Genomic DNA, 57,671 nt, shown 5'->3' with positions numbered 1-57,671 from the left:
AAGGATTTCGATGCAGCCGTGCACTACGCGCCTTCAACGGATATAACCGTTTACAATCAAATTATTGCAGCGCCTATTGATTGGAGCAAGATCAAAGGATTCGGATTCTCGAGCAAAGCAGCAGCTGTATATATTGCCCGGGTTGACGACATCAAGCTCGTCTACGGTAGCGATACTACATCGGCATCAGGTCCGCTAACCTTTAATAGTAACTTGAACCTGCAACTTGGCGACAACACGGTCACGGTCGCGGCCTCCAACGAAGCCGGTGTGCAAGCGATGCCGATGATCAGTCACGTCATTTATGATCCCAATCCGCCGGTGATTACCGTACCAGATTCCGGATCAACGACGACCACTAGTTATGTGCTGAAAGGAAGCGTCAGCGAGGCGGCAAACATCACAGTTAACGGCACAGCAGTGACTCAACAGAGCGATAACTCGTTCACTGCGCTCGTGCCGGTGATCAAGGGGAACAATACGATTACTGTTGTTGCGACAGATCCTGCAGGGAACGCGTCTACGGCTGTGGTAAGTGTAGACTGCAATCCGGTACAGGACGGCTCAATTGTCTGGGGACTGGCATCCGGAAACAAAACGGCTGGTCAACCGACTATTGACGGAGATTTATCGGAAGCCGGCTGGATTGTCAACAACGGAGTACGGAGAATCATCACTGGAACTCCCGAAAACAGCGTTTTCTTCGGAGCTCAGTGGGATGATAGTAATCTTTATGTAGGGGTCAAAGTGCTTGATTCTGTGCTGAAGAATGATTCGACTCAAGCTTATCAGGATGACTCGGTAGAAATTTATCTCGACGGCAACAATGACAGAAGCACGACCTACGGGTCCGATGATCGTCAAATTACGCTAGGCTGGCATGATACTCAGCTAGCCGTAGGCGGGGATATTGTCGGCATCCAGTATGAACAAAAGGATATCGAAGGCGGTTATACGGTGGAAATGGCTATTCCATGGAGCGGTCTCGGTATTCCGACTCCGAACACTGGAGCGGTTATTGGCTTCGATGTGGGGATCAATGACGATGACGGTCTTAGCAACGGGAACCGTGAGAGTCAGCTTATGTGGACAGGTGGCAACAACAATTGGCAAAACACCTCTAACTTTGGATCCCTCTACCTCAATGATGGGAGAAATGTAACCGCTGCGATTCAGCATGCCAGTTCCATTACGCTCGATGGGGCGTTGAGCGAATCTGATTGGTTGCTGCGGGGCCATGTAACTAAGGCCATAACCGGCACGCCAAACAATGCTGTAAGTTTCGCTACGCTAAGCGATACGCAAAATCTGTATGTTGGTGTACAAGTGCTGGATACTGTTCTGAAAAACGATTCGACGCAAGCTTATCAGGACGATTCCATTGAAATTTATCTCGATCCCAATAATAGCCAAAGCACGTCCTACGATGCGAACGATCATCAGATAACGCTAGGCTGGCATGATGGGCAGCTAGCCGTCGGAGGGGATATTCCAGGTATCCAGTATACGCAAAAAGATATCGATGGTGGTTACACCATTGAGATGGCGATTCCTTGGGCTTCGCTCGGCGTTACTCCTGCGAGGGACATTACATTAGGGTTCGACATCGGTGTTAACGATGACGATGGGAACAATAGCAGCAACCGCGAAAGCCAATTGATGTGGAACGGCACAACGAACAACTGGAAGGATACATCTCCGTTCGGGCATTTATTATTGCATAACCTGGGCATGTCCTTGCCAGTCGTTACTGTACCTGTACCGGAAGGACTTATGGATTTCACGGATGATGCGCACGACTTTTCCAAGTTAAATGCGAAAACGGCGAATATTGCGGTGCAAACCTCCAATCCGCAAAATTTTGCGAATGACGCTGCCTCATTCATTCATACGAACGATAACCCTAATCCTGCGGAGTATGTGATTTATAAATCGCCGGGCAACGACATTTTCTCGTTCGACATCGCTACGGGATTGTACTCGACCACACCGCAATTTACGTTCTATGGCTCCGCGGACGGGGTAAACTTTACACCGATCTTGGTAAAATCGACGGTGACCGGCGGCGCCAATGGTTACTCTGTTTCGAGCAATACGGCAAGCAATCTGCCGACGGGAACTCTATATCTGAAGGTCGTATTCCCCGGCAAGCTCAACTGGCATGAACGTTTGTTGAATGTTAGTTTTAAATATGTTGCTGAGCAGGTACAGACTGAGGATCCGGTCAAGTTGTCATTTACGGATGACGCTGTCGATTTCTCAAAGCTTTATGACAAATCTGGCAATATCGTAAACATAACCGCAACTAGCGGCTTGGACAAATACAGCAACGATGCTACCCAGTTCCGGCATAATAATGACGACAGTATGAGTCCGGAATATATGACCTATAAGTCGCCGAGCAACGATATTTATTCATTCGATATTAACGTGTCGGCTTGGACTGGCCTGCCGACGTCAGTCGGCTTTGAAGTGCATGCTTCGAAAGACGGTGTAAACTACACCAAGCTTTCAACGACCCAAAAGATACTCAGTTCCTCATCAGGCTTTAATACGCTTGATATCAAGGCAGATAGCATAGCAAGAGGCTACCGGTATCTGAAAATCGTCTTCCCGTACGGGGATGCTTCTTGCGACAATTGGACGGCGACGATCAATAAAGTGACGTTCGTCTATGGCTCTGACGCTGTTCCGGTAACCGGCGTTGCCTTGGATCAAACTTCAATTGAACTGAATCCGGGTGCAACGATTCAAATGAATGCAGCCGTATCGCCCGCTAATGCGACTATTCAGAAGGTAACGTGGAGCACGAGCGATTCGACTATCGCCAGTGTAGATAACAACGGCAAAGTCACGGCTGCAGGAAGAGGAACTGCTACCATTACCGTTACAACGGATGACGGTGCCAAAACCGCCGTGGCGACCGTAAAGGTACTGCCCGCATTGCCTGCACTCGCTTCTGTCACTCTAACTGCGGATAAAGGATTGTTGCAGTCTGGAAGCACTGCATCCTTAACGGTAACCGGAATCGCGAGCGACGGTTCCTTGGCTGAATTGAGCCATGCTCAAATTGTGTTTGTCAGCGACAATGTATCTACGGCAACCGTTGATTCCGCAGGGAGAGTTACCGCCGTGGCGGAAGGAAAGGCTAAAGTGACGGCAACCGTTACGCTACGGGGTGTGACACAATCGACGAGCGTTGTAGTTATCGTCGATAACACACCGCCGACAACTGATGCGGTAGTGGATAAAGCAGCGGTGAACGGTTGGTACAAATCGAATCTTCATGTAACATTGAACACGTCAGATCAATTATCTGGTGTTGTGGGGACGGAATACCGTATTGGCGACAATGGCAGTTGGGTAGCTTATGCGGAGCCGATCCCGATTGCGAATGATGGGAGGTATGTACTGCAATATCGTTCACAGGACAATGCTGGCAATGTGGAGACAGCGAAGACAATGGGTTTGAATCTCGACAGTTCCGCTCCGCAAGTTAATCTGACGCAGTCGGGTCTCAGCGTCGGAGATGTAGAGGCTAATACCCAATTAAGCTTTGAACTTTCTAGTTCGGACAGCATGTCCGGCGTAGCCGAGCAAACCCTTAAGCTCGATGGAACCGAGATCTCAAGCGGGCAGGCACTTGCAGCCGGTAGCTTGGCAGTTGGTCCGCATACGATTGTGTATCGTGTAATGGACATTGCAGGCAATGTGCTTGAAACTTCGATTCCGTTCCAGGTGAAGAGTGCGCCAGTTGTTGACACAAGCGTTCCTGGTATACCAGTGCTAGCGTCAAACAGTGGATATGCGAACGGGTTGAAAGACGGCAATTACACCGTTACGATGAATATGTGGTGGGGTCAGAACGGATCTCAATTCAAATTGTATGAGAACGGTGTTCTTGTGAGCACGACGAACTTGACGAAAGCTTCACCGGCTGTTCAAACCGCTGCTTGGGACACTACAGGTAGAGCCAATGGTACCTACACATATGTGGGGGAATTGATTAATTCGGCAGGGAAGTCAACAAGTCAGCCGCTAGTCGTGAAGGTGACGGACGCAGCGCCTGGCAAAGCAGTATTGGCGGCGGATAATTGGGATGGCGACGGGGATTTTAAAGTCTCAATGAATATGTGGTGGGGAACGAATGCGACCGAGTATCGTCTCTATGAGAACGGTGTACTTATTGATACCAAGAGCCTGCCGGTGTCTACACCAAACGCTCAAAGCGCTTCCACTTCAATCATTGGGAAAGTTCTTGGCGTGTATGAGTACCACTGTGAACTGGTGAATGCTGCAGGTGTAACGTCCAGTGATAAGCTGACAGTGACAGTGTCTCATTAAGAGGTAGTTAAGCATTTGAATAAAAACAGAACCGTCTTAGGATGGCGGCTCTGTTACTGCTTCCAGAATTAACTGCAAGCCGAAGATAGGGACAGATTGCCGATGACGGTAATCGTCCCCTTTTTTTTGAACGAGAGTATTAGGCAGCCTGAACTTGTAAAACAACAAATATTAAAAGAAGGTTGGTTTGAGGATAATGAAATAGAAATAATTACTTTGTGAAAGTTTTTTGAATAGCCTTCTGCTTATATTTGAAACAGTGTACTTTTCGGGAGGCTCCAAAATGTAATCTGCATTTAATTATGAAACAAAACAAACGGAGCTGCGCGATTCTGCGAGCTCCGTTATTTTTTGTATAATTCGCGACTTCCAAATTATTTAAAAATTGAATTTTTTGTCGAAGGATTAAAGCTGGAAATGTCGAATGAAATAGGCATAAACAACTAAAATGGAGATCTCATGAATTCAATTCAGAGTAATGACATTTCAGCTTTTACCCTTTTTTCGATGCCTGCCAATCGTTCGCAGCAGCGGTTTGCTATTCTCATAGGAGCTATAATCGGACTTATTACGCTGTTGTCTGTCCCTTTTGCACAAATTGAAATGCCGAGACTTAACACGACGTTGCCAACCTTGCTTGGGGCGATGTTCTGCTTCGAGATGTTTACAGTCTTCATCCTCTATAATCAGTTTCGGATTGGCCGATCACCTCAGATTCTGGTCTTATGTGCGGGCTACTTCTATTCCGCTCTTATGACATTAGCCTATATGTTATCTTTCCCCGGCTATTTTCCTCCGAACATTTACCGCCCAGGGACTCAGACAGCGGAGTATTTATATGCGCTCTGGCATGCCGGGTTTCCTGTTGCCATCCTTGTATTTACCGCAATGTCAAAGCGGTATGCACATGCAAAACTGAGTAAAATGCAGTCGCTGTTGGCGACAATCATTATGAGCCTAGGTGTCATAGGTATTGTTGTCCTCTTCGTTTATGGAACGACAGTCTACGAACGAGAACTGCCCCTTCTCATGTCTTTCGGTTATGTGACACGGTTATTCAATTACGGAATTGCCCTTCCGATTCTGTTGCTTAGCTTAGCTGCTCTAATAGGTTATTATCGGCTAACCCGCGGGAATACCGTCACTTCGATCTGGCTTTGCGTTGCCTTGTTTGCGAACATGTTAGATGTGGCTATCACATTGTGCGGAGGGAATCGCTTCAGTTTGGGATGGTACATATCCAAGTTTGACTCGTTTATTTTTGCCAATATTGTTCTAGCTGGATTGATCTATGAATTTACCCAAATGTATGTCAAGATGACTAATCTGTATGATGAGAGTCGAAGAGATCAGCGGACAATTGCGGAGAAAAATAAAATTATTGAACGTATGCTTACTTCCAGCGATGAAGCCATCGCGATGTGTGACAGCCGTGGGATGATAGTGTTTGCCAATGGCAGATTCGAGGAGTTGTTCGGAAGGGCGCTGTCCGAGGGTGAGTCACTCGCTTCCTATTGCGAAGGCATGAAGTTGTTCAATGGCGGATCGCTTGACGGCTTGATTCATAAGTATTTTGAACAACAGCAATCTGCATTCAGGGAGATGGTTTCTCTCTATGAGGCGCAGGATGAGATACGACACTATGAATGCTATGTGAATCCAATTACCAGCGAGGACGGGGAAGCTTCATATGGACATTTGATTGTCTTTGGTAATCGGACAGAAGCTGTTCGCAAGGCGCATTATGATGAGTTAACTGGCTTGCCGAACCGCCGTTATGTGCAGGAGTGGTTGGAACGCCGCGCTTCACAGCAGGAGTCCAATGACTTGAACATTTATGGATTGCTCTTCTTAGACCTAGACGGGTTCAAACAGGTGAATGATACGTATGGGCACGAAATCGGAGATAGGCTGCTCAAAGAGGTTGCACTTGTTCTCAATCGTTGTATGAACGAGCAGAGTACAGGAGCCCGTTGGGCAGGCGATGAATTCGTGATCATGGTTGAACAAGTAGGGAATGCTAAACAATTAGAAAAGATCGCCGAAAGTGTCATAGCCGCTGTTCGGCAGATCAAGGAGATAGATGGCTTGCTTATCCACATTTCTGGCAGCATCGGAATTGCGATTGTTCCCTCGAATGGAGTGTCTGATGCCAAAACACTGCTTCAACAAGCTGATGAAGCGATGTACAAGGCCAAATCGAGTGGTAAGAACTGTTATTGTTTATATGGGAAGAGTTCAATTGTTTCATAAATCCATAGACGTTTGTTCCAGAATTTATAAGAAAACAAGATTTATGTACGTGAATGCATGAATATACAAAATAATGCCAAGACGGATTTCAAATAGTCTTGGCATATTTTTTAAAGGTGGAGTATATGGATGTATCGTCCATTGTAACAATCTTTATTTTCCAGCATCACATAAATGCTATAAAATAAGTATCCGCTTACCGTACTCCAGATGATTCTCCATAAGCGTAGCAGCTTCGAGTTCTTTACCTCCACGTATAGCTTCCCATATATGCAAGTGATCTTCATAGGAGACTTGAATTCGTTTTAGGTCTTTGCGCAGAACGCGCAATGCGACTAGAAACAACTTGTCCTGCAGCTTCTCCATCGCCTGCAAAATTTCTGTATTGCCATATAACTCGGCGAGTTTTCGGTGAAAGAAGGAATCGGCTTCCGTAAATCCGACATGGTCATTGCTATCCACGAACTTCTTCTGCAGACGGAGATTATCCTCCAATGTTTGTATTTCTTCCTCATGCATCGTTACTGCGGCAAGCTTGCGAACGACAAATCCCTCCATCGCAATACGAAAATCGTACAGATCGACCGCCTTCTGCAGGGACATTTCAGCTACGACGAGTCCTTTGTTAGCGGTATAGTTGGCCAAGCCCTCCGCATCAAGTCGCTCGAGCGCAGCGCGTATTGGTGTTCGACTCATCTCTAAAAGTTCAACAAGAACGCGTTCGGTTAGGACATCTCCAGGTTTCAGTTCTCCGCTGAGAATCAAGCCTCTGAGACGTGTATACGCTTTTTCTTTTAACGTAATATCTGCCATGGGATGACGCCTCTATTCAAAGTATTTAAGTGATTGTAAGTAGGATAAGCTGTCTTGCAGCCAGGCCCTCTCCAGTTGTATGGTCTCTTCGACGGATCCCATATAGGGCGTCCACTGCTCTAGTATGGCCGTGGGGCTTTTGCCAGCCTTGTTAATTTCGGCAATGATATGCGGTACATCTAATTTACCATAACCTGCAGGTTTCCCCAATATCGTAAAGCCCATCTGATGGTCGATACGTGCGATGTCGAAGTCTTTAATATGTAAATTTAAAATAAAAGGGACTAAATCTTCAATGACACGTGTTGGCATGTCTAATGCGCTGAATGAATTTACAGTATCTATACAGCTGCCGAGAAAGGGGCTTGAAATCGTTTCGAATAAACCAGCGAGTTGGCGTGTCGTGTGAAGTCCGTGATTTTCCACAGCAATTGGAATCCCCGCCTCCAAGAATGTAGGCAGTACTTGTAGTAATTGGCGAGTTGGTAAGTCCAAATCGACTTCTGTAATTAGCGTCCTTAGCAACTTCGATTTGAGTAACCTTGCAATGTGTAGATAGTGAGTCAAATGATCCGGATCAGTACCACGTGTCCCGACCTCAATTTGAATATTCAGCTTCTGAGAAGCATGTTTCAAAGCTAGAATCTCATTATCATTCATCATATGAAGCGGGACGTTATCGGCAATCTGAACGAGTCCGATTCCGTGTGCATGAGCAATATGTAGCAAATCGAACAAGTCTAGCGGAGCAACGGGCCGTTCATATCCGTGCACACCAAACGACCAAGTTAGTGAATAAGTGCTAATACCGAGCTTCAATGTTCATTCCTCCCTGAAAATATAGCTTAATTTAAAGTATAAGCTGTTTCTGCGAAATGTAAATACAAAATAAATACATATTGTATACAATTTTTAATTATGATAACCTAAACTTACAAATCTAGAGGAGGATTGAACGATGATTAAGCTTGCATTAGTCGGGGCTGGTGGAAAAATGGGCTGCCGCATTACCGATAATCTAAGAAAAGGAACGAATCTGGTGGATTATGTGGAGGTCGGTGAGCGGGGGATAGAACGCTTAGCGGAGCGAGGGATTGTACCGACACCTCAGGATGTAGCTATACCCAGGGCTGATGTCGTAATTTTGGCTGTGCCTGACGTGGCCATCGGGAACATTTCAGCAGTGATCGTGCCTATGATGAAATCGGGCGCGCTGTTGTTTGTTTTAGATCCTGCTGCAGCGTATCTGGGCAAACTTCCTGTTCGGGAAGATGTGACGTATTTCGTTACACATCCTTGCCACCCGCCTGTATTCAACGATGAGGTGACTCCGGAAGCCAAACGTGATTTCTTCGGAGGGGTCGCTGCGAAGCAAGCGATTGTCTGCGCGTTGTTGCAGGGACCTGAGGAAGACTATGCCATCGGAGAAGCCATTGCGAAGGAAATGTACGCACCTGTCATGCGCTCTCACCGAATTACAGTAGATCAGATGGCGATGTTAGAGCCAACGATGGCGGAAACGATCAGCTCGATGATGGTTACTGTTTTGGGAGAAGCCATGGAAGAAGCCGTGAAACGCGGAGTTCCTTATGAGGCAGCTAAGGATTTTATGTTAGGCCATATTAATATACAACTCGGTATTGTATTTGAAAAAGTAAATCCATTTTCAGACGCTTGTCTGGTGGCTATCGATTACGGGCGCAAGGCGATGATCAAGGATGATTGGAAAGACCTGTTTCAACCTGACAAAGTATATGAGCAGATTGACGTCATGCTGCACCCCGAGAAACTGAAGCAACTTTCGTTCAAGGAGTAACGGATATGCGAACATGGAAGGTAGGATTAGTAGGAACCGGTTGGTGGTCAGAAAAGCATTTGAAAGCGTGGTCACGGATTCCAAATGTGGAAATTACTGCGCTGGTTAATCGCAGTCGTGAGAAATTAGAAATAAAAGGTGCCGAATACGGTGTTCCGCATGATCGCCTGTTCACCACCTTAGAAGAGATGCTGGCATCGACGGACATTGATATCGTTGACATCGTAACTGGCCCTGAAACCCACTTGTCATTGGTCCGACAAGCCGCAGAGGCTGGAAAACATATTCTATGTCAAAAACCGTTTGCCCCTTCTCTGGCGGACGCTGAAGAAATGGTCAAGGTGGCCAGAGATGCCGGTGTACGCCTCATGGTAACGGAGAATTGGAGGTGGTTGCTCCCTTTTCAGATGATAAAGGGGGTCATCGACAGTGGAAAGCTGGGCACGCTTCATACGGCACGTTATATCCATTCGGACTATTATACGCCTCGTATGAGCCCAGGTGTAGAGCTTCCGCAGCCTTTCTTTCGCGAGATGCCCAAATTGTTATTTTATGAAATGGGTGTTCACTGGTTTGATACATGGAGGTTCCTATTTGGTACGCCGAGGAGGCTTTATGCCGAAATAACAAGTATCAGTCCATTTATTAAAGGAGAGGATTCCGGTATTGTGGTGCTCGGTCATGACGATTTCTATGGCTTCCTCGATATGAGTTGGGCTACAAGAGCGAAGCTGGAGCAACCGTTAGGCGAAAAGGTTGGCCCCGTTCATCTGGAGCAGCTGGTTATCGACGGTTCCGAAGGAACGCTCAAAATGTATACGGATGGCCGAATTACCGTCATAGGTAAAGATGGCAATGATGAGGTGACGATCGAGAACACGACTGAGCTGGATCATGAGGAAAGTCATTTTAGGCTGCAAAGCCATTTTATTCATTGTCTCAGGTCGGGAGTGCCTTTCCAAACAAGCGGTGAAGACAACCTGATCACGTTACGTATGACCTTCGGTGTTTATGAAAGCGCGGCTCAGCATATGCCTATATCTGTTGGTGGGACTGATTCTCACATAATAGCCAAAGAATGATTATTCAATGGAATGTGAAAGTGTACTATGATGAAACCATTCCATCGTGTGATTAGTACGAATAAATGAGGGTGATAACCATGCAACAGAGGCTCAGAGTATTGGTGATGACGGATATAAGCAGTTTACAAACCGGCTACAAGGAACCGGATGATACGCAGTCGCTCGTTCGGCTGCTGATGTATGCTAATGATTTTGAACTGGAAGGGCTTGTTGCTACGTACTCGAAACATTGGGAAGGTGAAGTAAAGGACGATTACATCCAAGCGATTGTTCAAAAATACGGTCAAGTCTATGCCCAGCTACAAGCGAACGATCCGCGTTACCCTACAGAAGCTGAGCTTATGAGTTTGGTTAAGGCAGGTAATCCGCTGGATGGACCTGATTATATAGGGGGAGAGCACGATACAGAAGGCTCAGACCATATTGTTGTGGCGATGCAAAAAGAAGATGACCGTCCGCTGTGGATTATCATTTGGGGCGGAACGACGGACCTAGCGCAAGCGTTGTGGAAAGCTGAGCAGTTGCTTAGCAAGGCAGAATTCGAGCGAATGCTCGCACGTCTTCGCATCTATTCCGTCGTCGATCAATATGAGATGGGATCGTGGGTGCGGGACAAGTATCCCCAACTGTTCTATGTCCGTAGTCTTCTAGCCATTCGCGGTATGTATAAAGGTGGCGATTCGGAACTAGTGAGCGATGCATGGCTGGATGCTCATGTGACGGAGGGGCACGGTCCGCTGGGGGCGGCGTATCCGAAGTATGATGGAGGCGATATTTATAGCCGTTCGGTAAAAGGTATCAAGGAAGGGGATTCACCTTCGTTTCTATATTTGATTCCTAACGGATTAGGGGAACCTGATCGACCAGAATGGGGCGGTTGGGGAGGGCGCTATGTACCGTTAGAAGGTCATTCATCCTGCCATTATTTCGATGCTAGTGAGTTCCAAGGCGACGAAGCGCACGAACACGAAATCTACTGGTCTTCTGTTTACCGCTGGCGTGAGGCGTATCAACGTTCCTTCCAAGCGAGGATGGACTGGTGCATATTACCTCCGGAGAAGGTAAACTATGAACCGACCGCGGTTGTAAAAGGATCACGAGAACGAGATGTTTTTGCTGGTGCGGAGATCCATTTGGACGCTTCAGAATCCTCAGACCGTCGAGGACGTCATTTAAGTTATCATTGGTTCCAATATACCGAGGCAGGAACGTATCAGGGCAAGCTTGACCTGCAGGGAGCAGAGACGCCGCAACTCACGGTCATCGCTCCTGAAGTTGCACAACCTGCGACCATACATTTGGTGCTGGCCGTAACGAATGACGGAGAACCGCCGCTTACCGGTTATAGCCGGGTCGTACTGACGGTATACCCGAGGCCATGAGCGAACCCACTGTCTATCAATCACCCATCCCTGTTATTTGGCGGGAACCCAAAATGGTGTCACAAGACACACGCGACTTGGTCATCTGGCTGGCTGGTTTTACATGGACGAAAGAACGACTCATCTCGCATCTTGACGCGCTCTCCGAAGCGGGATTTACCGCAGTCAGCTTCGACTTACGAGAGCATGGCGAACACCTACCAGCAGGCGAGTCGATGCAGACGATGGCAGCAAGAGTACGGAGTAATCGACGCCGTTACTTCTGGCCGATTATTGGAGGAACTGCCGAAGATATGTCCAAGGTTCTGGACTGGGCAATTCATCGTTTTGCCATTAACGGGAGAATTGTAGTTGGCGGTATTTCGGCTGGTGGGGATATTGCGGTGACAGCAGCATCTCTCGATCCACGGATTGAGGCGGTTTGTGTTTGTATCGCTACACCAGATTGGATGCGTGAAGGGTCCATCGAAGAGCAAGGAACAGCGGATGAGCAATCCCAGCTTGTATTCGTGCGGCTAAATCCAATAGATCATTTGTCGCGTTTTCAGCACAGACCTTGGATCCGCTTTGATAATGCGGCAGACGATGTGCAGGTTCCACCAGAAGCCGCCCGGAGATTCCAGCAATTGCTTCTCGAAACGCACTACAGCGATGATTCGGAGCGAATTGAAGTGTTCGAGCAAGTCGGTATCGGCCATGCTTTTCAAGAGGAGATGTGGAAACGAACGCTAGACTGGTTCACTCATTTCCGAAGCTCAACTCGAACAGAAGGTAACTAAAACGTCTTATCAAAAAACCACAATGGGAGGATGCCTCTGATTGTGGTTTTCCTTTAGGCATTTTCTGCTATAATACAGGTAAACTTTAGATGAGAACTATATCAACGTCATGGACTTCTACTTAAGAAAATGGTGGTATACCCGATGAGCCTAGTTATTCGATCGCTATTTTTCAGGAGACTGCTGCTGTTTGTCGTACTTGTCGGAATCATTCCGGTTGGACTTCTGGGTATCTACTCCTACTACACCTCGACGAGCATTGCAGAGAACAAAGTCGTTGAAGGTAATGCGCAAATTCTCCTCCAATCCATGCAAAAGATCGAACAATTACTCCAGACAGTCGATTATATTGCCACGCAATTCATTACGGCACCTTCGACACTTGAAGCTGTGGACCGGTATGATTTACTTCAGGGGCATGATGATGTCACGCGGGATTTCTACAAGAGTTTGACCCGGCTTCAAATGGTCGGTACAGGTATTCGTGATGTCACGTTAGTCAGCTTTAATCAAAACTGGGTGATTGATAATGACGGGCTGTCGTCGTTAGAAGATCACGCCAATCGGATGCTAGCTGCTCTTGCTGACACAGAAAAACCAGCCTATTGGGTGGGGGATGAAGCGTCTAAATCCATTCTTTTTATTAAAAAGATTCCCGTATTTGCCGTGAAGCCTACAGGTCTTATCGTATTTCGTATCCCTTCATCCGAGTTGGTTCCACTGCTTGCTCAAAGCCCTGAATCGGGTGTCACACGAATTCTGGACGACAACATGCAGGTACTTGCTTCTACAGATGCCTCTAATTTTATGCAGATGATGCCAGGAGCGTCGTATTTGGAACAAGAAGTAACGGATGATCGCTTATCAGGTAATCTGACCATTCAACTGGGGAATAAAGATCATTTGCTGACCTACGATAAGTCAAAGTACAGTGAATGGATGTATGTGTCGAGCATTGCTCGAAGAGAAATTACGAAGGATTCCCGCCAAATTGGATGGACGACTTTAACGATTTTGATCATTTTGATTACGCTTACTTTTCTACTAACACTTCTGGGTTCAAGATTTGTTTATAGGCCTATCGGTCGATTATACGAGTATGTTTCCCGTTTTGGCGGAAAAACGGAGATGCATGCTAATACAGATGAGTTGCAGCGAATTCGGTATGTGTTTGAAGGACTACTGGATAAACAAAATAAACTGGATAACGAGCTGTTAGGACATACGAGCCAGCTGGATGAGTTATTTATTATGAAATTGCTACTAGGCAAAGTACGCGTCAGTGAGATCGATGATAGCCTGCGACATTACAGACATGCGCTGCAATGGAAGGAGAAATGCGTCGTTGTCATACGCATTGATACTTTGGCGGGAACGCGTTATGAGGAGAGCGACCGAAATTTATTGCTTTACGCAGTCAATAACATCGTAGAAGAACTCATTCCGGCAGAGAAAAGGATCAAACCTGTTTACATGGACCCGTATCAGGTTACCTTGGTCGGTGATACGCATTCGTCCGATTTGGATCATTTCATAGATGCTGCGTTCAGTAAAATTCAGTCTGCCGTTAAGTCGGTGCTGGAGCTCAAGATTAGTATCGGCATCAGTCGTCGATTCGTAGAATGGTCCCAAGCCTCCAAAGCATTCGAGGAGGGAACAGAAGCGCTGAAATACCGAATTATTTTGGAAGACGAAAGTATTGTGCATATTGGGGATGTGGAGCCTGACCGTCAGAAAACGTTTCAATATCCAGAGCTACTAGAAAATGAACTCATCAGCGCAATCAAAACGGAGAGTACCGAAACAACAGAAGAGCAGCTATCTTTATTTACGCAAGAGATCGTCCGGCAGAAGTTGGATTATCGCGAATATCAGATGATGTTTCTGCGCCTGTTAATTCGTTTGCTTCAGATGAATGATTCGATTCAAGGACCACTCGATGCGACGGGCACGATGTATACGCAATTTTTGAAATTACAAACGGTTCATGACATTGAAACTTGGTTGAAGAAATCACTAGTCGTTCCGTTAGCCCAGCATATTAAGCAGGCTTCCGAAGATCAGCACCGTACGATTTCTAATCGAATTATTGATCTCATTCATGCAGGGTTTGATCAGCCGTTAACCTTGGAATCCTGTGCTTCACAGGTAAATTACAACCCGTTTTACGTCAGCAAAGTGTTTCGTAAGGAAACAGGCGTTAATTTCATCGACTATTTGCAGACGTATCGTCTAGACATCGCGAAACGTTGGCTCATCGAGACCGATATGAAAATCTCACAGATTGCTGAGCGACTGCAGTATAACAATGCCCAAAACTTTATCAGATATTTCCGTAAAGTGGAAGAGATGACTCCGGGACAGTATAGAGAACAGAATCGGTAATAATCCGTTGGAAGCCCCTTTTGGCGTAATTATCGTCTAAAGGGGTCTTCTTTTGCACTAGAGAAGATTATGGAGAGCAATAAATGATTATCAGCGGTGCTTTTACGACATATAGCCAAGTGGTGATTATTCAAAGGAATCGGAAAGTGTACTAAGATGAACCCATCAACAATAAACACAAACCGAAGGAGATGGGGACACTTGCAGTCCAATCCGCAAAGCCGACCAGCAGCCCTCCAGATGAATCGACGGCGGATAGTTAGATCGCTTTTACATGATCGATGGTTATATCTGATGCTGCTGCCTGGCCTGCTGTATTTTATCGTATTCAAGTATATTCCGATGTGGGGCATTGTTATTTCGTTTCAGGACTATCAGCCCTTTGCTGGTATTTCCGGTAGTGCATGGGTGGGATTCAAACACTTTGAGCGGTTTTTTACGGAGCCGACCTTCCTTCGATTAATGAAGAATACGCTCATTCTAGCCGTGTTGAACATCGTTATTTTTTTCCCTCTCCCCATTATTACTGCGCTGTTACTGAATGAACTGCGTGGGAGACTGTTCAAACGGGCCTTACAAACGATCATTTATTTGCCCCATTTCATGTCATGGGTAATCGTTACGGGGATCGTCTACGTGTTCTTTAATATTGAAGACGGTGTCGTCAATATGCTAATGCAATCCAATGGCATCGAGAAAATTAATTTCCTGGCGAGCCCAGAATGGTTTAGGCCCATGGTGTTAGCGGAAGTGATTTGGAAAGAAACGGGATGGAGCACCATTATCTATCTCGCTGCACTTACAGGTGTCGATCCGCAGCTGTATGAGGCTGCTCGGATGGATGGTGCGAACCGCTGGCAGCAATTGTGGAACGTAACACTCCCAGCAATCCTGACAACAATTGTCATCCTATTGATATTGCGGCTTGGTGACTTCCTTGATACGGGCTTCGAGCAAATATTCCTTATGCTGAACGCCTTGAACCGCAGTGTAGGTGAGGTTATTGACACTTACGTTTATACGTCAGGCATTACGCAAGGGCAATTTAGCTACAGCACAGCGATCGGATTGTTTAAATCGGTGATTGGTCTAGTGCTTATTCTAGGGGCTAACTACAGTGCCAAAAAATTTCAGCAGGAAGGAATCTTTTGACATGAATCGCAGATCCGTATCTGGTGTTATGTTCGACAGCCTGAATATGGTTATTTTGACCGTATTTGCCTTGAGTACACTGATCCCGTTCATTTATGTCATTATGGGGTCGTTTACGACAACAGAGGAGCTGCTTCGCAAAGAGTTCGTTCTCTTTCCTTCTGAATTTTCGCTGGAAGCCTATCGGTATATTTTTTCGACCAATTCCATTCTGAGATCAATGGGTAACACAATCTATATCACCATTGTAGGTACGTTATGCAACATTTTGTTTACCTGCTTAATGGCGTTTCCTTTGGCTAAGAAAGGATTGATGGGGCGAAAATCCATCATGATGATGATTGTGTTCTCGATGTTGTTCAGTGGCGGGATGATTCCTACATTTTTAGTTGTAAAAGAATTAGGAATGGTCAACTCGTACGGGGCGCTCATTATACCTGGGTTAATTAGTGCTTTTAATCTAATATTGATGAAAAATTTCTTTCAGGAAATACCAGAGGAATTGCTGGAATCCGCGAAGATAGATGGCTGCAACGACCTGCGCATCTTATTTCAAATCACATTGCCGCTATCGTTGCCAGCACTCGCTACCTTTTCACTTTTCTACGCCGTTGGGCATTGGAATTCGTACTTTCAAGCTGTTCTTTATTTAAATCAGCCGGAAAAATGGCCTATCCAAGTGTTGCTCCGTCAAATTGTCATATTGTCTGAAGGTGCTGTATTCGATTCGTCTAGTCTAGGGGAGTCCTATATTAAACCTCCGGCACAGACGGTGAAAATGGCTGTAATCGTCATCGCAACAGTTCCGATTCTGCTGGTTTATCCGTTCCTGCAAAAGCATTTTGCTAAAGGTATGCTGCTGGGTTCAGTCAAAGGGTAATGAGGAAATGGCAAACGATAGTCTGGCATCCAAAGCGCCTGCTATATACATGCACACAAAGAAAAGGGAGGATCTTATGAGAAAAAATCTTGTGCTTAGCTCATCCGTTGTTATTAGTTTATTAGCCGCTATCGTGGCTGGTTGTGGGAATTCAACTGAGGAAAGTAAAAGCAGCACTGCCCCAGCAACTTCAGCAAAGCCTGCAGAGGAAACAGTCGATGTAACCATGATGTTGCCGTTGTTCTTACCGGAGGCACCTAAGACAGATGGGAAATATTATACCAAATTGCAAGAAATTACGAAGAGCAAGCTGACTTTGAATTGGGTTCCTAGCACGAACTATGATGATAAATTGAATGTTGCCTTAGCTTCTGGTGACTTGCCCAAAGCACTTGTTGTAACCAACATTAAAATGCCAACCATTGTTAACGCTGTACGATCAGGCGCTTTCTGGGAAATCGGTCCGTATCTCAAAGATTATCCGAATTTGAGCAAGTTGCCAGAAATCGGATGGAGCAACACGAAGATCGACGGCAAACAGTACGGAGTATACCGCTTCCGGAACTCTGCCCGTGATGGCATGGTATATCGGAAGGATTGGTTGGATGCGCTCGGTTTAAAGGAGCCGACTACGACTGACGAGCTTTACAATGTTCTGAAGGCTTTTGCAAAGAATGATCCAGATAAAAATGGCAAAGAAGATACTTACGGACTCGTAGAGCGTTCGAATATGTATAGTTTCCGTATCCTTACCTCATTCTTCGGTGCTCCTACGGATTGGGCCGAGAAGGACGGAAAGTTTACTCCAGCTTGGAAAACACAAGCTTACATGAACGCGTTGAATTTCTACAAAAAGTTGTATAACGAGAAAATTTTGAATCCAGATTTCGCAACACTTAAAAACGCCAATGATACGATTTACACAAGCAAAGCGGGCAGCACGTTCGTAACCATTGACGGTGCGCCAGGATTTGAGAAAGAAACACAAAAACTAACGCCAACCGCCAAGTTTGATGTGATGCAGCGATTTACGAATTCCAAGGAAGCTCGTATTCCCTCTTTCCCAGGTCATAACGGTACGGTGATGTTCCCTAAATCCAGCGTGAAGACAGAGAAAGAATTACGCAGTGTACTATCTTTCTTCGATCGATTGGGGCAAAGCCAAGCAAAAGATTTGATGATCTGGGGCTTGGAAGGTGAGAACTACAAGGTAGAAGGCGGTAAGAAAGTTGCTACGAACGCGGCTCCTGACGAACTGAAGTCCATGGAGCAGGTGAATGTATACGAAGGCGATATTGAAAAAGCGACAACTCCACTGGAACAGAAACTCAATAAGCTGATTCTCAAGGATAGCTTGGATATTGCTTATAAAGATCCTACGACTACGTTAATCTCCAAAACCCAATCGGAAAAAGGCCCTGAGCTAACGAAAATTAAAGATGATGCGAACATCAAATTTATCATGGGCAGTCTAACCGAAGAACAGTATAAAGCTGAAATCGATAAATGGTCGAAACAAGGCGGAGATCAGATCGCCAAGGAATATGAGGAAGCTTTTGCCCAATCCAAAAAGTAATCGAATGGCATAACAACCGGGGGTTCGCATGAGCCCTCGGTTTCATGAAAGGGAGTCTCACGATGCATACGAACATCCTTGATTACGGGGCCAAGGGAAATAAACAGGGCAATGATGCTCCTTCTATCCAAGCAGCAATTGATGCAACGCATGCTAGCGGAGGAGGGACTGTGTATGTGCCGGCTGGTGATTATGTATGCGGGTCTATTGAATTGCGAAGTCATGTCACTTTGTATCTAGAAGCCGGTGCAACGTTATGGGTAAGTCCGGATCCCAATCATTATACGCTGAAAGAGACGACGCCTTCGATTTCCAAAGCGCCTTTCTTACGGGCCAATGGAGCTGAACAGATCAGCGTTGTAGGTGAAGGCCGCATATATGGAACCGGTGAAGAAGATTTATCATTGGCCGAGGTGAGACAGGTCCATTTTCGCATCTCGATCGCTGTGTTTGAGCATTGCAGTCAAGTTAACTTTAGAGGCATTCACATCTTGTATAGTGATGCTTGGACGATACATTTATACCGTTGTGAGAACGTATTCATTGATGGATTAACCATTCATAACAATCTGAAACGATTGAACTCTGATGGAATCGATCCGGACTGCTGCCGCAATGTGCACATCTCCAACTGTCATATCGTGGCAGGTGATGATTGTATTGTTTTCAAAACGACGCAACCGTTCCCCTGTGAGAATATCACGGTGACGAACTGTACGATGGAGACGACATGTACAGCGATTAAAATAGGGACAGAGTCGCTCGGAAATTTTAGCGATATTCTCGTTTCTAATTGTGTGATTCGAAATTCGCATCTCGGTATTGGCTTTTTTATTTATGACGGAGCCTTAGTGGAGCGCATCCAGTTCCTTGGGGTGACCATAGAAAGTACGCAAGATGATCCTGTAAAGTTTCCGATCTTTATGGATGTTGAGCAGCGATTTCCCGATAGCAGGATAGGGCATATCCGAGATGTGCTGTTCCGTGATTGTATGATACAGAGCGGTGGAAGCATCCTGATTCAGGGAATGCCGGAAGTGCACATGGAACATATTGCGTTGATGAATGTTTCACAGCGGGTTAATGTGACAGGCTCGTTTGCGGGCAGAAAGAAGCCCGTTGCCAGCGGACGCCGTTCACCGCAGGAAGAATGGAAAACCAGATCAACTACCTTTGCTGAGCAAGAAGCATATTTGATAGCTGCACATGTGGATAGTCTCCTTGTAGAAGGGTTTGCCGTGTTTGTTTCAGAGCAGCCATCCAAACAATTTCTAAGGCTTCCTGTTTACAGCTACGAAACGCCAGACGCTCGGATCAACCATGTAGTTATGCGGATACGAGAAGGGAGGTGAGTAGGCGAAAGGTAGATTGGTACACAAGTGAAACTGTATCTGATGATCATAACATTTAAGGAGGGAAAAGAAGAAAATGAAAAAAATGCGCAAGCTTATTGTGGGTTCTATTGCACTGATTTCGTTGTTAGCCTTTTCGGTTTCGGCATCTGCTTATTCACATCCTGGTGGTTTGGTTACGCCTAGTGAGTTGATCACGATCAAATCCAAAGTGGATGGGAATCTCAGTCCTTGGACGGAAGCTTATGACCAAATGATGATAGACGCGAATCAGGCGTTGACCGTCACGAGTCATGCGATCGCTGCTTTAAACATACCCGGCTATTATGCGAATCCGGATGCCCACGATGCGGCAAAGCTTAGATTGGAAATTGACTCCCAAGCCGCCTATGCAGCAGCCGTTGCTTATCAGCTAACGGGGAATACCGTTTACGCTGACAAAGCAAAGGAGCTTTTAAACGGTTGGGCGTCTACGAACACCTCGATTGGCGGTACGGACGGTCGTCTGGTCTCGGCTTACGTGGGTGTTGGGCTAGTCAACGCTGCTGATATCATCAAAGGCTATACAGGCTGGAGCGCTGCCGACAAAACACAGTTCGGCAATTGGCTGACGAATGTCACGCTCCCTGTTTGGGATTCCATTACGTTTACCAGCAACTGGCGTGACTGGAGCTTATACGCGCAAATTGCGTCCTATCAGTTTTTGGACGATAGCACAGCTATGGCTTCTGAGGTGGCTCAGCTTAAAACGCAGATCGATGTATCGATCGCTGCGGATGGCTTTCTCCCAGATGAAACGACTCGCGGGCAGAATTCACTCTGGTACCACTATTTTGCACTCACATCCATGACAGCTGCCGCTGAAATTGTGAAAAATGCGACAGGAGAGAACTTGTTCAACTGGGTATCGCCGAGTGGCAAAAGCATCAAGCTGGCACTTGATAAAATGTTCTATTACGTTAATGGTCATGTATCGGAGTGGCCGTCGGCGTACGGTGGCGGTAATCAGTCATTTTCCAACGCAAGAAATCTCTATGAAGGCATGGCTGATGTGTATCAAGATATGGACTATGAGGATTACGTGAAGAGCTCCAGGCCTCTAAAGGGGAGAATTAACGGTGCAAGCGGCTATTATCATAATCATGCATGGGTGTATCCGACACTGTTAAGAACATCTTTCCTCGATACCGTTTCCGATATCATTATTGATAATACGGCGGCTGAGTATACGGGTACGTGGACAGCTTCAACCTTTAAGCCGAAAAAATACGGAACTGATTACAAATACACGCCTTCAGGCACGGGGACTAGCAAAATGAGATGGCGGCCAACCTTAACGACGCCAGGTCAATACTCTGTCTACTATTGGCTGCCGGACGGGTATACGGGTTATGCGAGTAATGCACCCTACACGGTCTATCATGCCAGCGGATCCGAGACGAAGTTGGTTAATGAGCAAGCTGTTCCAGGAGGTTCGTGGAAGCTGCTCGGTACGTACAATTTCGTGGCAGGCACGACGGGATATGTAGAATTAACCAATCAGGCAAATAGCACGAATGTCATCGGGGATGCGATTAAGTTCGTATTTGAAGAGGAGGCTCCGCCGCCTGCAGCGACTGAATTTATCGTGGATAACGATAACGCGGAGTTGACGGGAACGTGGACAGCATCCAGTTTTAAACCTAACGAGTACGGTACGGATTACCTGCACAGTCCTTCAGGTACAGGAACGAACAAGATGCGGTGGAGACCGGATTTAGAAACGTCAGGCTCATACTCGGTTTATTATTGGTTGCCGGACGGTTACTCGGGTTATGCCAGTAATGCGCCATTCAACGTATATTATGACGGCGGTTCTTATACGAAGCTAGTGAATGAGCAAGTTGCACCAGGCGGTTCATGGAAGTTGATTGGCACTTATAATTTTGCCGCTGGAACAGCTGGATATGTGGAACTTACAAATAATGCGAATGCCACGAATGTCATCGGAGATGCGATCAAATTTGTTAAAAACTAAGACGGAGGCTCGGCGGATTCTTCATCTGTCGAGCCTTTATTTTTTGAATAGAGGAGGGAGCAGCATGCATCTGTATGTCATTCGCCATGGCGAATCGCTAGCCAATAGTAAACAATCCAAGGAAGCTGATTGCGCGCTTTCCGAGCAGGGAGCCAAGCAGGCATTAAGAGTAGGTGATTTTTTTGAAGGTGAACAGGTGGACCACATCTATTGCAGTCCACTTATGAGGACGATTCAGACTGCTCGTCCAGTGGCTGAGCGAAAGAAGATGTCTATCCTACTTGTGCCAGAATTAACCGAGTATTTCAATCAGGAATGGACTGCCTATAGGGATAATCAATGGAAATCTTGCGAAATGCTGCTATCCTGCTACGAAGGAACGCAGTTCCAGGTCGACCACGATCTGACGACCCCATGGTGGCCGATATGGCCAGAGGAACGAGGTTTAGTGAGTGAACGAGTGAGTCGTTTTTATCAGCGAGAAATTGTTCCGCTCCTTGGTACCGATAAGAGCGTTGTAGTCTTTGGGCATGGCGCCACTACAAATGATTTAAAAGAGCTGGCTTGTCCTCTTGCGAAATATCCCCCGCTTGAGGGTTCGACGAATGCGGTTATCTATGAGTTTCAATTGGAGTCGAATGGGATATGTGGAAAATACCGAGTGCACAGCGAGCATCTTTCGGGGATTTAGGAGGAGTCATTTATGAAACCGATCCCAAATGGCATTGAATTGACATGCGGCACGGCCAGCATGGAATGGGAAGACGGCGGACTGCGATACTTCCGATTCCGTGGCGAGGAGCTAATCCGGGGCATCTATGCAGCCGTCCGCGATCCAGTTTGGAGAACCGTCCCCGGGGTAATTAGTCAGGCTCAGTTGTCGCAATCGGCGAACGGATTCGTGCTGTCTTTCACCTGCGAGCATCGCAGCGAGGACGCCTGCTTCGACTGGCAGGGACAAATTATAGCTAGCATGGACGGAAGACTGCGTTTTTCATTCGAAGGTGAGGCTGAAAAACCGTTCTGGAGCAACCGCATTGGCTTGTGCGTGCTGCTACCACCGACGTTGGCTGGAAACGAGCTGGAAGCTGCAACCATGACTGGCGGTCGGTTTCGTTCTGTATTTCCGGTTGACATCTCGCCGCATCAGCCGCTGGTGCCATTGACAGCACTTCGGTTTCAAGGTGCGGGAGGCACAACCGTGCAATTAGTTTTCGAGGGCGACGAGTTTGAAATGGAGGATCAGCGCAATTGGACGGACGCCTCTTATAAGCTGTACTGCACACCTTTGGCAAAGCCTCGTCCCATATGGGTTCGTCCAGCAAACCCCATCTCTCAGTCAGTAATGCTTACTTGGTCGCACGAGGGGGCAGGGGAGCAGACTTCTTCTAACGAGCAGGAGCTGAAGCTTTTACTATCGCAAGAAATGCAGATCATTCCCACGCTTCCGTCCATTGGGCTAGCCCTTTCAACGGAATTTGAGGAACAGCTCCGTTTGAATCATGCTGGAGTTGAACGGTTAAAACGGCTTCATTTAACCCATCTTTATGTGCCTCTTCAGCTTGATGAGCCGAGCTGGTTGTCGACGCTAATGCGGGCGTTCGAAGCTGCGCAAGCCTGTGAAGCAGAACTTGAAATTGAAGCGATTGGCGCTCACTCGCATCCCGCTTGGTTGCATGTATTGCAGGCTCTTCGACAAGCAGTTCATATCCGTGTAAGCCGTCTTGCGGTGTATGCTTCGCGATTTGAGTTAACGGATAAAGCGCTCATCGACCAGGTAAGGGACGAAGGGTGTAAGCTCGGGCTTGCGATCCCGATCGGGGGCGGAACACGGGCGTACTTTGCCGAATTTAACCGAGCGGAGTTGCCGCTATCTGACGTAGATTTTGTCCAATACTCGATAAATCCACAGGTTCATGCCTTCGACGATCGCTCCCTGATGGAGACCATTCCTATGCAGGCGCTGACGGTTCGGCAGACGAAGCGAATTGCACCACAAAAGGCGATTGTGGTGGGACCTATTACGTTCAAGCCGCGCTTCTTTCCGAATGCAAGCGACGTGCATCAGCCGGATGTCGGAGAGCGCGTGGATGAACGCCAACATGGGTTGTTCGGTGCGGCGTGGACGCTCGCGAGTCTTGCTTCTCTGTGTCAAGAGGGAGCGACTTCCCTGACCTATTATGAAACGAGTGGATCGCTTGGCGTGATCCAGATCAATGGGGAACATGTTAGCGTGTCTCCGCTCTATCACGTTTTGGTGGACGTGAACGAATGTCGTGGGGATACGCTAATGCAATTGGGTCCTCTATCGTACACGGTTGCAGCCATGGCTTGGCGACGAAAGAAAGGAATGCGTATACTGTTGGCCAGCTTGACTGCCTCCGAAACTACCGTCAAGCTTCTGTGCGATTTTTCAGTGCGACAAGTGGGGATTCGGCGGTTGGATGTGTCCACGCTTGAATTGGCTGTCAGTCAACCTGCCAGATTCCGACAGCAATATGACACGCTGGATGTTGTCACGTTTGCAGGAAGGGAAAGCGTAATATCGGTTAGGCTGCCTCCCTACAGTTATGCTTGTGTGGAACTTGAATTTGATGAATCCAATTAGGAGGGGAATTTCTCATGGGGTATCTAGAAGAATCTACGAAACATTTATATGAATACATGCCTGAACTTACCAAAAAGGACGACTTCGACGCCTTCTGGGAAGAAACGATTCGCGAGGCGAAGAACGTGCCGCTAGCTCCTCGCCGGCAGCGTATCGAGTATCCGATTCGAAGCGTAGAGGTCTATGAAATTCAATATCACGGAATGGACGACACGCCGATTTATGGCTGGATGATTGTCCCTACGTTTTTGCGCAAAGACAAGTATCCGTGTCTGATCCACTATCACGGTTTTAATATGAATCGAGGCGAGCCTGGTGCTTATATGAACTGGGCGATGATGGGGTTCGTGGTGCTGACGGTAGACTGCCGCGACCAAGGTGGACGTACAGGTAATCATGCTTCATATTCCAGCGGTTTCTCGTTGAATGTCGCGAGTAAAGGCATTCATAACCGGGATGAATATTTCTATCGCTATGCTTATATGGATTGCCTCAAAGCGATCGACTTCGCTTGTGGGCAGCCTGAGGTGGACGTCTCGCGGATCGTTGTGGAAGGCGGGAGCCAAGGGGGCGGATTGGCAATGGCGGTTGCAGCGCTTGATGATCGGCCGGTGCTTGCGATGGTTGATGTGCCGAGCAACAGTAATTTGACACAGCGGGTCGAAGGTATGCACGGCGCATTCGCCAGCGTAGCCGAGTATATAAAGAAGCATCCCGATGAATTGGATCTCGTTATGGAGAATTTGACGTATTTTGATACGATGAATATGGCCGACCGAATCAGTTGCAGAGTGTTCGCCTCCGTCGCTATGAAGGATGAGACGTGTCCGCCAAAAATGTACTTCGCTACTTACAACCGGATGCCTGGCGAGAAGGACATCGTTATTTACCCGTTCAATGGACATGAAGGTGGCGGTGCTCGGCAGTTGGAGCGCAAGCTTGCGTACGTGAATCTCTGGTTTAAGGAATGGTTTTAAAATCAATGGAACATCCGATAACACCGTATTCACGCTGCGTGGCTGACGCCCCTTGGTCTGCCCGGGCAGATTAATGGAATGCAACGTTTTTATAGACGATACGTCTATATAGTAATACCTACTAAGAAGGAGATACCCCAATTGCCTAAGAAATATGTCATTACATTTGCGATATTGATGTTTGCTGTTCTAATGTTCTTTCTCGGGAACACCATAATACATTCAAGGTTCTACTTACCTGATTTACCAGTCGAGGGCATAACGAAGAAGGAAGCATACCAGAAGATATCAAATAGACATAATGACATCAGGTATCTTACTAATAATGACAATTTTAATTGGTATATTTATCAAGGAAGTCAGGAAACTTTTGGGAATGAACTCAAAAAACAGTTCAATACATTAGGTGGATTTACTTTTTTAGAGCAAATCGGCACTGGATATGTATTTGAATCAAAGGGAACTGGAGATAAGCTCATCATTGAATCACAAAGGTGGACTGCTAATTACATTATTTTTAAGTTGCCTGTTGAAGTGAGGTTAGAGCATGCAATGTAATATTAGTGAGTCATGAGGTTACCCATGATTAATAGCATTCTTTAATAGATGCAAGGAGGATAATGAAATGGAGCTATCTGAAGAAATACTAAATTCATTTCATCTTAGTGGGGATATTGTTCCATTGAGTGGTGGACAAAATACTTCAGTAAGAGTTAGTAATGCTGTATTAAAACCTGTGGATGATATCAATCATTCTGAATGGATCCTAGATATTATTTGTCATATAAACCCTCAAGGTTATAGGGTATCAAAACCTATTAGAAGTAAATACGGGACTTTTGTAAGCAGAGGATGGTCTTGCACTCAGTATGAGGCTGGTAAGAATGTAAGAGGACGAATAGAAGAAAAACTTATGGTATCAAGGATGTTTCACCTTGATCTTTCTACCATTGATTTTTCGGACTTCCCTTATACGGATAATCCTTGGACCAAGGGTCACCGTATAGCATGGCAAATAAATGAATTGCCAGTAGAATTTCCAAAAGAAGCACATGAAATAATTAATGATTTGCTTAGAAGGGTAAGCCTAAAAGAGCGCTATAAGGTCCAGATTGTACATGGCGATTTGTCAGGAAACATTCTTTTTGACCAATCTTTGAGTCCTTTAGTAATTGATTTTTCACCAACAGTTGCCCCTGTAGAATATGCAGAAGCCATTTTAGTTTGTGATTGTATAGCATGGCAAGGAAGCCAAGTATCTGAGCTAGACCTGCTTCCAGATAATGAACTATACAAAGAAATGATTATACGAGCTATTGTTTTCCGTTTAGCGGTTTCCGCTATATTTTCAAAAGATAATAACAAGTTTTTTTCCCAAGAGTATGAGGCATACAAATCAATAATAAAGTATATAAAGTAGCATGGTCAGTGCTAGTGATCGGCTGCTGTTTTTAAACTAACTGGGAAGTATTGGTGCAACAGGAATATGATTTTTTTACAACCATGAAAAGTAGCCAGCAATCAAAATCAGTGGGGATGGTCATTTTCCTGGCAGCTTATTGACTTCGACTTCTTCGATTATGAGGAATTGGATCGGTAAGGGACGACTGTGAAACTTGATAAAAAGGTTGAGGATGCTGTCCTCAACCTTTTTGTTTCGCTGTTTGTTTGATTGATTTTTCTTATCAGATGCAATAATGTTACGTTAGAAGGGGAAAGTTTCGTAAAGTCAAACGAAAGGTGCTGACGGAGATGAACAATGATAAAAAGAGGATTCATGGATCGAAAGTAGTCATGTTTGGCGATAGCATCACTTTTGGACAAGGTGTCCCAGAAGAACATCGGTGGGTGAACCAGCTTAATAACCGATTTCATCTAGATACCATTAACGCAGGTATCGGCGGGAATACCAGCACACAAGGTCTAGAGAGGCTTCAACAAGACGTAATTGCACATCGACCTGATTTTGTTATAATCAACTTCGGCATGAATGATCATGTGATGACAGAGCTTGACGCACCTCAAGTAAACCTAGCTACGTTTACGATTAATTTGAACACGATGATCGATGAAATTAGAAGACTTCACGGCATACCCATTCTTGTAACGACGAATTACATCATCGAAGGTGATTCTGCCTTGTATTATTATAGAAGACATCCGGAAAGTTACTACGCCAACGTAGGGGGAGCTGAGGCATGGTTAGGACAATACGTGCAGGCAGTGAGAGAGGTCGGATCCCTTAAACAAGTCGATGTAGTGGATGTGCATAAAGCTTGTGCTACCTACGATAAATTTGAGTTTTTGCGTTCACTTCATAATGAAGCAAATACGGATGATGGTGTGCATCCATGGATTATGGGTTCACAGGTATATGCTCGTGAAATTGGAGATTATTTAGCAGCATGGTATTCATGACATCAAAGTAGTTCAGAGTGATTGTTAAATTTGAGTTTTGTTGGAGGCGTACCATGCTAAAACTTATTATTGTTGATGACGAGCGAGCGACTAGAGAGAAACTGAAAGCGAGCATAGACTGGAATAAGCTCAAAATTCAGGTATCAGGTGAAGCAAAAGATGGCTTAGAGGGACTGGAGTTGGCACAATCCATCCATCCGGATATTATTTTAATGGATGTAAAGATGCCTAAAATGAATGGTATTGAATGCGCTTCCAAAATCCTTGGCATACATGCTGAATGTAAAATTATTTTTTTAAGCGGTTACACGGATAAGGAGTATTTGAAATCGGCCATTCAACTAAAAGCAGTGGACTACATTGAGAAGCCGATCGACATGAATGAATTAATAGCTGTTCTAAACAAATCTGCAGCGTTGTGCATAGCGGAAAACAATAAAAAGATCAAGGATAACTGGATAAATGATCAGTTAGAGCGCAGTCTTATACTAACACAGCAGGAACTTTCGCTTGCATTAATTCGAAGGAGTCTGGATAAGGCGGATTTGAAAAAGCGGTTTGACGATATCGCAGCCCGTATCCCTTTCGATGATAATTTTCGATGCATGTTACTGAAATTTAATTTTCATAAAGCTGCAAACGGGGAGGGAAGTGAAAATTTTTGTAATGAAAAAACATTACATAGGATATATAAAAAATGTGAAGAAGCCTCCATTCCCTGCATGGCCGGCGTGCTGGATCATTCGAATATTATTATCCATGTTTTTGGTAAATCAGCTGAACACATAGCCTTCTTGAAAGAAGTCATACATCGGATACAAGCCCAAAATAATGAGCAATATGCATTTGAAGGCATAGTAACTGTTGGAGTAGGGAGTGTAGTTAGAGGAGTTGAGCATGTATATAAGTCCTATCAGCATGCACAAAAAGCGCTTGAAAAAAGTTTATTAATCTCATATGGAAGCATCATTGTTTATAATGAGAGGGTACAAACAAAAAAAGAATGGGATTCTGATAAAATTGTTCAAATGCTAACGAACCATTACAAAGATGCTAACAAGGCAGCGGCAATTGATCTTGTGGCGGGGCTCGTAAAAACTTTTAAGGATGGATCAGATGAATTCAGTATAAGTGCGGTAAAGGGAATATGTTTACAAATCATGTTGACCTTAATCTCCATTGCGAAAGACAAGAATTTAGCGATTGGTAATAATTGGAAAAAGGTGGAAGTCGAATGGGCTGAACGCTTGAATATGTATACGATGGATGAGATCGCTGCATTCATCATTGAGAAGCTGGATGTGTTATTTGTACATACACAGGAACAAAAGGGGAAAAGCATAAAAGTTAAAATGGCCATTGAATATATCAGAGACCACTATGCTGAAGATATATCAGTCGTGGAAATAGCCTCCTACTTGGATATCCGTTCCACTTATTTATCTACGCTATTTAAAAAGGAGACAGGCCATACATTAAGCGAATACATGGAGAATATCCGAATGGAAAAAGCGAAGGAGCTGCTTAAGGACGGGCATCTTAGAATAAATGAAGTAGCGCAAATGTTAGGATACAATAACGCTAATTATTTTGCATCTGTGTTTAACAAGGTTGTTGGGATCTATCCGTCGGAATACAGGAGGAAATAAACTTCATGACATTCTTTTTAAACAAAATTAGCTCTTTGTTTTTGAAGGACATGAATATGAAACAAAAGCTCTTACTGTCCTATCTTGTCTTAATCGTAATCCCATTAATCATTTTAGCGCTCTTGACGTATAACCGAAGCACAGTCATTTTAAGCAATAAAATGATGGATATCTCCTCACAATCACTGGATCAGCTTAAGAGCACGCTTAGTTATTCGCTGCAAAGTGTTGTAAGGTCTTCCAATATCGTTTTTTCTAATAAAACGATTCAAGATATATTGCTGAAAGATCCCAAGAAATATGAAATAAACGCACAATATGATGATTCTGTTTTTATGAGTGATTACTTTACTAGAATACAAAGCGAACAAAATGTATATCGAATTAGGCTTTATTTAAAAGAGGATACCATTTATTCAAAGGAATCCATTAATTTTTTTAGTTATACATCCATGCAAGATTCAGAGTATTACAAAAAGGCTGCCGACAAAAACGGCCAAATCTATTTGACTTCTCCCTACCGCTTCAAGTATGCAGGAATAAATGATGCTCCAGATGTCATATCAGCCATACGTGTAATCAATAATCCGAATGCATATGGAGAGTTTATTGGGCTCATCAGTGTTGATATTTTGGAAAAAGATATTCATCAGATTGTAACCAGCTCTACACTTGCGAAAAGTAGTGTTATCTTTCTTACTAATGAGCAAAACCAAATGATTACAAGTTCTGATCCATCCATTGAAAAAGAAAAGTACAGTGGTATCCTGAACATGCCTACTTCGACGGGGGAAGGGATCAGTTGGAAAAAGACTAGTCTGAATAACGAGGATGTCATGATGGCAAGCGTGAATGTCCCGTATTCAGACTGGAAGCTATATGCGGTTATGCCCATGTCTACGATCCTCAGTGCCAATTACGAATTAAGAAATTATACGCTTCTACTTATGCTCATCATTGGTTTCCTCGCCTATTTGCTTGCCGTGTTCATTTCTGGGTCCATGGTAAAGCGATTGTTGAGACTAATGAAAATCATGAAAGTAGCGGAGACGGGCGATTTATCGGTAAAGGTAACGATTAGTGGCAAAGATGAGATAGGTGTTCTGGAAGAAAGGTTCAGCAACATGCTAGTTAAAATAGATGATCTTGTTGATGAAAAAATCACAATTGAAAAAGAATCGAAGAATGCCGAGCTTCGGGCCTTGCAAGCTCAAATCAACCCGCACTTTCTGTATAATACGCTGGAGCTTGTAACATGTCAGGCTGTGAAATATAAAGCAACCGACATTACAAACCTGATCAATCTTTTAGCGAGATTTTACAGATTGAGTTTAAGCAATGGGAAGGATATCATTTCTTTTGCCGATGAACTGGCTCATATCGAGACGTATATCAATATTCAGAATCAACGGTTTGAAGATGCTATCAAGCTTGAAACTGAGATTGATAGCCGAATTCTTGACTATTCTATATTTAAGTTGATTTTACAGCCTATCGTTGAGAACGCTATCCTTCACGGCATTATGGAAAAGGAAAACCAGACCGGAACGATCCACATCAGAGGTCATTTTGATGAAGCTGATATTGTGCTTGCTGTAGAAGATGATGGTGTTGGGATGGAGTCGGATCAGCTGAGTAAAATATTGTCGGGTGAGCAAAGAAAGGATGGCCATGGGTTTGGTATCACCAATGTGAATAAAAGATTGAAAATTAATTACGGCGAAGAATATGGGTTGACGATAAAGAGTATGAAGTCAGTTGGGACTATCGTAGAAGTAAAGATTCCCGCAATAAAACATGAGTAATTTTATTTTCTGAAAAGTGTTCATCTCAATCGAGTTGGGCACTTTTTTTGTTAACAAAATGAATATTTTTAGCTAATTTCGAATTATTATCGTATTTAATTAACTTTCAGTATTAAGTAAAATAAAAACATAGAAGGAACAATACAGAACGTAGGGAGGCGTACAGAATGGAATTGATCGCAGACACCCGTGCGAATATTCCCAAAAAGGCAACGAGGAAAAGAAAGCCAATTAAATGGAAAACAAATATAAGTATGTATTTAATTTTATTGCCGGGCTTGCTTCATTTAATTATTTTTAAGTATGTACCATTGTATGGAATACTGATTGCCTTCAAGGATTTCAATATATTTGATGGCATATACCGGAGTCCATGGGTTGGCTTGGATAACTTCGAAAAATTAATAACATCGAAAGAGTTTCTTCAAGTGCTCAGAAATACGATTGTGATCAGCCTGTATAAAATCGTAATCTTGTTTCCTTTACCGATCTTTGTAGCGATTGTATTGAATGAAGTGAAGAAAATCTTTTTCAAACGAACGGTTCAGACCATCATCTATCTTCCTCATTTTTTATCGTGGGTCATTATCGGAGGCTTATTTGTAAACATTTTGTCACCGTCATCAGGAATTGTGAATAGCATCATCACGTCTTTCGGTGGAGAACCTATAGCATTTTTGATCGATAATAATTGGTTTCGGAGTGTACTTGTAGCTTCTGCTGGATGGAAAGAAGTGGGATGGAACGCTGTCGTATTTATTGCTGCCATAGCAGGAATCGATCAAGAACAATATGAAGCGGCCAAAATTGATGGTGCTGGTCGGATTAACCAAATCATTCATATTACATTACCATCAATTGCATCAACCATTGTTCTTATGCTGATTTTGAGGCTGGGATATGTGCTTGAAGCCGGAACCGAGCAGATCTTAGTTATGTATAATTCGGTGGTGTATGAAACGGCTGATGTTATTGGTACCTATGTTTATCGAATCGGCTTAGGGAGAATGGATTACGCATTCAGCACAGCTGTGGGGCTGTTTAATTCAGTAGTCGGATTCGCTTTAGTCGTCACGGGCAATAAAGTGTGCAGAAAACTTACGGAGAGAAGCATTTGGTAGGAGGTGGAGCATGTTGATAAAAAAGAGGCTTGGCGACATCTGTTTAGATACTTTTGTCTATGTGTTTTTAATTCTATTAGCGGTTTCTACACTCTTTCCTTTTTTGAATGTCTTCTCAAAAGCAGTGAGTGCAGAATGGGCTGTTGTTTCGGGTAAGGTAGGAATTCTGCCTATTGATTTCCAATTAGACACGATGAAGTTTGTCGTAACCTCTAGTCAGTTTCTGAATGCATTTATCGTATCGATTATGATCACGATTGTTGGGACTTGTGCTGCGATAGTACTAACTGCCTTAACAGCGTATCCCCTTTCGAAAAAGAACATAGCTGGAATTAAGCTTGTCTTGGTCATGTTCGTATTCTCTATGTTATTTAACGGAGGCATGATACCCAATTACCTGCTAATCCGATCACTGGGTCTTATGGATTCATTAGGCGCCTTAATCCTGCCAGGCATGGTGAATGTGTTCAATCTGTTACTGATCAAAACGTATTATGAAAGCGTTCCCCAAAGTCTAGAAGAGTCTGCGAGTATGGATGGCGCATCCAATCTGACCATTTTATTCAGAATAATATTACCGCTTTCAAAGCCGGTCTTAGCCACAGTAGGTCTGTTCTATGCAGTAAATTATTGGAATGACTACATTAACCCTTTAATTTATATTAACAGTCAAGATCTCAAACCTTTACAGTTGTATTTACGGGATGTTGCCGTTTCTATGGACAGTAATTCAGCCGGTATTATGAAAAGTGCGGATGAATTGATGAATATTACACCTGATGGGGTCCGATCGGCAACCATCATTGCGTCCACAGTTCCAATATTACTTGTGTATCCACTCCTGCAAAGGCATTTTATCAAAGGGATTTTAATTGGATCGGTTAAAGGGTAAGTTGTATTTATCCTAGCACTTGATACTGAGGTGCAAGGTTTAAATAAATATACAAATCATTATATACATATTAGGGAGGCAAAAAATGAAGAAAACATTTGTTTGTAGCGCACTTGCTCTGCTAATGGCTGTCTCAGTGGGGTGTACGGGAAAAGAAACGTCTACGTCAACGGTAGCACCATCATCGACCACAGATGCCAAAGAAGCTCCTAAAGATGCTCCGAAACCTGGACTGAAGGCTCTCTTGACCTATACGGCTAATACCGATCTTAATACGTATCCGGTCGCGAAGACGTTGGAAGAAATGACAGGTTACAAAGTACAGTATGATATGCTTCCTGCTGATAAACCTGAGGATAAGCTGAATCTGGTTATGGCCTCGGGAGAATCATACGATGTAATCAATACTTCTGGTTCCAGTGTGTTTAGAAGCTTGTTTGTCGAGTATGCAAGGAAAGGTGCCTTAGTCGATTTAACACCGCTCATTGACAAATACGGAAGTAACATTAAAGCTGCGATGTCACAAGGGACCCTCGATGCATTGAAAGTGGATAATAAGATTTATGCAATCCCTAATCCGACGATTTCGGTTGTAAACAATACGTTAGCCGTTCGGCAGGATTGGCTGGATAAGCTCGGATTAAAAACGCCTACAACGACAGATGAATTTGTTGCCGTCCTAAAGGCATTTAAGGAAAAAGCACCAGGAGGTGCCGGCACTATTCCGTTTTCAGTCAATGGTTCGAACGCCGAAACGATGGGGATCAATACCGTTAATTTAATTGGTTCCTTCGGGATGCCCAATGGCTGGAATGAATCGGGGGGCAAGCTTATACCTCGTCCATTGGATCCAAACTTCAAAGCGTATTTGAACTTCGCTGTTGCTCTTTATAAAGACGGTTTGCTGGATAAAGAATTTGCGATTAATAAGGATGCGAATTTGAAGGAGAAATTCACGAGTGGCAAAGTCGGCGTCATTCCGATGAACTGGGCTGAGGTTCCAACGATTACGGATGCTTTGATTAAAAATCAGCCGGATGCCAAAATTGCTTTTATACAGCCATTAACAGGCAGCACAGGTAAGGTAGGTTTAAGCAGAACTGCGGGATTTGATGCCTTGACCTATGTACCAAAGAGTTCAAAGAATCCTGAAGATGCCATTAAATGGATCAATGCCAAATTAGAGAAAGAGACGCACAAGAATGTGGCTATAGGCGTAGAGGGTGTTCATTTCACGACGAAAGATGGTGCTTACACGCCAATTCTTCCAAAGTTTAATGATGATCGAAATTGGGCCGGTAAGTATATGTCGGGATATGATGAGAAATTGTATCCTACCTATTGGCAAGCAAGGGTAAGAAAAGATCCAAGATTGTTCAATGCTTATTCCCAGATGAATACCGAAATTGCGGATAAGGTCAAAATTCCTGATGTGATGGGATACATCCCTCCAGCGCAGACTGTCTATTCTCAAAACAATCAGAAGCTGATTACGATGGTGAATGATTATATGATTAAGGCCATTATTAGTGATGGCGGAATTGGCGGATTGGATGCTTTTATCCAGCAATATAAGACTTCTGGCGGGGATGACAGCGTGAAAGAAGTAGATAGCTGGTATGCTGCATTCAAGAAATAATTGTTCTTGCTAACGAACGAAACAGGCTGTTGTCATAGTCATATGTCTACAGTCTGTTTCTGTTTCAGGAACGATGAAAATAAGGAGAGCGGTAAAATGAATGTTGAAACGATCAAAAAAGATGTCATCGTTGTTGGTGGAGGCATGGCAGGGGTATCTGCCGCCATTTCAGCTGCTGAAAACGGTGCAGACGTGTTGTTGCTGGAGCAGACCAGTTGTTTGGGAGGGGTGGCGACAGCAGGATTGGTAACACCCATGATGAGAAACGGCGTATTTACGTATGACGGGAAAAAAGTAGTCGCAGGCAATCTGGACAAAATAATTGACTTAAATCAGTTCTATGAAGGAACGGAATTTAACTTTAATCCTGAAATTATGAAATGTGTATTGGATGAACTATTGATGAGCAGGGGCGTTCAAGTGCTCTTTCACACGTTTATATATGATGTTGAACGGCAAGGGGATCAAATAAAAGGATTAATCGGAGCGAACAAATCAGGAATTACCAGATTTGAAGCTAATGTTTACATTGATGCCACAGGAGATGCGGATGTAGCCTATCGAGCAGGCAGTCCTTGCATGTTTGGGCGTGAGAGCGACGGTTTGACACAGGCTGTAAGTTTACGGTTTATTGCCGGCAATATCGATGTTCCACAAGCAAGAGGCTTCCTTACTTCCGTTGAAGGAAAAGAAACTTTTGCAAGCGCAATTAAAGCATATTCAGAAAGTACGGGTTCTGAAATTTTAGATACCAAAGGTTTTCAAAACTATCCATTAATTAACCGACCTAACGAGCTTGCCTTTAATTGTCCAAGAATCGTAGGGATTGATGGAACAAAGGCCAGTGACCTATCCAAAGCTTACTTAGAAGGAAGAAAGAAAATATTAGTCTATATTAAATTACTTAGAGAGCATGTTCCAGGTTGTGAACATATACAAATCATTTCCATTGCCCCTTTGCTGGGAGTGCGTGAAACCAGAAGACTCAAAGGCGATTACATTGTCACCGAGGACGATGTGGTTGAAGGCAGAAAATTCGAGGATGGCATTGGCTGTAATTCCTGGTTTATCGATATCCACAATCCTAAAGGAACGGGTATTGGTTACGGAAGCGCCCAAAAATCGATTACGTACCCTAAAGGAGGATGGAACGACATCCCCTATCGAGCCTTATATTCAAGTGTGGTAACCAATCTGCTAGTAGCAGGCAAGTGTGTTTCTTCCACCCATGAAGCACATGCGGCCATCAGAATTATGGCTAGCTGTATTGCGATGGGTCAGGCTGCTGGTACGGCTGCAGGGCTATCGATCAAGGACGGATCTAATGTTTGTGATGTGGATGTCAACTTATTAAGGAAAAAACTTGTGGCAGATGGAGCTTTGATAACGGGCATTAACTTATAAAGCTTAATCTATCTTGCAAATTAAATAATGAAGGTGGTTAGTGAGTTGAGCGACATACAGTTGTATGGTAGCAGTACAAGTTTGTTTTTTGATGAAAACACAGGGTATTTAAAGCGGGTCGCTTATAAGGAGCACGTTGTGGAGCTGGACAGCATCCTATGGCGTGTGGAGACCGCCTCCGGAGATTCCTTTCAGTTTATAGAGCCAGCTGATACGACGGAATTTTCCTATGATTTAAATGGAAGCAATCTTCTCCTGTCTTGGCAGAGCGAAGTGATTCAAGTTAAAGTAAACGTAAATTTAGGCGGCCATAAAAGCCAATGGGATATTTCCGTAACGATCTTGTCGGAAGAAGCTTACTTCAACAAAGTCGAATTCCCGATTATTGGTACCATAACCTCCATATCCGGTGAAGCTGCGGAGGATTACCTGCTGTTGCCCTGGCAGAACGGCCTGATTATTAAGAATCCGATTCAGACGTTACTGAGTAAAGAAGAGGAAGTTCCATTTTGGTGGGGAAGGGGAGTCTTGAAATACGAAAATGAATATCCGTCCCAATTCTCCTATCAATTCTCTTCCTACTATTGTTCAAGTAAGTTCGGCTATTATTTTGCGACGGAAGATAGTGACGTTTATATCAAGACGACTGGCTATTACTATAACGAGAATAATAACGGCTTTGACTATAAAATGACCAACTACCCGGAACATATGGGAACGATGAAGACTTATCACATGCCGTATAAGTTTGTGTTGAACTTTTTTGAAGGAGACTGGCAGGTCGCAACTGGGATTTACAGAGAATGGGCCATTGGGCAGAAATGGTGTAAAACCAAGCTTGTGGACAAATATTTGCCGGAGAGCCTTGTAAAAACAGATTTGTGGAGAATCAATCATAACAGCTTTGAGCTCGGAAAAAACACGCAGGAGTACTTCGACACAGCCAAAATCATAAGGGATAAAACCGGTGCTAATCTGGCCTTGCACTGGTACGGATGGCATATGGGCGAACATGATGTGGACTATCCCGACTATATCTCCCAAGACCTTAGGGACGAAGGCTGGCCGGAACAGCTGACCGCTTGGAACGAGAAGTTTACGGAAGAAGGTATTACCAAAATTCCTTATATCAACGCACGGATGTGGGACACGAATACGGACAGCTGGAAATCTGAAAATGCTATTGCGTACGCCTTGAAGGATCAACAAGGACAATTGTTCGAAGAACCGTGGTTGGACAACAAATTGAAGCCGATGTGTCCGACAACGAACATGTGGCAACATAGAGTGAATGCTCTTTGCAAAGAGCTCATGCTGGATACAAATTTTGACGGGATCTATTTGGATCAGATTGCTTCGTTCAATTCCACCCTCTGCTTTGACCATACACATCCGCATCCCGTAGGCGGCGGAACGTGGTGGAATGATTCCTATCATGAGATGGTGCATCTGATTAGAAAAACGGTTGGCTACGATAAGATTATTACGACGGAATCGTGTTGTGAAATCTACGTAGATCTATTTGACGTATTCCTGACGTTAGATACCAATTTGCAAAACATTGCGTTTCCCGAATTGGCAGGTGTAGAAAACTGCGAATCCGTTCCCTTGTTCACGATGATTTATGGGGACTACGCTTTAAGTTACGGCTCCTTAGTCAAATTTAGATTTTCGCTTGACACATTTGAATTGAATTTTATTCGGAATATTTTGTGGGGTCTATTACCAACCGTAGAGGGCATTAATTTAGCTGAAGTTCATAGTGAACGTGCAGAGGAGTACTTCGCTGTGTTGAAACGTGGGGTGAGCTTCTATCAGGAATTCAAGGATTTAATTTTGTATGGAAAATTAAAGGCGATCCCTTCCTATTCGTGTGAAACCAGGGAGGTTAGCTGGCCTGTTAAGGGAGAACTGCATGCTAAGCATTACCCTAAAGTCATGGCTACGATTTGGGCGGACCGAGACGCTAATGAGAAATGTGTAGCCTACAATTTCGATACTAGCGATCAAGTTGTGACGATTGAAGGATCTTCGTTGTATGTTCCTGCTAAGAGTTTTAAAGTCGTAGAGCTGGCTGAAGCGGCTACATATTAAGGGGAAGGATGAGAGAAGAAATGACAACCAATCAATTTGATGTCGTAGTCGTAGGAGGCGGCATTGCCGGCACCGTTGCGGCGGTCGCTTCGGCAAGGTGCGGAGCCAAGACGCTGCTAATTGAACAGTACGGATTTCTCGGCGGAATGCTGACCGCTGCGGGCGTAGGTCCGATGATGACGTTTCATTCGGGGACTACGCAAGTGGTGCAAGGCCTTACCGGTGAACTGATCGATAGGCTGAAAGCGAGGGGGAAATCGCCGGGGCATGTTGAGGATACGACAGGTTACACGTATACGGTCACGCCGTTCGATGCGGAAGGGATGAAGCATGAGTTGGATGTGATGTTGACGGAGGCCGGTGGTCGCTTGCTGTACCATACGATGCTGGCCGAAGCGACCGTAGAAGACGGGCGGATTCGATCCGTCAAGGTCGTTAATAAGGCGGGAATTACTGAAATTCACGGCAACGTTTTCGTCGACGCTTCCGGCGACGCCGATTTGTCGGCATGGGCAGGCGTGGAGTTCAACAAAGGCCGGGAGACGGACGGTGCAACCCAGCCGATGACGATGAATATGAAAGTTCGGGGAGTCGATATCCCTCGGGTGAAAGCATATATACGATCGCATCCGGAGGAGTTTCCGAGACTACCGAGGGAAGAGGACAGGGAACGTGTTCTCAGAGCGGAACGACTTTCCATTGGCGGCTTCGTAAGCGCGATGAAGAAAGCGATGGACAGTGGGGAGCTGACTGGCGTTCGCGATGATTTGTTATTCTTCGAGACGAATAACCCGGGCGAGGTTATCGTGAATACCTCTCGGATTCTGGGCTACGACAGCACAGATCCGTGGAGCCTGAGCGAAGCGGAGGTCGTAGGCAGACGACATGTGAAAGAACTAGAAACTTTTCTGAAACATAAAATCGTCGGATTTGAGAATGCAATCGTAGTATCGTCCGGGCCCTCTGTCGGTGTTCGCAGCTCCAGACAGATCATTGGCTTGTATACGCTTACGCTGGATGATTTGATTGAGTGTCGCACTTTCGACGACGTCATCGCTCATGGCGGTTATCCGATTGACATTCATCCTCCAAAGGGTGAGAAAGAGGAGCATTTTAAGAAAAGAAACCAGGAAATCAAGCATTTGAAGTCGGGCGAGACGTACAGCATTCCTTATCGCTGTCTGATTAACGATAAAGTCCGCAACCTGGTGACGGTAGGACGATGCATCTCGACTACGTTCGAGGCGCAGGGAGGGATTCGCGTCACGCCAATCGCAGGTGCGATTGGACATGGCGGTGGCGTTGCGGCTGCGCTCGCAGCGCTTGGTGGAAAGCCGACCGACGAAATCTCCATCCAGGAGCTCCAAGCGGAGCTGAAGAAGCAAGGGGCTTATTTGGAAATTTAGTTGAAGATGATATTGGAAAGCGTTCAAAGTAAATAGGGGGAATCAGCGTGAAGAAGGTTACAGTCGCTTTAATTGGTGCCGGACAACGGGGATTGATCAGCTATGCCCCCTACGCCCAGAAGTATCCAGACGAGCTTCAGTTCGTTGCCGTTGCGGAAACAGACGAGACTCGAAGAAAGAGATTCATGTCCGAGCACGGCATTGAGGCAGAGCACTCTTTCACTAGCTGGGAAGAGCTGCTCAATGGTCCGAAGCTGGCAGATGCTGTGCTGATCTGCACGCAAGATAAGATGCATTATGCGCCAACCATCAAGGCTTTGGAGAGAGGGTACCATGTGCTTCTGGAGAAGCCCATGTCCAACAATCCGCAGGAATGTGTCCGGATGGGGGAGATTGCCAAGAAGTACAATCGGGTATTCTCCATCTGCCACGTTTTGCGTTTTACAAGCTTCTTCTCGACGCTGAAACAAATATTGGATGAGGGTAGAATCGGGAAGCTGATGTCGATTCAGTTGACGGAGAATGTGTCCTACTGGCTTCATTCGCACAGCTACGTAAGAGGACCATGGAGAAACCTCAGCGAATCCAGCCCGATGATCCTATCCAAGTCGTGTCACGACATGGATATTATGCTGTGGCTTGCGGGCGCAGACTGCGTAAAGGTTTCTTCGTTCGGTTCCCTTAGCCATTTTATCAAAGCAAATGCTCCGTTTGGAGTGCCGAGAAGATGCACGGACGGGTGTCCGGTTCGGGATGAATGTGCTTTCTACGCGCCAAGAATCTATCTGGATGTACGTCCATCCGCGCAAGGCTACCTCACTAATGATAAGACGCCGGAAGGCGTGATGAAGGCATTGCGGGAAGGACCTTACGGGCGATGCGTCTATCACTGTGACAACGATGTGGTGGATCATCAGGTGGTGAATCTTGAATTTGCTAATGAAGTAACGGCGGCTTTTACGATGTCGGCTTTCACGAATGACAACACGCGTACGATTAAGCTGATGGGAACGAAGGGTGAGATTCGAGGTCATATGGATAAAAATGAGATCGAAATGACCGATTTTCGCTCAGGACGCAAGGATAGGATTGACCTTCCGATCGCAAGCTCCGGCCATGGTGGAGGAGACGAAGGCATTATGAAAGATTTTGTTCGTCTTGTTCAAAACGAGGGGCACCAGAAAGGGTTGACTTCATCTGATGTGTCGGTGCAAAGTCATGTGATGGCCTTCGCTGCGGAGAAATCTAGAGTGGAGAACCGCGTTATTGATATCAAAGCATACATGGCAGAACTAGGCGGTTAACACTAAACGAAGCACCATCCAATCTGTCAGGTACGATCGATAGGTTTGATTGCTTTTACTAGAAAGGTGGCTTTATGTCAAAGCAACAACCAAATCTGACTATATACAGGGGAGGTAAGTGTTGTGTTAAGTAAAATGAGAAAATTAGTATGCTTGAGTCTAATCGTTACCCTCATAAGTTTGTTATTGGTCAATTTTGTTCCGGTTTCAAACGTATGGGCGGCAGATGAGTATGATGCCTTGAGAGTCAAATGGAAGGAAGCGCTTACAGGAGGAACAAGCTACAATCTCAGTGATCCGGATATTGCCACAGGCATTACTCGAATTACAGATGCCGCCCAATCGGTCTGGGATAGCATGGATAAGTCTAGCGGTCGGACATTTTTATGGAGTGATCTGGCCAGTACTACGATATCTGCCCATATCACCTCCTCCTATGCCCGTCTGAAATCCATGGCGCTGGCTTATAGCACTTATGGCTCTTCGCTTTACAACAACAGCACCTTACTGAATGACATGAAAGGTGGGTTGGACTGGTTGTATGACAACCGATACAACGAATCCATCACGTTGTATGACAATGAGTGGGATTGGGTCATGGGCATTCCGATTGCTTACAACGACACGATGGTCATGCTGTATGATGTCCTGCAATCCACCCCGCAAATGACGGATTATACGGCTGCAGTGGGCAAGTATACGAACAATACAAACTATCATGGCTCTTCCACAGGAGCTAACCGTGTTTGGCGATGTACAGTGGTTGCCATCTATGGCATTGTGACTAAAAACAGCACGAAGCTCGATTTAGCCAAGTTTGACCTTACAGCCGCGTCCGGGAAAGTATTTAATTATGTTTCCTTCTCAGATGGCTTTTACGCGGACGGATCGTTCATCCAGCATACGTCCCACCCGTATAACGGAGGATATGGCGTAGTCGTACTCTATTACGCTAGTGAATTGCTATATCTACTTAGTGGTTCTACGTGGGAAATAACGGACCCTAAAGTGCAGAATGTCTTTCAATGGGTGTATAAAGGGTATGAGCCGCTTATTTACAAAGGGATGATCTTCGATCATGTCATGGGTAGAAATATGTCCGCTTATTCTACGAATAATCACATTGCCAGCCATAAGGTCATGTGGGCGATTATCCGGTTGTCTCAGTTTGCTGCGCCAGCAGATGCGGCAAGATTTAAGAGTATGGTAAAGCATTGGATACTTACGGACACCTACCAAGGATTTTTTACGGATGCCAGTCTTGAAATGACCGTGCGGGCTAAAGAAATCATGAACGATTCTACGATTACGGAGAGAGGCGAGCTTTCTTTATACAAACAGTATCCCAATATGGACCGTGTGGCTCAGCAGAGACCTGGTTATGCTTTCAGTGTAAGTATGTATTCTGAAAGAATTTACAATTATGAAAGCATCAACGATATGAATCTGAAGGGATGGCATACTGGATCTGGGATGACTTACCTATTTAATGGGGACCTTGCCCAATATAGCGATAACTACTGGCCCACTGTCAACTCATTCCGGCTGCCAGGTACAACAGTCCTTCAATCCACAACGATAGGACATCGGAAACTAAGTGACCAGAACTGGGTGGGCGGAACGGATATGTTGGACACATATGGAGTTACGGGGATGCGGTACCATCAAGATGGGAAAACGTTGGTTGCCAAAAAATCCTGGTTCATGTTCGATGATGAGATCGTGGCGTTGGGGGCCGATATTGACAGTACGGATAATAAAATCGTAGAGAGCATAGTCGAGAACAGAAAGCTGAACAGCAGCGGTAATAATGCTTTTACAGTCAACGGAACGGCTAAATCCACTTCCATCGGTTGGACGGAAACGATGACGGGCGTGAATTGGGCGCATTTGGCAGGAAATGTTTCCGGATCGGATATCGGGTATTATTTCCCACAGTCTACTACGGTGAGTGCCAAACGTGAAGCAAGAACAGGCAGCTGGAACGATATAGATGCCAGAACCAATATTCCAACCACAGATTACACGAATAACTATATGAACCTATGGGTGGATCATGGGACGAACCCGACAGATGCTTCTTATCAATATGTGTTGCTGCCGAATAAATCCAGTACACAGGTAAGCAGCTACGCAAGCAATCCGAACATCACGGTTCTGGAAAACTCGTCTGACGCCCAGGCTGTCAAGGAAAACGGCTTGAACATCATCGGCGCCAACTTCTGGAACGATGCGACCAAGACGGTCGACATCCTTACCACCAATAAAAAGTCTTCCATTATGACAAAAGAGACCATCGATGACATTGAAGTATCCGTATCGGATCCTACGCAAGAAAACACAGGAACCATAGATGTAGAAATTAATAAAACCGCATACGGCGTTTTATCATCCAGTGCAGGTATAACTGTAACCCAGCTAAGTCCGACAATTAAATTTTCAGTCAACGTCAATAATGCAAGCGGCAAGGCATTTAAAGTGAAATTTGATTTGTCAGGGACTGTGCCAACGCCAACCTCTGGCAGATTGCTCGAGGAGAACTTCGATGCAGGTACAACAGGCTCTGCGCCGGCAGGCTGGACAAATACGACAGCAGGTGGAAGCATCACTGTAGCGGAAATTCCAAGCGTATCTGACAAGAGTATGAGAGTCTATGACAGTAGTTCTTCTGCTTATGTGACGACGAAAAAGAACTTTACCTCCGCCGCAACAGGGTCGATCGTAGCAGAGTTCAAGGCCAAAGCGATGCAGACAACCGGTGTAAGCGGTTTTTCACTCAGGGATTCAGCTGGCACCAATGCTGTAACCGTTGCCTTCAACAACAATGGTTATATCTACACTTATGATGGCGGGACGGTTGAGAACATACAGACCTATGCCGTAGATACCTGGTACGGTTTTCGCATTGTGGCTGATCTTCTGACTGACAAGTTTGATTTGTATATGGATACGGGAAGCGGGTATATGCTGGTATCTAGTCAGAACAGCTTTAGAAATGTGGTATCCAGTCTAGATGAGGTATATATCAATACCTATACACCAACAGGAACAACCTATTATGATGATCTACTCATATCTAATGTTTTACTTAATGACAACTTTAATTTAGGTACGACAGGCGCTGCACCGTCAGGTTGGACGAATACAACAGCAGGCGGCAGCATTACAGTAGTAGAGATTCCAAGTGTCAGCGACAAGAGTATGAGAGTCTATGACAGCAGTTCATCTGCGTATGTGACGACGAAAAAGAGCTTTGCATCCGCAACAGGTGTGATAGCAGCGGAGTTCAAGGCCAAAGCCATGCAGACCACGGGTGTAAGTGGTTTTACCCTCAGAGATTCAGCAGGCACCAACGCGGTCACGGTTGCTTTTAACAGCAATGGTTATATCTACACCTATAATGGCGGAACAGTGGAGAATATACAAACTTATACAGCAGATACCTGGTATGGTTTTAAAGTTGTGGCGGATCTTCTGACTGACAAGTTTGATTTGTATATGGATACGGGAAGCGGGTATACATTGGTATCCAGTCAGAGAAGTTTTAGTAATGCAGTTTCCACTATCGACGAGGTCTATATTAATACGTATACACCAACAGGAACCGCGTATTATGATGATATATTCGTATATTAGTGGACTAGAATAAAAAGGAGTTCACCTATGGATGCTAGTCGCGTTGAGGTTACATTAGCCATTGATATTGGCGGTACCGATGTGAAAATAGGGATGGTTGACCGTCAAGGCAACCTCCTTGACGTTATTTCTTGTCGGACGGTGAGGGACGGCAATAAGGCCGTTTCCCTCGATTGTTTCACGGATGCAGTCATGGCAATGATTGAAAAGCACCGCACGCTTTATCAAATTGTAGGGATTGGTCTTTCGACGCCAGGCATCCTGAACGTCGAGAAAGGGATTGTCCATTATGCGATTAATCTAGGATGGGTAGAGTTCCCACTAGTAGATCTCCTCGCTAAAAAAGTAAATCTACCCGTATGGATCATTAGCGATGTTTCTGCAGGTGCGTTGGGTGAATATTATTTTGGTAGTGGACGCAATCAAAAACAATTGCTTTATATCAGCATTGGAACAGGAATATCAGCAAGCTACCTCTCAGATGGCGCCTTCTTTCCTACTGCCAATGGCACCCTAATGAACATTGGGCATGCTAGTATTGACCATAATGGGGCACCGTGTAATTGCGGTAATAAGGGATGCTTAGAAAATTATGTATCAAGTTCTGCGATTATTGCTCGCGTGCTGAGGGAGAAAGAGTATTTCTTACCGGAGATGAGTCATCTGTTTGATGGACATAATCGGTTTGGTGTTTTGGAGGTTTATGAATATGCCAATAAGGGCCACCACTACGCTCAGAAAGTGTTAAATGATGCAGGGACGCTACTTGGTGTTGGCATTGCCAATTTAATGAATATCTTTGGGCCGGTACGGATCGTAATCGGTGGAGGCTTAAGTTTAGCAGAAGAGTATTTTCTAGATTCAGCTAGGGAAGGCGCACGGTCAAGACTGCCGCATATTTACAGCGAAAATTTGGTTATCGTGAGCGCGGCGTACCCGAAACATGCAGGAATTTTGGGAGCAGCTGTCCATGCTTTTCAACAATTAAATTTGCCTGTCAATACCTAAATGGAGGCTCATATATGTCAGCAAATGGTTATATCCAGATCGTCAAAAATATCATTGCTCGGATTGAAGCGACCCAGCTGTCAGCAATTGAAAGCGTAGCGAAGAAAATTTCCGATAGTATCGCGGAAGGCGGTGTCTTGCACATTTTCGGCAGCGGGCATTCGCATATGATTGCGGAAGAGACATTCCATCGTGCTGGAGGACTTGCTTGCATCAATGCGATGCTGGAAGAATCTCTGATGGAAATTAACGCTGGAGGCAGAGCGACTTTATTAGAGAGGCTGCCGGGATATGCCGACGTGTTGCTTTCCGGATATGATTTACGGCCAGGTGAAGTGATCATTGTCATCTCGAATTCTGGCATGAATGCGGTTCCGATTGAAGTGGCAATGGCATGTAAAAGCCGTGGGCTGTTCGTTGTCGCCCTTACGAATCTTGAGCACTCACGCAGAGTTGAATCTCGCCATGCTAGCGGCATGAAACTATACGAAGTCGCGGATGAGATTTTAGACAATTGCAGCGTATTTGGTGATGCGGAGCAGCAACTGGACGGAATGGATCAGAAAATTGGTCCGACCTCCAGCATTGGCGGCATGGCAGTCATTCAGACGCTAGTGTCGGCAATCTGCGCGGAATTGTTATCGCGGGGTAAGGTTCCCCCGGTATTTATTAGCTCTAATCGTCAGGGCGGAGATGATCACAATATTCGGTTGGAAGAACAGTACCGAAATCGTGTTCGATATTTATAAGAGAGTAGATGAGCTTGGTGAAAAAGCAGCAAAACACGCATCTTTTAAAAAACGCCGAGCAACTTATTTATTATAAGTTGCTTGGTGTTTTTTGCTGAGAGGTATGCATTTTACAAAACTATCGGAGTTTAGGGCAAGAAGAAGGTCTCTTTAAATCCAATGTCGAAAGCAGGTGAAAATAAGATTTGAAAATCATCCGGATAAAGCAAAGAACTTTGTTGCTGCAACAGATGCAAAGGTAAGGACTCTCCCCAAGATTGAAAAACCGTATTTGCCTGAAAAATCGGCTGAGAACGGGGATATTAACAAAGAGAGAGCCAATGGATGAGTCACAAGCCCTGAATGTGTATCTCCTTACTGGCTGTAAAGCCCAAGATATAGGAAACACCTTCTACTTCAGTGAAAATCATTCTTATTGAACTCTAACGAAGGACGTCAGTAGAAAAAAGACAGCTTGGCAGCACTTACATATGTAAAACTAGAAGACCGGTTAGCTCAATTATACACATTTGGCAAGATTCGTTAAACTCCCTCGGTGAACGTTAGTTTAATTCCAACATAAAAAGGCAGCCATTCCATTAGGAGTGGTTGCCTTTTAATTATGTATATTGTTTACCTCTACCCTAGCAAGCTACCTCATAAAATCAATCCCAAAATATGCCAAGACCACGAACAATTCCGTCCAGAACGCTAGGCTCATGGTCATCCAGATCAAAACGTTGCGGCGCATTAAACAGCATTCCGAAGGCGGCGGCAATCTCCGTTCCGATGAGCAGGGGAGCGATTATCAATAACCGATTAGCTGCGCTCTCAAGATTCATTTTCTATTTTATTATATATGGGCTAATTACCAGATACTTCTAAGTAGCTAACAGCTTTTTTAGTTTTTCTAAGTGTTCTACTGAAAATGAAGGTTTCGATTTGCGATTTTAATGGTGTATTCGCGTTTTTGAAGATGTTCATAGCGCCCGTGGCAATTATAGAATCGATAATGAGTCCAGACTCACGGGAAGCTGCGACTCCGATCGCCGGCGTACCAAGCGCGGTCAGAAACTTATTCTAATGAATCCGAGGTGACTTTATGCGCAGTAAACGGCCAAAATCTTATGTCAGCGTGCTGCTTGCCGCAGCTCTAACGACTTGTTCTTTTCCTCAAATTGTATCCGCTTCCAATTCTCCAGTGACGTTGTCGACTGGGTTCGAGTCTCCCAATTTTGTCATCGGCAATACGATTACGAGCACAAGCATAATAGGAGGATGGAAGGGAAATGCGTCGACTGCATGGACAATCTTCGACGATGGTGCTAACGGCAATGCGATCCAGAGTGATCCGGGGACTGCTAGTCTCTACCTTTCCAATACATTAAAATCTTTCCCGGCTGACAGCGCCTTCTCTGGGCAAGTGAAAGACACGGCTCTCGTCAGTGCTGGCGCACATCCCGGATTGCTCCGTTATAAGGATAGCAGCAACTATTATGCGCTTGGTCTTAGCGGGGGCAATCTGGAATGGAGAGGCAAAGGCGGCTCATTAGGCAGCTCAACGCTTCCTAGTGCTGTTTCCCTCGGGGGAGCTTGCGAGAACGGAAGCTCAGCTACGTATTGCACACTGAACCTTGTAGTGAGCGGCACCGCGATGTTCGGCTCGGCTAAGAACGGACCAGCGCTTATCGCGAAGGTCGATGCAGGCATACCGATGTCGACCGTACCATCCGTCGGGTTTGTCACGCAGAAGGGCATTGCTAAATTCGATAACCCCTATGCCACAGATACACCGCTTGGCGCGCCGAGTGATTTGAGCGGCACGTATGCCGGCACGACGGTCAATCTATCCTGGTCAGCTGTCGCTGGCGCTGATAGTTATGTAATTCGGAGGGCAACGGCCGTTGGAGGTCCTTATCTATATGCTGGCACATCCAGCAGCGCAGCCTTCACAGACACGGGGGTCGCGAGCCCCCAGACGTTCTATTATATGGTGAGTCCGTCCATGGCAACGCCGGAAGGTTCATCGGTGGAAGGGGTTCCATCCTTTGTTTCCATCGGCGCAACTGGCTTAACGGGAACAGCCGGAGATAGCAAGATCGATCTGAGCTGGACTAGCTTCGGTTCGGCGACAAGCTACACCATCTTGCGCAGCACGACAAGCGACAGCGGCTACGCACAGATTGGCACTGCCGAAAGCGGGGCGACGGCGTACAGCGATACGTCCGCTGTGAACGGCACAACCTACTATTACAGGGTGCAAGCCGTATCGGCAAGCACGGCCAAAACGCCGAGCTTAACGATCTTTAATGCGGCGCCTTTGACGGCGACAGCTGGCGCTGTAGCACCGAACGCTCCGACTGGACTGACTGCAACTGCAGTCGACACAGGTATTGTGTTGAATTGGTCACCGGTAAGCGGCGTGAACAGCTACAGCATTTGGCGCAGCACAACAAGCGGCGGCGGCTACACACAGATCAGTACGACGGCGGATGGCGCGACGACAAGCTATTCGGACATTGGCATCGCAAATGGCACGTACTACTACGTAGTGCAGGCCGTGAATCTTGGCGGCTCCAGCGTTAATTCTGCGGAAGCGAGCGGAACGCTGAACGCGGCAACTCTCAGTGCGCCGACGGGCGTTACGGCTGCTGCTGCAGGCGACGCGACGATTGGGTTGTCCTGGCAGCCAGTTAGCGGTGCGACGGGCTATATCGTCTTACGGAGTATGCGAAGCGGCGGAGGCTATACGCCAATCGGCAAGGTGACGGATGAAGCAGCGGTGGGTTATACGGATAGTGGCGTGGAGAACGGCACCTGGTATTACACAGTGCAAGCTGTGAATCCAGCAGGAACCGGCAGCAGTTCGGCAGAAGCAAGTGCTACGCTGGCGGCGCCTGACGCACCGACTGGTCTAACGGCAAATGCCAGCGCTGGTTCGCAAGTGGCTCTACAGTGGAGCGCCGTGAGCGGCGCTACCAGCTACAAGGTGCTGCGCAGTACGAAGGACGGCAGCGAGTACACGACAGTGGGCACGACCAGCAGCAGTTCAACTAGCTTTGCGGATAAGCATATCGCGAGCGGCACGACCTATTACTACGTAGTCCAAGCGACAAACGACGGCGGCTCGGGTGCGAACTCGCAGCAGGCGAGTGCAACGCCGGTATACACGATCAGTACCGGCACGACGGTGACGGTCTCGACGGCGGAGCAACTGGATGCGGCGCTGGCAAGCGCTCAGGCAGGAACGACGATTGTGCTAGCGGACGGAAACTATACGAAGAGTGGTCCGTTCGAATTGAAAGGAAAGGTCGGCACGTTGACGTCGCCTATCACGATTAAGGCGGCTCATACGGGCCGCGCAATCATTACCGGTGCAGCCTATCTGAAAATATCGACTGCGTCGGCGTATGTCAACGTGCAGGGGCTGCGTTTTACTAACACGGATTACGCTTCTTTACTCTTAGATAGTTCGAACAGCATTCGGGTAACGGAGTGTTCGTTCGAACAAATCGAGAATCCGAACAACGCGACTGCTAACATTCCTTATATGCAGATTCGTGGCGCAAACAGCGATTACATTCAGGTAGATCACAACGTATTCGCGAACAAAACGCAACAAGGCCAAGGCATAAGCATCGATGGCAACGGCGGTTCGGCCATGTCGCAGTATCTCACGATCGAATACAATTTATTTCGTAACATCGGGCCGCGCATTGCGAACGGCATGGAATCGATCCGACTTGGACTTTCCGGGGTGTCCATGCTGAGCGGATATGCGGTCGTGCAATACAACGAATTCGACAATGCTGACGGCGATCCCGAGAGCATTTCGGTCAAAAGCAGTGATAACACGATTCGCTATAATACGTTCCGTAACTCCCAATCGCAGCTTACGCTGCGCCATGGCAACGGGTCGGAAGTGTATGGAAACTATTTTTTAGGCGATGGGGTAAAGAAAGAAGTTGGCGGCATTCGTGTATATGGCGTCAATCATAAGATATATAACAATTATTTTGCGGGATTAACGAGTGAAGCGATCTTGATTGACAGCGGCGATGTTGATCACGGGCCTGCTATTGTGAATTACAAAAATTATGCCAGCGATTTCAGCCAGCACTGGCCGGTGTACCGGACGCAAGTCGTGAACAATACGATTGTGAACAGTGTCTACGGGATTACCGTCGGACATCCGCCTTACACCACGAACACGAAATATTTCTTTAAACCGATTGATACGATCATAGCCAATAATTTGGTGCAAAATACAACAAACGAAGCTTACCTCGAGACGGTTGATAGCAATACGGTGTACCAGGATAACATCGGATTCACGGCGATGCCCAGCAATCCGATCCGGACGAACGCAGAAATTCGGAATGTTGACCCGCAGCTCACTTTGCAGGCCGACGGCTTGTACCGACTGCAGGCTGGCAGCGCAGCGATTAATGCGGCGACACAGGTGTATCCGTATGTGCGGGACGATATGGACGGACAATCGCGCAATTCAGCAGCGGATATTGGCGCCGACGAATATTCGACTATGGCAGCAGCAAGACAGCCAGCCTCGTACGTCGGTTATCCGATTTGGCTGAATGCAAACGCGATCACCCTGCATGTAGAAGCGGAAAATTATTCGCTCCAGCAAGGGGATCTGGCCGTGGAAGCCTGCCCTGCGTGCTCCGGTGGGCGAGTCATGAAGACTGGCGCTTCGACAGCGGCGACATCCACGAGCCTGATGTACCGGTTTGATGCAGCGGGCGATGGACAATATTACGTTCATTTGCTTGGTGGCAGTCCATCTAGTCCTTCTACAGTTCTCGTGTCCGTTGACGGAGGACCGGATATGACTGTGAGTCTGGCCGCTGGATCAACGGGGTGGGGCTCAACGTCCGCTCCATTTACGCTGAACGCGGGAATGCATGATCTGGTGTTGAAACCGCAGCAGGGCGGCATTTCGCTTGACAAACTGACGTTATCCAAGAGCAGTAAGCCGCCGATTGCTGCGTCGCTGCCGAAAGCGTCGGATATTCAAGTTAACGGCAAATCACTGCCTGGTTTTGCACCAGAGAAATATAACTACACAGTGCAGTTGCCTGTCGGTACGCAGCGGGTGCCGATCGTGACGGCGACGAGCGCGGGCGATGTGCAGGTGACCCAGTCGCCTACAACGTTCGGCACGGCTGTTGTGCATGTGACTGACCGGGATGATCCTTATCAGGCGACTGATTACACAGTGACGCTGACGGGGCTGCCGACCTACGGCGCGATCCCGGAAAATTTAGTGACATACCCGATTATCGGGTCGACTGCCAGTGACTTCAAATCGCCATATTCGCACACAAACGCTTGGGACAACAATATGTCGACCCGTTTTGCCGCAAATGGCGAGCAGTGGGCGATATTCGATCTAGGCCAGGTTAAGCCGGTAAAATATGTGCTCATTTCATTTTATAACGGAGATCTGGATCAATATAAATTGGATCTCGAAACATCCGTCGACAATACGGTATGGACCTCGGTTTATTCCGGATACAGCACCCGCGCCACCTCAAATTTAGAGATGTTCGAGTTTCCTCTTACGGATGCGCGTTACATTAAGTTCAAAGGACATGGCAACTCGAAGGATGCCTGGAACAATATCGTCGAAATCGTGGTCGCTGGACAATCTCCGGTTGCGCCAAACGAACTGGCACCGCCAACCAACTTATCTGTGACTGATGTTGCGCAAACGACGATCAGCTTGAGCTGGCAAGGTTCTTCTGGAGCGGCGGGGTATGCCGTTTACAAAGACGCAGATGCTGTGACGGGAGTAGCTTATAGCGTGACGGGTTCGGTTTACAGCGCCGTGATCGGTAACCTAACGCCTGGCACACGCTACAGTTTCACAGTTAAGGCTGTGGATGCAGTGGGCGGGTATTCGCTGGACAGTAATGCGGTTGCCGTGACGACTGATGTTTTACATACAGCAAGCTCTGGTGAACTGATCCCCCTTACAAATGCACCCGTCACTATCATGGTTCCGTCCGGAATTGCGAATGTCGGCGTGCAGGTTACTACGGGGGTGGAAGGCTCGAACTTGGTTGCAACACTGCCGAAAGTAGATGTGATAGTAACGACCGCATTGGGCAATATGATCATGGCGATTCCAACTGGAACGAAAATCACAGCGCCATCCACTTGGGATGGAACCATCAAGCTTCCGGAAGTGCAAAGCAACAGCAGCGTCTCCATTAGCGACGCAATTGTAAGCGCGGTGATTGAAGTTGGCTCGCCGGATGTTAGTCTAACATTCGATAAAGCGGTGCGTTTGCTGATCCCGAATCAAGGGGGAAAATCGGCCGGGTTCATGCGAAATGGTGTGTTAGTCCCCATTACCCGCACGATTTCAGCAGACACGCAAGCGGCAGCAGATCGTGAGATTCCAGCTGGCGGAGAAGCTGCGCTTCAAGTAGGGGCAGACCTTGTGATCTGGACGAAACATTTTACCCAATTCGCCAGCTATACGCCGGTTATACATGCCAAGGGTACTCCTGGTCAGCCGGTTCTATCATCCGACAACGGATATTCGGGTTTGACGGATGGCAACTACACGATCACAATGAACATGTGGTGGGGAAATAATGGCACGTTGTTCAACTTGTACGAGAATGGCGTTCTCATCAAGACTCAAACACTATCGGACACTTCACCTACAGCTCAAATCGCTAAAGTGGAGGTACACGGTAAATCAAACGGCAAGTACATCTACACGAGTGAGCTTATCAATGGATTTGGCACGACAACTAGTCAACCTCTCGTTGTAACCATCAAAGACGCTTCCCCAGGAAAGCCTGTGTTGTCACAAGATAATTGGGATCGAGATGGCAGCTACCATATCACCACGAACATGTGGTGGGGTACCAATGCGACAGGATATCGTCTTTATGAAAATGGGATACTCATTGATACAAAAGGGCTGAAAGCATCATCACCAAGTGCTCAAAACGTTGTAACAGCAATTACTGGTCGTGCTATCGGTTCGTTTCAGTATCGTGTTGAGCTCTTTAATGACGCAGGGGTGACCGCAAGCGATATGCTAACTGTCTCTGTCGAAAAGTAAGTAGAGTGAAAAAAAGCTTTAACGCAGAAAATCCTCGTATATATCGGGGATTTTCTGCGTTAACTTTTAATGTAATTGCCTGAGGAATCAGGCTTTATTATTTTTATATGGGAGGATTTGTGTCATCAAAAAATGCACAAATGTCCCAACAATGTAGTCATGCGACACAAATTCACCTACTTTATGGCGAGTTCGATTTTCGGGCGAATAGCTTAAGAAATTCCGATTGCATACAACAATGATAAACTTTACTGCTCACCTAACGGGCAGATTACTTCCAATATGTGTTAGTATAAATATGGATATTTAAAATAAGGGGGAGGCGTTTGAATGAATATTAAAGGGGAGTTTATTGAATTTCTATTTAAATCAAATGTTCTTATATTTGGTGATTTTGTAGCTAAAAGCGGTAGAGAGACACCTTACATGATAAATACAGGGAACTTTCGAACTGCGAAACAACTTGCTACTTTAGGCGAATACTATGCTGAGTGTATACAGTCTAAAGTGGATATATCGGTAAACGTCTTATTCGGTCCAGCTTATAAGGGAATTCCACTTGCAGTGACTGCATCCACTGCATTGTATAAAAAATACAATAGAGACATGTCTGTCACCTTTAACCGAAAGGAGAAAAAAGATCATGGTGAGGGAGGACAAATCATCGGTTATATTCCTCAAAGTAATGATCGGATAGCAATAATCGAAGATGTAATTACGGCTGGTACTGCTGTAAGGGAAAGTCTGAATTTACTAGGAAGTATCTCGGAAGCTAAAATAACGAACTTAATCGTTTCTGTTGATCGTCTAGAAAGAGGACAGAGAAATAAAACTACCATTGAAGAATTAAGTGATGATTATGGTATTCAAACCAGTGCAATCGTAACTATAGAGGAAATCCTAACATATTTGCATAATCGTGAAGTCGATGGAAAGATTGCTATTGAAGGGTTAATGAAAAAGAAAATAGAGGATTATCTGACCCTTCATGGAGTTAGTTAAACTTGTTTATTGCACTAATTGAACAGGGAGTAAGGTCGCCGCGATCGGCAGCTGCTCCCTGTTTTGTTGAAGTAACGGGCAGTTTTGCGCAACATTGTTGAATGCAAAAAAATTTAGAACCCCCTTGAACCTTACGTAACGTAATGATTTATAGTGGATGAAACAACAGGACAAAACACAGGACAACGGTAAAAAAATCGAACAAGATAAATTTGAAATCGGAGGAGAAACGGATATGAGAAAACTCGTATTGTTCATGCATGTGTCGCTGGATGGGTATGCGTCAGACTCAAACGGAGGACTGATTGGATTCCGTACAACGAGGAATTTGAGAAATACGCCGAGGAGGTCGTAGCCGAAGTCGGCTCTCCCGTTTAAGGACGTATGACGTGTCAGATGATGGAGAGCTACTGTCCCACAGTGCTAGATGATCCGAATGCGTCGAGGCACGGTATGGAGCATGCTAAATGGTTGCAGGATGTTAAGAAGATTGTCATTTCCGGCACGATGGAAAAGGCGGAATGGAACAATAAGATGCTGATTAATGACAAAATCGCAGAGGAAATCAAGGCGCTCAAGGAGCAGCCTGGCAAAAATCTCGTTATCTTCGGCAGCCCGGGGGCGGCGAAGACGTTGCTTGAGCTCGGCCTGATCAATGAATTTCTATTGACGATTTGTCCGGTCGTCCTGGGCAGCGGAAAATCGGCATTCGACGGCGTCGTTGAGTAAATCAGGCTCAAGCTGCTGTCCACCCAATCGCTCAAGTCGGGCACTATCGCGACCCGCTTTGAGTTGGAGAAATAGTCGCGCTGTACAAGGTGTGCCGCTCTAACAGTGAACGATAGCTCAATCAAAACACGAGGGCAATCGTTCAAAGTTCGGCTGCCGTTGTTTCATTAACGGTCAATATAGAATTTTTTTTCACGTCACTTATCGAGATATTAAAGGCCACAACTGTATTGACGGAAGGGACCAAATCAATATTCGAGTGATAGAGGGGTTCTTATAGAACTGAAAGGTAGAATATTGTTGAATTTGTTTTGGACTTGTATAAGTGCTCACTCTGTTGTATTTTATAGCGGATCCGAATAGATAGAGTACTATTTAAAATAGTTTTCAGGAGAGGGAAATGAAATTAATATGAAGAAATATAATACGCGGGCTATAATGGCGTCTCTACTCATTTGCGGTTTCGTAGGCATGTTCAGCGAGACAGCACTCAACATAGCAATTAGTAATTTAATGGACGTTTTCCAGATTTCGGCCGCGACTGCACAGTGGTTAACGACTGGCTTTTTGCTGACTCTTGGAATTCTGATGCCGATGACAGGTTTACTGCTACAATGGTTGACTACTAGGCAGCTTTTCATTGTTTCGCTTGTAAGCTCGATCGTTGGGACATTGATTGCAGCGCTTGCTTTCAATTTTGAAATGCTGATGGTCGCTCGCGTTCTGCAGGCAGCCGGCATGGGTTTATTGATTCCGCTCATGTTTAATACGATTCTCGTAGTTTACCCTCCAGAGCAGCGCGGGGCAGCGATGGGCTTCGTTGGTCTCGTCATCATGTTCGCACCGGCAACTGGCCCTACTGTGGCGGGTCTTTTAATCGAATATTTATCATGGCACTACATTTTCTGGCTGTCTCTTCCTTTTTTGGTCATAGGGCTGTTGATAGGATTGAAATTTCTGGAAAACGTCACTGAGGTCACAAGACCGAGGATTGATCCATTGTCCATTATTTTGTCATCACTAGGCTTCGGCGGTGTAGTCTTTGGTTTCAGTAAGGCGGGCGAAGGGGAGGGAGGCTGGACTAGTGCAATCGTGCTCTCATCGATTGTTATCGGCCTAATCGCGCTTGTATTGTTCACACTTCGCCAAATGTTAATGCGTGCGCCGATGATGAACTTGCGAGTCTTCAAGTACCCTATGTTTATTGTGGGGCTGCTTCTTGTGCTGTCGTGTATGATGATCATCTTATCAAGTATGATTATTTTGCCGATGTATCTGCAGAACGGGATGAAACTATCCGCGTTTGCTACCGGGCTCATGCTGCTGCCAGGCAGTGCGTTGAATGGTGTCTTGTCGCCGCGCATGGGACGCTTGTTTGATAAGTACGGGCCTAAGTGGCTCGTTATCCCCGGCCTTGTCATCGTAGCAGTGATGTTATGGTTTTTTTCCAGTATATCAGTTGCCTCTTCTGTAGCCTTTATCGTGTCCTTGCATATTGGTCTCATGATTGGTATATCCATGGTATGGATGCCGGCGCAGACGAACGGGCTTAACCAACTGCCGCCAGAACTTTACCCACATGGAACGGCAGTCATGAACACGCTGCAACAGGTCGCAGGTGCGATCGGAACGGCAGTCGCAATCAGCATTCTTACTAAGGGCATGGAAAAGTATTTGATCGGCTCATCGATGCCGAGTGAGCCGGCCGAGATGGCTAAAGCCATGATGTTCGGTTCCCAGAACGTGTTCATGTTCGCGATGACTGTTACACTCCTCGGGCTAGCCGCGGCGTTCTTCATCCGCCGTGTCGTCGTTAAGCATGCGACGATGAATTCGATGCATTGAAATTCCAATAATAGGAGTAATCAATAATAGATTTGGAAAAAGGAACACAAACCCAGAATGGGATTAAGTGTTCCTTTTTTTGTTAAGGATACAACGTTTTTGACCATAACCAAAACTAGACTCACATCAATTATTTAAAATTGTGAATAATTATTCTAAATAGCACTTGCGGATACTCTCATACATTATGAAAATTACGGTAACTTTAGGATGGGGCGAGAGTGGACCGTCGGATTTGGTTGATCTCTATCATAAACGGATTCTTGATGTTAAATTCAGAAGCAAAGATGACCTTTCAACAAACGGGACACTATAGTTGAGGAGCATGCTTCGTGGCTACTCCTTTTTCTTTTGTTGAACTAAACATTCCTGTTAAGGCTAAGAAATGGCCTTTGTCAAAAAAGGAGCGCCTCGGTATGATGGGTTTGTCCCGGGCTTAAAACCCAACACCATCAAGGAGGCGCTCTTAT

The 57,671-nt window shown here is 45.7% G+C and carries 37 protein-coding genes (1 of these 37 running past the window's edge); 34 read left to right on the top strand and 3 right to left on the bottom strand.

Annotated elements, in window-relative coordinates; translation table 11 throughout:
- Nucleotides 1-4,344 carry the 3' portion of a sugar-binding protein gene (locus tag AC58QT_RS17120; RefSeq protein WP_497410083.1) on the top strand. 2,361 nt of this gene lie to the left of the window's left edge, so only the last 4,344 of its 6,705 coding nucleotides appear in the window; the start codon falls outside the window, past its left edge; it ends in the stop codon at nucleotides 4,342-4,344.
- Between the two features lie 459 nt (nucleotides 4,345-4,803).
- Complete coding sequence (locus AC58QT_RS17115; RefSeq protein ID WP_497410082.1) at nucleotides 4,804-6,597, top strand: diguanylate cyclase domain-containing protein; 1,794 nt, start codon at nucleotides 4,804-4,806, stop codon at nucleotides 6,595-6,597.
- Between the two features lie 177 nt (nucleotides 6,598-6,774).
- On the opposite strand, the gene AC58QT_RS17110 is transcribed toward AC58QT_RS17115, so the two are convergent.
- Nucleotides 6,775-7,410, bottom strand: a complete 636-nt coding sequence (locus AC58QT_RS17110) for a GntR family transcriptional regulator (protein WP_497410081.1) — start codon at nucleotides 7,408-7,410, stop codon at nucleotides 6,775-6,777.
- 12 nt (nucleotides 7,411-7,422) lie between these two features.
- Nucleotides 7,423-8,229, bottom strand: coding sequence for a sugar phosphate isomerase/epimerase family protein (locus AC58QT_RS17105; RefSeq protein WP_497410080.1), 807 nt, complete (start codon nucleotides 8,227-8,229; stop codon nucleotides 7,423-7,425).
- Between the two features lie 139 nt (nucleotides 8,230-8,368).
- On the opposite strand from AC58QT_RS17105, the gene AC58QT_RS17100 reads away from it, so the two are divergent.
- From AC58QT_RS17100 to AC58QT_RS16965, 28 genes are all read left to right on the top strand, one after another.
- A complete protein-coding gene (locus AC58QT_RS17100) occupies nucleotides 8,369-9,226 on the top strand; it encodes a phosphogluconate dehydrogenase C-terminal domain-containing protein (protein ID WP_497410079.1) in 858 nt (285 codons plus the stop codon).
- A gap of 5 nt (nucleotides 9,227-9,231) precedes the next feature.
- Nucleotides 9,232-10,308, top strand: coding sequence for a Gfo/Idh/MocA family protein (locus AC58QT_RS17095; RefSeq protein ID WP_497410078.1), 1,077 nt, complete (start codon nucleotides 9,232-9,234; stop codon nucleotides 10,306-10,308).
- Between the two features lie 80 nt (nucleotides 10,309-10,388).
- A complete protein-coding gene (locus AC58QT_RS17090; protein WP_497410077.1) occupies nucleotides 10,389-11,693 on the top strand; it encodes a DUF1593 domain-containing protein in 1,305 nt (434 codons plus the stop codon).
- 53 nt (nucleotides 11,694-11,746) lie between these two features.
- Nucleotides 11,747-12,472, top strand: a complete 726-nt coding sequence (locus tag AC58QT_RS17085) for an alpha/beta hydrolase family protein (RefSeq protein WP_497410076.1) — start codon at nucleotides 11,747-11,749, stop codon at nucleotides 12,470-12,472.
- Between the two features lie 144 nt (nucleotides 12,473-12,616).
- Nucleotides 12,617-14,857: an AraC family transcriptional regulator gene (locus AC58QT_RS17080; RefSeq protein ID WP_497410075.1), complete on the top strand. Its 2,241-nt coding sequence runs from the start codon at nucleotides 12,617-12,619 to the stop codon at nucleotides 14,855-14,857.
- 240 nt (nucleotides 14,858-15,097) lie between these two features.
- The gene (locus AC58QT_RS17075) at nucleotides 15,098-16,009 is read left to right on the top strand and encodes an ABC transporter permease (RefSeq protein ID WP_497410323.1); all 912 of its coding nucleotides are present in this window, start codon (nucleotides 15,098-15,100) and stop codon (nucleotides 16,007-16,009) included.
- A gap of 1 nt (nucleotide 16,010) precedes the next feature.
- Nucleotides 16,011-16,889 (top strand): carbohydrate ABC transporter permease, encoded by an 879-nt coding sequence (locus tag AC58QT_RS17070; RefSeq protein ID WP_497410074.1) that lies wholly within the window; start codon nucleotides 16,011-16,013, stop codon nucleotides 16,887-16,889.
- Between the two features lie 76 nt (nucleotides 16,890-16,965).
- Nucleotides 16,966-18,465: an extracellular solute-binding protein gene (locus AC58QT_RS17065; protein ID WP_497410073.1), complete on the top strand. Its 1,500-nt coding sequence runs from the start codon at nucleotides 16,966-16,968 to the stop codon at nucleotides 18,463-18,465.
- Between the two features lie 62 nt (nucleotides 18,466-18,527).
- The gene (locus AC58QT_RS17060; protein WP_497410072.1) at nucleotides 18,528-19,817 is read left to right on the top strand and encodes a glycoside hydrolase family 28 protein; all 1,290 of its coding nucleotides are present in this window, start codon (nucleotides 18,528-18,530) and stop codon (nucleotides 19,815-19,817) included.
- A 76-nt stretch (nucleotides 19,818-19,893) separates the two neighbouring features.
- Nucleotides 19,894-21,834, top strand: coding sequence for a golvesin C-terminal-like domain-containing protein (locus tag AC58QT_RS17055; protein WP_497410071.1), 1,941 nt, complete (start codon nucleotides 19,894-19,896; stop codon nucleotides 21,832-21,834).
- Nucleotides 21,835-21,898: 64 nt separating this feature from the next.
- Entirely contained in the window at nucleotides 21,899-22,525 is a 627-nt protein-coding gene (locus tag AC58QT_RS17050; RefSeq protein WP_497410070.1) for a histidine phosphatase family protein, read from the top strand.
- 12 nt (nucleotides 22,526-22,537) lie between these two features.
- Nucleotides 22,538-24,442, top strand: a complete 1,905-nt coding sequence (locus tag AC58QT_RS17045; protein ID WP_497410069.1) for a D-apionate lactonase family protein — start codon at nucleotides 22,538-22,540, stop codon at nucleotides 24,440-24,442.
- A 14-nt stretch (nucleotides 24,443-24,456) separates the two neighbouring features.
- On the top strand, nucleotides 24,457-25,419 hold the full coding sequence (locus tag AC58QT_RS17040) for an acetylxylan esterase (RefSeq protein WP_497410068.1): 963 nt from the start codon (nucleotides 24,457-24,459) through the stop codon (nucleotides 25,417-25,419).
- A gap of 141 nt (nucleotides 25,420-25,560) precedes the next feature.
- Nucleotides 25,561-25,977: a hypothetical protein gene (locus tag AC58QT_RS17035; RefSeq protein ID WP_497410067.1), complete on the top strand. Its 417-nt coding sequence runs from the start codon at nucleotides 25,561-25,563 to the stop codon at nucleotides 25,975-25,977.
- A gap of 67 nt (nucleotides 25,978-26,044) precedes the next feature.
- Nucleotides 26,045-26,839, top strand: a complete 795-nt coding sequence (locus AC58QT_RS17030) for an RIO1 family regulatory kinase/ATPase domain-containing protein (RefSeq protein WP_497410066.1) — start codon at nucleotides 26,045-26,047, stop codon at nucleotides 26,837-26,839.
- A 332-nt stretch (nucleotides 26,840-27,171) separates the two neighbouring features.
- Complete coding sequence (locus AC58QT_RS17025) at nucleotides 27,172-27,837, top strand: SGNH/GDSL hydrolase family protein (protein ID WP_497410065.1); 666 nt, start codon at nucleotides 27,172-27,174, stop codon at nucleotides 27,835-27,837.
- Between the two features lie 53 nt (nucleotides 27,838-27,890).
- The gene (locus tag AC58QT_RS17020) at nucleotides 27,891-29,486 is read left to right on the top strand and encodes a response regulator transcription factor (RefSeq protein ID WP_497410064.1); all 1,596 of its coding nucleotides are present in this window, start codon (nucleotides 27,891-27,893) and stop codon (nucleotides 29,484-29,486) included.
- Between the two features lie 5 nt (nucleotides 29,487-29,491).
- Nucleotides 29,492-31,291, top strand: a complete 1,800-nt coding sequence (locus tag AC58QT_RS17015) for a sensor histidine kinase family protein (protein ID WP_497410063.1) — start codon at nucleotides 29,492-29,494, stop codon at nucleotides 31,289-31,291.
- A 254-nt stretch (nucleotides 31,292-31,545) separates the two neighbouring features.
- On the top strand, nucleotides 31,546-32,412 hold the full coding sequence (locus AC58QT_RS17010) for an ABC transporter permease (protein WP_497410322.1): 867 nt from the start codon (nucleotides 31,546-31,548) through the stop codon (nucleotides 32,410-32,412).
- 10 nt (nucleotides 32,413-32,422) lie between these two features.
- A complete protein-coding gene (locus tag AC58QT_RS17005; RefSeq protein ID WP_497410062.1) occupies nucleotides 32,423-33,304 on the top strand; it encodes a carbohydrate ABC transporter permease in 882 nt (293 codons plus the stop codon).
- Between the two features lie 85 nt (nucleotides 33,305-33,389).
- Nucleotides 33,390-34,943, top strand: a complete 1,554-nt coding sequence (locus AC58QT_RS17000) for an extracellular solute-binding protein (protein WP_497410061.1) — start codon at nucleotides 33,390-33,392, stop codon at nucleotides 34,941-34,943.
- 96 nt (nucleotides 34,944-35,039) lie between these two features.
- Complete coding sequence (locus AC58QT_RS16995) at nucleotides 35,040-36,347, top strand: FAD-dependent oxidoreductase (protein WP_497410060.1); 1,308 nt, start codon at nucleotides 35,040-35,042, stop codon at nucleotides 36,345-36,347.
- Between the two features lie 45 nt (nucleotides 36,348-36,392).
- Entirely contained in the window at nucleotides 36,393-38,441 is a 2,049-nt protein-coding gene (locus AC58QT_RS16990) for a DUF6259 domain-containing protein (RefSeq protein ID WP_497410059.1), read from the top strand.
- Between the two features lie 20 nt (nucleotides 38,442-38,461).
- Nucleotides 38,462-39,847 (top strand): FAD-dependent oxidoreductase, encoded by a 1,386-nt coding sequence (locus AC58QT_RS16985; RefSeq protein ID WP_497410058.1) that lies wholly within the window; start codon nucleotides 38,462-38,464, stop codon nucleotides 39,845-39,847.
- Nucleotides 39,848-39,894: 47 nt separating this feature from the next.
- Nucleotides 39,895-41,151, top strand: coding sequence for a Gfo/Idh/MocA family protein (locus AC58QT_RS16980; RefSeq protein ID WP_497410057.1), 1,257 nt, complete (start codon nucleotides 39,895-39,897; stop codon nucleotides 41,149-41,151).
- A gap of 123 nt (nucleotides 41,152-41,274) precedes the next feature.
- A complete protein-coding gene (locus AC58QT_RS16975) occupies nucleotides 41,275-44,787 on the top strand; it encodes a polysaccharide lyase family 8 super-sandwich domain-containing protein (RefSeq protein WP_497410056.1) in 3,513 nt (1,170 codons plus the stop codon).
- Between the two features lie 27 nt (nucleotides 44,788-44,814).
- Nucleotides 44,815-45,795, top strand: coding sequence for an ROK family protein (locus tag AC58QT_RS16970; protein WP_497410055.1), 981 nt, complete (start codon nucleotides 44,815-44,817; stop codon nucleotides 45,793-45,795).
- A 14-nt stretch (nucleotides 45,796-45,809) separates the two neighbouring features.
- The gene (locus tag AC58QT_RS16965) at nucleotides 45,810-46,544 is read left to right on the top strand and encodes a sugar isomerase domain-containing protein (protein ID WP_497410054.1); all 735 of its coding nucleotides are present in this window, start codon (nucleotides 45,810-45,812) and stop codon (nucleotides 46,542-46,544) included.
- 644 nt (nucleotides 46,545-47,188) lie between these two features.
- Here the strand turns inward: AC58QT_RS16965 and AC58QT_RS16960 are convergent.
- Nucleotides 47,189-47,365, bottom strand: a complete 177-nt coding sequence (locus AC58QT_RS16960) for a hypothetical protein (protein ID WP_497410053.1) — start codon at nucleotides 47,363-47,365, stop codon at nucleotides 47,189-47,191.
- Nucleotides 47,366-47,625: 260 nt separating this feature from the next.
- On the opposite strand from AC58QT_RS16960, the gene AC58QT_RS16955 reads away from it, so the two are divergent.
- From AC58QT_RS16955 to AC58QT_RS16940, 4 genes are all read left to right on the top strand, one after another.
- Nucleotides 47,626-53,625: a chondroitinase-B domain-containing protein gene (locus tag AC58QT_RS16955; RefSeq protein ID WP_497410052.1), complete on the top strand. Its 6,000-nt coding sequence runs from the start codon at nucleotides 47,626-47,628 to the stop codon at nucleotides 53,623-53,625.
- A gap of 330 nt (nucleotides 53,626-53,955) precedes the next feature.
- Nucleotides 53,956-54,627, top strand: a complete 672-nt coding sequence (gene pyrE, locus AC58QT_RS16950; RefSeq protein ID WP_497410051.1) for an orotate phosphoribosyltransferase — start codon at nucleotides 53,956-53,958, stop codon at nucleotides 54,625-54,627.
- Between the two features lie 396 nt (nucleotides 54,628-55,023).
- The gene (locus AC58QT_RS16945) at nucleotides 55,024-55,356 is read left to right on the top strand and encodes a dihydrofolate reductase family protein (protein WP_497410050.1); all 333 of its coding nucleotides are present in this window, start codon (nucleotides 55,024-55,026) and stop codon (nucleotides 55,354-55,356) included.
- 411 nt (nucleotides 55,357-55,767) lie between these two features.
- Nucleotides 55,768-57,201 carry a DHA2 family efflux MFS transporter permease subunit gene (locus AC58QT_RS16940; RefSeq protein WP_497410049.1) on the top strand — a complete coding sequence of 478 codons (1,434 nt, stop codon included), beginning with the start codon at nucleotides 55,768-55,770 and terminating at the stop codon, nucleotides 57,199-57,201.
- Nucleotides 57,202-57,671: the final 470 nt, after the last annotated feature.

It is taken from the genome of Paenibacillus sp. J31R109 (assembly GCF_059692055.1).
This window is presented reverse-complemented; position numbering and strand designations above follow the sequence as displayed.

Bases quoted from the DNA above. Each gene is read 5' to 3' on its own strand.
- AC58QT_RS17015 (WP_497410063.1), top strand. From the start codon at position 29,492: ATGACATTCTTTTTAAACAAAATTAGCTCTTTGTTTTTGAAGGACATG.
- pyrE (WP_497410051.1), top strand. From the start codon at position 53,956: ATGAATATTAAAGGGGAGTTTATTGAATTTCTATTTAAATCAAATGTT.
- AC58QT_RS17030 (WP_497410066.1), top strand. From the start codon at position 26,045: ATGGAGCTATCTGAAGAAATACTAAATTCATTTCATCTTAGTGGGGAT.
- AC58QT_RS17085 (WP_497410076.1), top strand. From the start codon at position 11,747: ATGGTGTCACAAGACACACGCGACTTGGTCATCTGGCTGGCTGGTTTT.
- AC58QT_RS17005 (WP_497410062.1), top strand. From the start codon at position 32,423: ATGTTGATAAAAAAGAGGCTTGGCGACATCTGTTTAGATACTTTTGTC.
- AC58QT_RS17110 (WP_497410081.1), bottom strand. From the start codon at position 7,410: ATGGCAGATATTACGTTAAAAGAAAAAGCGTATACACGTCTCAGAGGC.
- AC58QT_RS17095 (WP_497410078.1), top strand. From the start codon at position 9,232: ATGCGAACATGGAAGGTAGGATTAGTAGGAACCGGTTGGTGGTCAGAA.
- AC58QT_RS16960 (WP_497410053.1), bottom strand. From the start codon at position 47,365: ATGAATCTTGAGAGCGCAGCTAATCGGTTATTGATAATCGCTCCCCTG.
- AC58QT_RS17020 (WP_497410064.1), top strand. From the start codon at position 27,891: ATGCTAAAACTTATTATTGTTGATGACGAGCGAGCGACTAGAGAGAAA.
- AC58QT_RS17050 (WP_497410070.1), top strand. From the start codon at position 21,899: ATGCATCTGTATGTCATTCGCCATGGCGAATCGCTAGCCAATAGTAAA.
- AC58QT_RS16970 (WP_497410055.1), top strand. From the start codon at position 44,815: ATGGATGCTAGTCGCGTTGAGGTTACATTAGCCATTGATATTGGCGGT.
- AC58QT_RS16985 (WP_497410058.1), top strand. From the start codon at position 38,462: ATGACAACCAATCAATTTGATGTCGTAGTCGTAGGAGGCGGCATTGCC.
- AC58QT_RS17000 (WP_497410061.1), top strand. From the start codon at position 33,390: ATGAAGAAAACATTTGTTTGTAGCGCACTTGCTCTGCTAATGGCTGTC.
- AC58QT_RS17115 (WP_497410082.1), top strand. From the start codon at position 4,804: ATGAATTCAATTCAGAGTAATGACATTTCAGCTTTTACCCTTTTTTCG.
- AC58QT_RS17045 (WP_497410069.1), top strand. From the start codon at position 22,538: ATGAAACCGATCCCAAATGGCATTGAATTGACATGCGGCACGGCCAGC.
- AC58QT_RS17060 (WP_497410072.1), top strand. From the start codon at position 18,528: ATGCATACGAACATCCTTGATTACGGGGCCAAGGGAAATAAACAGGGC.
- AC58QT_RS17100 (WP_497410079.1), top strand. From the start codon at position 8,369: ATGATTAAGCTTGCATTAGTCGGGGCTGGTGGAAAAATGGGCTGCCGC.
- AC58QT_RS17055 (WP_497410071.1), top strand. From the start codon at position 19,894: ATGAAAAAAATGCGCAAGCTTATTGTGGGTTCTATTGCACTGATTTCG.
- AC58QT_RS16955 (WP_497410052.1), top strand. From the start codon at position 47,626: ATGCGCAGTAAACGGCCAAAATCTTATGTCAGCGTGCTGCTTGCCGCA.
- AC58QT_RS16995 (WP_497410060.1), top strand. From the start codon at position 35,040: ATGAATGTTGAAACGATCAAAAAAGATGTCATCGTTGTTGGTGGAGGC.
- AC58QT_RS17075 (WP_497410323.1), top strand. From the start codon at position 15,098: ATGAATCGACGGCGGATAGTTAGATCGCTTTTACATGATCGATGGTTA.
- AC58QT_RS17065 (WP_497410073.1), top strand. From the start codon at position 16,966: ATGAGAAAAAATCTTGTGCTTAGCTCATCCGTTGTTATTAGTTTATTA.
- AC58QT_RS16940 (WP_497410049.1), top strand. From the start codon at position 55,768: ATGAAGAAATATAATACGCGGGCTATAATGGCGTCTCTACTCATTTGC.
- AC58QT_RS17090 (WP_497410077.1), top strand. From the start codon at position 10,389: ATGCAACAGAGGCTCAGAGTATTGGTGATGACGGATATAAGCAGTTTA.
- AC58QT_RS17040 (WP_497410068.1), top strand. From the start codon at position 24,457: ATGGGGTATCTAGAAGAATCTACGAAACATTTATATGAATACATGCCT.
- AC58QT_RS16945 (WP_497410050.1), top strand. From the start codon at position 55,024: ATGATGGAGAGCTACTGTCCCACAGTGCTAGATGATCCGAATGCGTCG.
- AC58QT_RS17080 (WP_497410075.1), top strand. From the start codon at position 12,617: ATGAGCCTAGTTATTCGATCGCTATTTTTCAGGAGACTGCTGCTGTTT.
- AC58QT_RS17025 (WP_497410065.1), top strand. From the start codon at position 27,172: ATGAACAATGATAAAAAGAGGATTCATGGATCGAAAGTAGTCATGTTT.
- AC58QT_RS17010 (WP_497410322.1), top strand. From the start codon at position 31,546: ATGTATTTAATTTTATTGCCGGGCTTGCTTCATTTAATTATTTTTAAG.
- AC58QT_RS16965 (WP_497410054.1), top strand. From the start codon at position 45,810: ATGTCAGCAAATGGTTATATCCAGATCGTCAAAAATATCATTGCTCGG.
- AC58QT_RS17070 (WP_497410074.1), top strand. From the start codon at position 16,011: ATGAATCGCAGATCCGTATCTGGTGTTATGTTCGACAGCCTGAATATG.